This is a genomic window from uncultured Microscilla sp. (assembly GCF_947493425.1).
Classification (GTDB): domain Bacteria; phylum Bacteroidota; class Bacteroidia; order Cytophagales; family Microscillaceae; genus Microscilla.
The window spans coordinates 1-51,762 of the sequence record NZ_CANLRP010000042.1; the positions used below are offsets into that span (position 1 = coordinate 1).

A 51,762-nucleotide genomic window follows, 5' to 3' on the forward strand; every position below is an offset into this window, starting at 1 on the left:
CCAATTTTATATTGGAATGAGCGAGGACTTTCAGTCCGCTAGTAAAACCCCTGTACTTTCAGTGCAGGGTGGTTTAGTTTTTGAAAAACGCACATCGCGGTAAATACGGTAAATACTTTTTTTGCCCGACTCATTGACAATCCGATCCTTTTTGTTCATTAAAAAAATCAATTCATCGGCAAAGTCAATCATTTCAGCTTTAGAAGCCTCATAAGCCGCTTTGTTTTGAGCAAACCATTCGCGGTGGTTGTTATTCTTTAATTCAGTCAAAAACTGAAAAGTTTGTGAGGATACTTTCGCCATTTTGTAGTGTTTTTTTAGAAACCAGCAATACTTTGTACCAAACAGCGCTTAGATGAGTAAAAGTTCCAGTCTTATATTTTTATTACCATCAGGGGCAAACCACTTCTAAACTTCCCTGATTTGTTTTTGCTTACCTGTATCTGATGCCTTTTGTGAAGCCAGCTGTTCAAACAATTTTTTGCCCCCCTTGTGAAAGAGCAGTTCTTTGTCAGATACTTAGCTCGACTTTAGCCTTTTATGATATTGGTTAAATTACTTCAAATGCCTCTAAATAATGATGTGAACATTTTCTTACAGTCGTCTTTTTTACACAACTGTAAGAAATAAAATGCCTCAAATATTAACGATGGTTGCGTCAGCTGGACTCAGCCTTATTTTGTTGGCGTTAAGTTGAAAATCCTCCGAGTACAAGCTCGGAGTTGTAAACCGAACTTGCCTTCGGGGAAATTTGAGTAATGAAGCCGTTAAAACAGATCACCGACCGAGGTTACGAGGGAGTGTTTGAGCTGTTTCGGCGCAATGAAACAAATTTTAGCAACAACAAAATACAGCTGCGGTGCTTGAACTCCGAACTTGATTCGGAGGGTTTTTGGTTACTTTTTGACCTGGAGCAAATCCATGATCCCGAACTTGATTCGGGGAAGTAACGGCTCTCAGATAATTGGGTCATTGGTTTTATTTAGGCGATTGCGGAGTAATTTTAAATGGCTAAAGTCGAGCTTAGAGCCTTACGGCAAAAAGTGTCATGTCATCACGAGGGTCTTGTGTACCAAGGTGGTTTTCAAAAGCAGTCTCAAATATTTGCTTTTGTTCAGGTAAGGGTAAATGAGCGTGTTTTTGGATCAACCTATGTAATCGTTTAGTTCCAAAACTTCGTCGGTTTTGATTGGGCATGTCACGTATGCCATCTGTGGTCATGTACAGCACCGCTCCTGGTTGTAATATAAGTTTGGTGTGGGTAAACTGTTTGACTACGTTTTCGAAAAAACCACCAATGCCGAGTCTGTCACCCTTGACCACCTTTGTGTTTTTGTCTTCTACCACTATCAAGTTTCTTTTAGCACCACTATAGATCAACTCTATCGATCCATCTGGTAATGACTGCAGGCGGCACATGGCTAAGTCCATACCGTCCGAATTGTCAGAGACTTGTTGTTTAAGACTTGCCACCACCAAGTCATCAAGTACCTCAAGGATCACCTGGGGCTCTATAATACGCATTTGTTTTACAATCTCATCTAATAGTTGGTAGCCAATCATACTCATTAAAGCCCCCGGTACCCCGTGCCCAGAGCAGTCTATTACCGACAAAAAAGTATATACCTCGTTGGTTTGCGGGTGACTGGTTTGTACTACCCAGTAAAAATCGCCTGATACGATATCTTTAGGCTTGTAAATTACAAAGTGTTCTTTAAAACAATTATTCAGCATTTGCTGATTAGGCAAGATAGTTTTCTGTATGTTTTGAGCGTATCTGATACTATCAGTAATCTGTACATTTTGAAATTGAAGCTTAGAAAAGCTGTTGGCATTTTTGAGCGCAATGGCAATATAAATGGTTAAATTACGTAGCAGGTTTACCTAGTGGTCGCTGTAAGCGTTGATATAACTACTTTGCACGCTTACTACCCCTATTGCTTCATTATTTGCCATCAGTGGCAAGCAAACCAACGAACGCAACAAAATATCATCTTTGTAATGATCAAGGTTATCTATGTAATTGCGGTACTCTTTAGTTACATCTCCTATAACGATCTCTTTTTGGTGTTGGACACAATGTACCACAAAGCGATTTTTTTGATTCATTGGTATAAACATCGAAGGCAAAACATCCCCTTTGTACACACTACTATCAAAGGCAATCAGTCTTTCTTTTTCGAGATACAAGCCAATGCCAAACTCCTCTGTGTCCAGCAAATATTGAATATTTTTGTATACTATTTGGCTAATGTCCTGGATAGAAAAAGTGGCGGTGATTTCTTTGCCTATTTCACTCAGTAATTTTACATTTTTATAGGCTTGGTCTAATTGATCTCTCTGCATGATAATCTCTTCGTTGGCTTCCCGCAGAAAGTGAGCTTGTTCAGTCAGGTTTTTTGCTTGCTCGCTTATTTCGTTTTTTTGGGTTTGCAGGGTAGTATTTTTTTGGCGAATTTCCAGTGTTCGTTCATTGACTAACTGCTCCAGATGGGCTTTTTGGTGGCTCAAACGCCTAATATTTAAATGTACAATGCCCCAAATTACCAATGCCCCTACGACACCAAAAAGTAAGTAAGCCCACAAGGTTTGATACCAAGGAGGGGCAATCTTGAAACGATAGGTGGTTTCTGCACTTACTTGCCCGTAAACATTACGCGCTTTTACCCTTAGTACATATTCGCCCGCAGGCAAGTTGGTATACTCTTTTTTACTTTCGGTGCTCCAGCCAACATATTTTTTGTTGAAGCCTTCCAGAAAATACTGAAACTCAATTTTATCTGTTTCTTCGAAATAAACGGCGGCAAATGAAAAACAAAGGTTGTTTAGTCGGTAAGGCAAAGCATGTACCATGTGGGCAGGTTGGTCATCCACAAACTTGTAAGCGTGCCGATGGGTAAAATTACCTCCAAATATGATGGAATCCTTTTCTGTCCTGGTCTTCACGTTTCTTATTAATACCTGAAAAGTAGTTTTAGTCAATTCCTTGATCTGGCTGTTATAATGTACCACACCTTCTCTGGTTTCAAACAACACATTATTTGCATCAATGGGGATAACGTGAGGTGCCATATAGTTGGCAAATAGTTCTTTGTACTTATTAAATAATTTACGCTCAAGCACATACCCTTGTCTGGCATCTTTTCGGGCAAAAATAACCCCTGCCTTTGTCCATAGCCATATATTTTGTTGTGAATCTTCTTTGATCCATAAAATATACTCACAGAGTCCCAGTTGTTGGGTAAGCACCGGATGGGGCAGAAACTTGTCTTGCTCAGAGTTGTACAGGTATACCCCCTGGGTAGTGCCTGCCACCAATTGATGGTTGTTTAATCCAAACACCCGGTTATGAATTGCCTGAGGCAAACCTTGGGGTTTAGCATATAGTTTTTTGCTTATTACCTGATCAAATTCAGTCGATAAAGTCAGACGGTATATGCCGTTTACTGTAGTTACCCATACATTGCCTTCTTTATCTTGGTGCATATAGCGGTTGTAGCTGGCATACCCCTTGATGGCTTGTTTGTATACCCAGGTTCCTTGTTTTTTCTCAAGCAAAAGCAAGCCTTTACTGGTACTGGCAAGAATGTAACGGTTGCCTGAGGTATGCAAATAAATGAATGAATATACCGTAGTGCTGGTAGCTACCAATTGGGTAGCTGTAGTATCTTTAATCAAGAAAATACCGTGTTTGTGGGCACATAGCACCCCTTCGGGAGTAGCCAACAGGTAAAACACAGCGCCTTTGGTAGCAGTAATGAGCTTAAAGCGTGATTGGGGACTAATGGGGTTGATGTAATTGTCGTTGGCTCGATAAAAGACCCCCTGAGACGTGCCCACATAAAACTTATCTTTATAAAGTTGGGAGGCAATGTGATTGACCGAACCTTCGAGTCCCAGGTGTTTGTTCCACAACGAAAACGGAGAGTTGGTTTCTACCCTCGCAATGCCGTTGTCAAGTGCAAGCCATAATGCTTGATCTTTGTCTATAAACAAATCATGTACATAATTACTACTGATTCCATTGCGTTGATTGATAAGTTGTATGGCTTGACCAGATTGATCAATGATCAATACCCCATTATGTTCAGTGCCCAGCATTATTTTATTACCATTGGCAATGGCACAACTGAGCTGATTTTTCTGTAAAAAACTGTTGGCAGGTATATCCCAGGGGGTTACTTCGTTTTGATTGATGAGGTACAATCCGTGTTCATAAGTGGCAATCAGTTTTTGATGATGGCGATAAGGTAGCATAGCTGTAACACTTTTATCGGCAAAAGTTTCACCTTTAGTCACCAATTGCCATTGGTGTTGGTGCGATGGATGGGTGAGCTTCATCAGACCAGTACCTCGTTTTGTCATGAATAGCTCATCGTTGAACACCATCAAAGGGCGTAAAAACTCCTGTGATAGCGAAATAACATCCATTTGGTTATTTTTATAAATAAACAAATACCCTGTTTTATGAAAAGCCACCAATTGCGAGGTTACAATTATCTTTTGGGTAGGCAGGTCTGCCTGTTTTTGATAATCTTCGGGTACCAGGTTCTTCAGCGATTTGTATTGTAAATGCCCCTTACTATCAGCCTCAAGGTACCCAAAGGCGGTGTATATACGTACTGATTTACTTTTTGCTACCTGGTAGTTTTCTATTGGTAAGCGTCGCCACTTGTTACCATCATATTGCAATACTCCACTCATATTACCTACATACATTACCCCACGTTCGTCTTGAGCAAAACTCCAGTTTTGGGCGTGTCCCTTATAATCGTTGGGCAAGTAACTGGTTACCTGAAGTAAACCTTCGTTTTTTATTGGGAAGTCTTTCTTTTTTTGAGCATAAAGATACCCTTGGCATAACCACAGAAGTACGGTTATAAACACCACTTGGCGGCTTATGTGTATGTGTGAGGTTGACTTGGTGGCAAACGACTTTAGCATTGTTAAGTTGTAAAAAACAAGGTGCTTGGTGGTGACTGATTAAAAAATAAGAAGGTGTATGTAAACTTTAATGATTTTGAGTAGCAATATGTGTGTTGCCTGCTTCGTCAAAGTTTCGGTTACTTTCTCGTAAATGCTTTTATAAGTTATGTTTTTTGAATTAAAAACCCAAATAAAGGAAGGTGATGCTTTTTAAAAAGCATAAAAAAAAGTACACTGAATTGTCAGTGTACTTTTACTAAAAATATTGAGGGAATTATTATTACTTGTGTTAAAGCTATACTATTTATTTTTTGCCTGATGTGTGCCCCTTTCGGGAAAACTATTATTTTTTTTACCTGATGATTAATGTCTTCACTAATAGGTACATTCAATAGGGTAAATCTCTCCCCCCTTAGAAGATTTTTTTATAAATAAGACTGATTTTATAGCATGATAATTTTATTTAGTTGATTTACAGTGTGTTATAAATTGATGATCGAGAGATTTTTTTTATTAGATATAACAATATTTTGCCAGTGATTTTAGTCAAGATTGATAATACAAATCTAAAGGTTGAGCTCCCTACGGTTGGTTTACAAGGATTAATAGGGTAAGCATTTACTCGAATATTTTAACTACGGTTTTTATAAGTTGCTAAAAATCAGCGTGATACAAAAGTGTAGTTACTTGTGGAACAGGGTGTACAGAACCTTATACCTAGTCCCTAGAACCTTGTCAGCGTTATGGACTATGGACTAAATGCTGTGGACTATTGATATAAACACCCCAATCTTTCTATATTTGTTAGCTTACAAACTGAACCTAATAAAATATGCTTGGAATAAAATATATCAAGTTTGACTCGATGACCTACGTGATCCATTATACCAATGGTAAAATAAGAAAAGAGGGGAGAGGACTATCGTTTTTTTATATGGCAATGAGCTCTTCTATAGTGGCTATTCCTATGGGCAGTAGCGATATTCCGTTTATGTTTACAGAATCTACTGTCGACTTTCAAACGATTTCTATTCAAGGGCAAATCACTTATAAAGTAACCAACCCCAAGCAATTGGCAGAGTTACTGGATTTTAGTGTAGACCGCCGGGGTAACTATAAAAGCAACGATGCCGAAAAAATTACTCAAAGACTCACCAACGAAGCACAAACTGCCACTTCTTCTTTTATTCACGGGCTACAGCTCAAAGAAGCCATTCGGAGCGCACCTGATATTGAGAAAACTATAATCAAAGGCATTAGAGAATCGGAAACGGTAAAAATGCTGGGTATTGAGCCATTGAGTGTAAATGTAATGGCAGTAAAAGCCACCCCCGAAATGGAAAAGGCGCTGGAAGCCAAAACCCGGGAGGCTTTGCAGCAAGAGGCTGATCAGGCGACTTATGATCGACGTAACTTTGCTGTAGAACAAGAGCGAAAAATCAAAGAAAGTGAACTGAATACGGAGATTGCGGTAGAAGAAAAACGCAAACAGATTGTAGAGAAGCAAATGGAAACCAAGATTTTGACGGAGGAGAATAACCGCAAAATTCAGGACATGCAGCTGGAAACCGACATTGCCCTGGAAGAAAAACGCAAGCAATTGGTAGAAATGCAAACAACCAATGAACGCAAACAGGCAGACACCAAAGGTTATGTATTAGATACTACCCTAAAGCCTTATAAAGACCTCGACTGGCGTACTTTGCTGGCAATCAGTGGCAACAATAGCCCAAAGCTCAACATTGCCCTGGCGTTTAGAGAGCTTGCCGAAAACACAGATAAAATTCAAAACCTGAACATTTCGCCCGACTTATTAGAGTCTTTGCTCAACGATGAATCTGAAGAGCAAAACTATTGATTGCCTAAGTATCTCAAGTTAACAACCTATGAAAAAAGTAGATCAGGGTAAGATTGTGATTGTGCGCAACAAAACCCAGTTAGAAGAACTCCGGGAGCAGTTTAACACCATTGCTCAAGCAAGTTTTTTTATCCAGCAACAGCGTAACAACGTGCAGGCAAAATCAGGGTTTTTGTCGAAAAAACAAAAGAAAGTATGGTCAGAAAACCGCGCCCGTAAAAAAGAAGACATTGGATCATGGGAAATGGACGATTTTAAGCGAGAGCAAGACAATTACGATGCAACGCTCGAAACTGTAAAAAATCGTGCTGCCAGGTTTATGAAAATCAAAGTGCTTGAAACAGCATATTTGCCTTCTTACTTGTTTTCGCCCAGCGACATTGTCATTGTAGTAGGGCAAGATGGTCTGGTAGCCAACACTGCCAAGTATGCCCGCAATATTCCCATCATCGCCATCAATCCTGAACCCCACCGTTTTGACGGAATATTGTTGCCTTTTACCTTGCAAAATTTTGAGAGGGCATTGCAAAAAACAGTATCGGGCAAGCATCAATACAAAGAGGTGACAATGGCTGAAGCCCTGCTCGATGATGGGCAAAGTTTGTTGGCTTTCAATGACTTATACATTGGCGTAAACTCTCACATATCTGCCAAATATCAAATCACTTATGGAGGATCTACCGAAAACCAATCGTCAAGCGGAATGATTGTGTCTACTGGTGCCGGAGCTACCGGATGGATGAGCTCGGTGTTTAATATGGTCAAAGGTATTAACCAGCTTTTTGGCGAAAGCCCTCAGGTGACAGCACCTTCATTGCCTTGGGATACTAACCGACTTTTATTTACGGTGAGAGAACCCTTTGCCAGCAAAACTGCGCAGGCAGGCATTGTGTCAGGGTTTATAGAAGAAGGTGAAGAGTTAGTGATAGAGTCTATGATGCCCCAAAATGGGGTGATTTTTAGTGATGGTATTCAGTCTGATTATTTACGGTTTAATTCTGGCAGTATCGCTCGTATTGGACTTGCCAGCCAAAAGGCTCAATTAGTGGTTTTCAAAACCGTACACTAATTTTTCACTACTAATACTTGTGCAGAGTTTAATTTTATCAGTCTCAAAAGTGCTTGAAAAACAGCGCCTTTACTTTCCGCCTTAGTTTGTGGGCGTTAAGAAATTTGAGAAATGAAGCCGTAAAAACAGATCACTGTTTGAGCCGCAGGCGAGTTTGAGCTGTTTCGGCGTAATGAAACAAATTTTAGCCAGGCAAACTACAGCGGTGGCTTTTTTTGGTTCGTTTTTTTAGCTAAAGAAAAAAATGAACGGATGCCTGAGGAAAACGAAACCAGATTCTATTCTACAACTTAGCAGATTAGCAGCTATTGTTATGCTGTAAAACTATCAAAAAAATCAAGACTTATCTGATATAAAAAAGTGTACGGTTTCAAATTGGTGGTTTAGTTACAAAGTACAAGTGTTCAGAGAAATCATATCACCATTTTTTTGAATAAAGCCTCTCTCTTTGTTGGAATGTGTTGAAAGTGGGCAAAAATGGTTACTCTCGTGTAGTACCTATAGAGGAGTTTTTGTTGGTAAATAGAGGGTATAAAATATGGTCTTTAACTCAAAGAAAACAACAAAACCTTGACGTAAACCAAGGCTTCGCTGTTTTTTTTGATAATGTCAAAAGGCTCTTGTTTTCACAAAACCAAATTATTTTGATACGTTGAGCAAGCGGTAAGCCCCTGAACCTAAGTGCTTAACCAAGATTTTTTTATAAGCAGTAGTACGTACAAACCTACTTAAGAATTGATTCCAAACGCCCTGCCAGTCACTGGTAGGAGGCATAATCATTCCAAACTCTTCTCCTCCTTTTTGGTCACCTACCGAGTGTCTTTTGATGGGCAAACCTCGCTGCAAAGCCGATGCATAATAGTTAAAATCAAGTGAGGTAAACGAGCGAGGGTCACTGGCGACTTTTCTGAGTACCTCTACACTAGAAGATAAATAAATAATCCGCAAGTTGGGGTGATAAAGTTGCTTGAACCGTTCAATGGTTTTGGCGTTGGTAGAGGAGCGCAGTGTGTAGGCTTTCATATGGGCGAAGTCGCGTCGCATGTTTTTCAAGTTGCCCAAAGTAGGCACCTTGTGGTGGGTCATCAACACCGACACATTGTAAATAAATGCTGGAGTAAACTTAAACTGTTTTCGGCGCTTGGGGGTAATCGTAATGTTACCCAAACCAAACACTCCTCCTTTACCTTGTCTTACATTACGTAAAAAAATAGGAAAGTGGTCACTGCGTCCTTTCACTCTAATACTCAGCTGCTTGACCCCTCTGGTAGTTTTGAGGTATTTTACAAACTGTTGTACTATGTCTATACAAACTCCAGTAAGTTTTCCGTTCGCATCGCGGTATACCAACCCAGGAGTATCTATGTAGGTAAGCACTATAGTGCCCGACTTAGTTTGGTTTACCTTAGCCCAGGTGTCGCCCACCAGCTGAGTTTGGGCCTTTAGCCGGGGGGTGTACGCCAACGCAGTCAGTACAAGTACCCATATTTTTATCTGTAAATTATAAAACATAATTAATCCATTTTCAAAGTTTAAGGGAACAATAAGCACAGCTTATGACAGTTTGTATAGGCTATATTGTTTATCCCCTATGGCAGTTTTTCATATTAACACCATGAAAAATAACTTAAATAGCTGTTTTTTGCAAAAAAATACTGAAAAAATACCAACATTGGCTAAGAAGGTATGGACAACTCTGCGGCTCTTAAAAATATATTGGCTTGCCAGTAAAACTGCTTTCGTTGCTCAAAAGTATGGACAAGCTTTTGGTACATGGCGTCATAGTCTGCTTGTTGGTACAGTGGGCGATCCTGATTTTTGTTGGTCATTCGTTGGGCTATAGTGTACAAGGGAGTGTCGATAAATACACTGGTACCTGCTTGGTTTATTCTGTCCATATTGTCGAAAAAGCAAGGAGCACCTCCACCTGTAGCGATTACCTGGGTAGCGAGTGGCTGAGCAATTATTTCGTGCAAAACAGCTTTTTCAAGGTGACGAAAGTGTGCTTCACCGTCTTGTTCAAAAATAGTGGGAATGCTTTTTTGTGCTTTTTGTTCTATCAGCTCATCCATATCTATAAATGGAATTTGCCATTCGCTGGCGAGTTGTTTGCCCACCGAGGATTTGCCTGAACCAGGCATTCCTATCAAAAAAATTAGCATGGAGTTATCAAAAAAGGTTTGAAAGTAAATGAATGTTCTAACTAAGTGAACCTGCCTTGCATTTTGCCTGGTTTGGCTAGAGCCGATAAAAAAAGCGAAGCGGTTGGTTAGGGGTTAAAAAACTAAGATGAGTGTTACCCTTCAAGTGATTGGTTAGAGGCATTGTTGTCAGGTGGAGGCATTTCGCCTGGTTTTACCTCTGTTTTGCCATCTTTTTTGTTAGAGTTATCTTCGTTCAGCAGCAAAGTAAGCCTTTGGGTCATTGCTTCGGGGTCAAGATTTCGATAAATTTTACCATTGCGTACAATGGACATTTGCCCGGTTTCTTCTGACACCACCACCACCACTGCATCGGCTATTTCAGTGAGCCCAATGGCTGCCCGGTGGCGCAAACCCAGCGAAGCAGGCAGTGAATCGTTTTCTGATACTGGCAAGATACAACGGGCGGCTACCACCCTACCATCCATGCTTATGATAACAGCCCCGTCGTGCAAAGGGCTAAACTTTTGAAAAATAGAAATAAGTAAACGTTTAGATACAATGGCGTCAATTTCGTCGCCTGATTCGGCGTAAAACTTTAGTTCAGAACTGCGTGAAAAAACCACCAAGGCTCCAGTAAGCGATGCTGACATCTCTTGTGCGGCTTCTACTACCGCGTTTATCTTGAAGGTGTTTTCTGACGAAGAGGTTCTGCTCCAGAAGCTTTTGATAAAACTATACCTGCCAAAAGGAGTAGCCTTACCTATTACCAGCAAAAACTTACGTATTTCTTGTTGAAACAAGATGATAATGACCAACACCCCTACACCCATAAATTGTCCTAAAATAGTACTCAACAGTTCCATTCCGGCAGCAGATACCATCAGGTAAAGCGCATACACTGCCAGTCCCCCCAGCAAAATACGCGAAGCAACACTTCCCTTTACCAAATTATATAACTGATACATGATAAAACTCACCAGCAAAATGTCTAAAATGTCGGCAAAGTTCATGTCCAGAAAACCTATGGAAATAAGAAATATCATAATTGATGCAATCCTTTTAGAGTAGTTTTTACCGTGTAAATATAAAATAGAGTGATTAGTATAACCAATTAATTGGCACTAAAGCATCAGTTTATTTTTTGTTTAGCAGGGTAAATGCACAGATTGGTACACTAGAGGTTAAATAAACACAGAATAAATTCGGGTGTATTTTGCTTGTAAATGAGTTCGAAAAATGGAGCTAAAGACTATAAGTAACAAGTAAAAAAGTACACCAATATTCGCTGGACACAAAGACTTGGAAATCAGGTTTTGAGCAAAGGTCTTTACAAGCGCGTTTTTTACACCAATGCCCTTTGGTCAACTATTCATTTTCGGTCAAACAAAACCTGTACAACGCCTCTACCATAGCTATAGCATCTTTTGCTGCTTTTACATCGTGTACCCGTAAAATATTGGCCTCATTTTGCAATGCTACTGTATGGAGCGCAACGGTGCCATACAATGCCTCGTCTGCCGAAGTTTGCAACGTTTTATAGATCATAGACTTGCGGGAAATACCTGCCAGCACGGGTAAACCCAGCGCCTGAAACATACGCAGATGTTGCAGCAACTGAAAGTTTTGAGGGATGTTTTTAGCAAAGCCAAAGCCTGGATCAATGATTACATCGTGTACACCCAGTTGTTTGAGCTTGGTTACTTTTTGTTGCAAGTCGAGTAATACCTCCGATACCAAATGTTCGTATTCATTGAGGGTGGTCATTGTTTGGGGTGTACCCCGCATGTGCATCAACACATAAGGTACTTGTAAACGTGCTACCGTGTCGAACATCTGATGATCAAGATTGCCCCCCGAAATATCGTTGATGATACAAGCCCCGGCGTTGACTGCTTCTGAGGCAACACTGGCTCGAAACGTATCTATTGAGAGGTGGGTGTGCGGGTGATTTTTAAGAATAAGCTCAATTGCCGGCAGTACCCGGTCTATTTCTTCTTGTACCCCAATGTCATCAGCATTCGGACGCGACGAGTATCCCCCAATATCAATGATATCAGCTCCTTCGTCCAACAATTGGGAAGCTTTAGAAAGTATTTGATCACTGAGCTGATGCTTTCCTCCATCATAAAATGAGTCAGGAGTCACATTTAAGATTCCCATCACTACTGGACGGTTAAGCAACATGAGGGTCCCTTTGAGACAGAGTGTTTTTTTTGCGTAAAATATTGTACCTTTCGTTTGCATTCCACAAATTTGCTTAGAGCTTGTTTAAATTTTCGGTCATAGGAGATTTTATGATGAGTTTTCGGGTTAGATGCGTCAAATTTTGAAGAACCGATGGCTAGAGCTATGCTCTGCCGAGTTTCTAAATCCTCCGAGGGCAAGCTCGGAGTTGTAAACCGAACTTGATTCGGGGCTCAGCGAAGCTAAATAGCAGCGCTATTGCTGATAACCGATGGCTACAGCTTTGCTGTGCCGAGTTTATAAATCCCGAACTTGTTTCGGGGCTCTGCCAACGGCTAAATTTGACAATATATAATCAGGAAAATCTCGTAAAAGCTCACAGCCCTCCGAGAACAAGCTCGGAGCTGCGAGCCGAACTTGATTCGGGAACCTGATCAATGAATTTTAAACAAGCTCTTAGTACTTGTTTAAATTCCTTAATCGAATAGGAATAGTTTAAAATAACTGATTTTTTGCCTGTTCCTCAACCAATATAGGCAGATCATTGTTTTACACAAAAATGTAAGAGGTAAAAATACTTGAACAACCACGCTTGGTGTTTGTTTGATTATAAAAAATGACCAACTCATGAAAATCCTGAATAGAATTATAAGCTTTTTGGTAGGTGCCCTTTTTATTTTTTCCGGGCTGATTAAACTCAATGATCCTACCGGAACCGAGATTAAACTACACGAGTATTTTGAAGTGTTCAAAAGTGATCCTTACCTTGGAAACCTGGGTGCTTTCTGGGAGTTTTTGGCGCCTTACAGCCTTTGGTTTGCCATTATACTTACCGTGCTAGAGGTAGTGCTGGGTTTTAACTTATTGTTACACCACCGTGCCAAAACTACACTACGGTCGTTGTTGGCTTTGATTGTCTTTTTTACCTTCCTTACCTTTTATTCCTGGTTTTTCGACAAAGTAAAAGATTGTGGTTGCTTTGGCGATGCTATTCCATTGACTCCTTTCCAGTCGTTTATGAAAGATGTCATACTTACCGTCATGATTGTGTGGTTGTTGATCCAACGTCATCAAATTACCCCCATGTTATCAGTGAGGGTAGGGTCGGTGCTGTCTATACTTGCCACCATTGGAGCCACTGTATTTGGCTTTTATACGGTACGTCACCTGCCAGTGAAAGACTTCAGAGCGTATAAAGTAGGTGCTAACTTGCCTGCCAATATGAAACCCAAAGAAAAGCTTAAGTACGGCGAAGAATTGTACATTTACAAAAATCTCAAGGAAGGCAAAGAGTTGAAGATTAAGGGAGCAGACTATACCAAAGACTGGAAAAAATATTCGGATACTACCCAATACAAATTTGTAAAACTGGAAAAGCCCTTGCTCAATCCTGAGGCTTTGCCCAAAATTACCGATTTTAAAGTATTCAATGCCCAGGGAACAGACTTTACCACCCAAGTGTTGCAGGGCACCAAAATGTACATCGTGATTCCTGATGTATACAAGATCAAAAATGGACAAAAGGTAGTGGTAACCGAGGCAAGTGCGTATGCTAAAATAGGTGCATTGGTAAAAGAACTGCGTCAAAATAAAATTCAGCCTGTAGTGCTTACCGCTGCCGGAACTCAAGACATAGAAGAGTTTAGACATAAGGTACAACTGGCCGTTGATTATTACTTTGTAGATAAAAAGGTGCTCAAAACAATGATAAGGGCTAACCCTGGCTTAATGTTGTTGAAAGATGGTACTGTAAAAGGTAAATGGCATCACAACGACACGCCCAAAATAGAGGCAGTGACTCAGTTGCTGAAGTGAGTTTATATGGCGAAAGAGTAATAATTTAAAATAGGCTGTTATATTTGTAAACAAAAATGATAACTTAGCAATGAGCCTGCTTAAGCATTTTTTCTTTGCTATCAAAAGAATTGGTTGGAAGCAAGCTCGACAATAAATAGCCAAAATAATGTACATTGGTGAGCCAATGTAACAGCCCTAAAAAAGAATATATGATTGGTTTTATCTTACGACGACTTGGGTATGGGATAATGGTAGTGTTGGGGGTAGTCTTTGTCGTGTTCTTCTTGTTCCATGTGTTACCCGGCGACCCGGTAGGGGTGTTGGTAGGAGAGCATGGCTCTAAAGAAGTGCGTGAGAATATTACCAAAGATTTGGGGCTTGATAAAAGTTTGCCAGTACAATTTGCCTATTACCTCAATGACCTCTCGCCTATATCGGTACATACCGATAGTAAAGCACACCAGGAAAAGTATAAATATTTTACCTTATTGCCAATGGGTAAGCGTACATTGGTAGTCAAGTATCCTTACTTGAGGCGGTCGTATCGAACCAACAAAAAAGTGAGCGAAATACTGATGGAAAACATAGGTGCTACCTTGGTACTGGCGGTCGTTTCTATGTTTTTTGCTACCCTTATAGGCATTGTATTCGGTATTTTTGCTGCACTCAACCAAAATACTTTTGTAGATTACAGCTTGGTTACTATTTCAGTACTGGGAATTTCTACCCCATCTTTTGTCATGGCCATTACTATTTCGGTCATCTTTGGCTATTACCTCAAAGATTACACTGGGCTTTCGCATATTGGGTCGCTTTGGGAAACCTCTGTCGAGGGTACCACTCTAAAGCTCAAAAACCTTATTTTGCCCGCTACTACACTGGCACTTCGTCCGTTGGCTATTATAGTACAACTCACCCGAAGCTCTATGCTGGATGTTATGTCGCAAGACTACATAAGAACTGCCCGTGCCAAGGGTTTGCTTTTTTATAGGGTAGTGGCAAAACACGCCCTCAAAAATGCATTGAATCCAGTAATTACAGCAGTGTCAGGCTGGCTTGCTTCACTCATGGCAGGTACATTTTTTATTGAATATGTGTTTGATTGGAAAGGTTTAGGGTATACCATTATCAAGGCGGTAGAAGACCGCGACCTACCCATTATTATGGGAACCACCATTTTTATTGCTTGTATTTTTGTGGTCATCAATATTTTGGTAGACATTCTTTACTCTACGATTGACCCACGAATTAAGCTTAAGTAGTAGCCAGGGACTGGGTGTTACCCAAGACATTCATTTTATTTCTATCTTGGGTACAGTCTTCTTTTACTCTAAACCAAAAGATGCGCTTCTTATTTGAAATTACCCAGTTCCCAGCCCCTAATGCCTTACTCAAAACAAGTCCAACGCCTTCAGAAATTGCTCTAGTTGATCATCGTCAAAGTCGAGGTGAGTTACAAAACGCATGGTGAGTTTATCCATCATTCCGGCAAGGATTCCATGACTTTTGAGGTGAGCCAGCAAACGCTCCACCGTATCGTGATTGGGCAAATCAAACAATACAATGTTGGTTTGTACCGGTATGAGGTTTCGTACATAACTTTTAGTAGCCAGGTGTTGGGCAATGGTTTGTGCCCGTTGGTGGTCGTTGCTGAGACGTGCCACGTGGTGGTCAAGGGCATAAATACCTGCTGCTGCCATATACCCTACTTGGCGCATAGCTCCACCCAATACTTTGCGGCTGCGCTTGGCTTTTTTGATCAACTCATGACTACCCAGTACCAGCGAACCTACCGGACACCCCAGCCCCTTTGACAAACAAATAGAAATGGTGTCAAAATACTGCCCATAGTCTTGAGCTTTGTCGCCAGTAAACACCAAGGCATTGAACACCCTGGCCCCATCCAGGTGCGTTTTTAATTGGTGTTGGCGGGCAGTAGTGGTTACAGCCTTGATCTGGTCTAGGGTATAACAAGTGCCACCTGCCCGGTTTACCGAGTTTTCGAGCGCCACCACGCTTGTAGTTGGGTAGTGAATGTTGTCATCGTTTATATTGTTAGACACATCAGTAGGGTGCAATATGCCATTTTGCGAGTGTATGAGGCGAGTACTTACTTGTGAGTTATACGCCAGTCCGCCTCCTTCATATTTATAAATATGTGCCCCATTGTAACAAATAATTTCGTCTTGTGGTTGCGTCAAAACCCGCATGGCTATTTGGTTGGTCATTGTACCAGAAGGACAAAAAAGAGCGGCTTCCATGTCAAACATGTCAGCTGCTTTTTGTTGTAACTGGTTTACAGTCATATCTTCGTCGTACACATCATCACCCACTGTTGCCCCCCACATTGCCTCAAGCATAGGTGGAGTAGGTTTAGTTACGGTGTCGCTTCTTAAATCTATCATACAAAAAATATAATTTGAAGTGGTTGTTTTACCAATAATCTGAATCACTTCGCGTTTTCGAATTGGTGGGATTTTACCCATACAGTTAAAACAAAAGCAAGGATTAAAGCATCTCTTGGGCGCTTTTGTGCGACTTTAAGTGTTTTGTTATACTAAACTTTGGGTAAGCTTTGCTTGATGAATGCCCATAGAATGACTGTTTACCCAAAATATAGTGCATGGGCACAGTAAGTTCATCGAAAAACTTTTCGAACACAAAAACTTAAACAAGCGTTGTTTATGTTTCATTCGCAAATTAATTATTTATTTTGCGTAAAATAATATAAAAATCTATGATAAACGATCGTAAGTCATTCATTCTGATATTGAGCTTTTTGGGTTTCATTGTTTTTTCGGCCAATGCCCAAAAAGAAAAAACCAAGCCATTTGAATACGCAAAACTCTTTACCGAAAAAGAGTTGAAAACCAAGCGACTTTACTCTAACTTGGGTGCAAGTACTATTAAACAATATAAAGAGGTTTTTAAACTAAGACTGCGAAGCATGGGTGGTTTTCATGGCAAAATAGATGCTATTCCATCATTTGTTGATACGCTCAAAAATCTTCAGTACTTGTATGTGCGCGGAGAAGCTCTGACTACCTTACCATTGTCAATGGAAGCTTGCAAAAACATGCAGTTTTTACATTTGAGCAGTAATAAATTTACTGAAATACCCCAGGTTATTTTTACCTTCAAACATTTAAAGTTATTGGATTTACGCGCCAACGGTTTCAAGGAAATTCCTTTTGATATAGGCAGCTTTTCCGAGCTTGAGTACTTGTATTTGGGGCAAAACGCTGCGCTTACGTTGTTACAATTAGATGCAATGAAAAAATTGACCAAGCTCAAAAACCTTGACCTTACGGGTACCAACATCCCTCTGCGCCAAGCCAAAGAAATTCAAAAATTGCTACCCAACTGTAAAGTATTGCACGATTAGTAGTACAAGAGTTAAACTAAAAACCACGTTTTGTGGTTTTTTTATGGTTATACAGATTAACATAATGTTTAGTTATAAACAATTATCTTCAATCATTCCTCAATGTTGAAATTTGGGAATTAAATTTTAAACGTTTATATATACACTTTTAAGTAAAACTACAAAAATAACCTAATCCATAGAACGGCATCTCTGGCAGGGGTACTTCTCAAAAAAATAGTTCCATAGCTTTAGCTATGCAAAGATTTTTTCGCTTGTCCTCCCACCAAATATTTTGTCCTTTTGGAGTACTTTATTTTTTACGTTTTACTAAGAGAGCTAGTAGGCTTTTAGTTTTTTAAATGATTAATTTCTTGCCGAACATTGTGTTGTTGTCCTTGTCTCAAAAATATTTTGGATTTACCAAAGCGCTTTTTTAAACGATTTCTTATAAAAATTTATGAAAGTATTTGTATGCTATTTTTTGTATTGGAGCCTGTGGATGGCTTGTTTTACGGCAAAAGCGCAAACTACCCAACAACAATTTGTACAACACCTGAGAGACTATCAGGTAATGGTGGCAAAGCAGTATATCAAAGAAAGTGGTGGAATGTTGCCCGACACTACTTCACCTGCTTTGCTTATTGCGAACGAAAAAATAGGAATATTTGCCAAAATGAACAGCCAAACAGCAGAGTTTATATTGGGTGGCCGCCCTTATGCTTACAAAGTGCAGGTAGTACAATGGGCAACCTCAAAGGGCAAAAAGTTTTGGACAGTTATTCGCCACCTGGCAAATTACGGAGAACCATCTAAACCTATTCGTTTCAAGGATTTTAAAATTATTGATCTTCAGTTTAGAAACATCAAAGCTCAAGTGTTGCCCAAAACTACCTTGGCACGTTGGCAACAAGCTTATGAAGCGGGCATTAAGAAAAATTGCGACAATTATAAGGGACAAAAAATAGGTTCGCTGGATGATCCTGTTGCTGAAACTATGACCTTGTCGCTGGGGTATGGAGGAACTACAAACGATCGGGCAATGTCTTTTACGGTACAATTGCGTTATAAAACTCGCTACACAGTGTGTACATTGTTTATGGGCGAATTGATGTTTAACAAGACAAAAGGTATATTTGAATTTAAAGCATATTGATCTATTTAAAAACTGTAATATATCATGGAGGATAGGGATGAGTTGTTAGCGAGGTATTTTTCGGGGGAAGCCACCGCTGATGAGCAGGAGAAAGCAGCAGCCTGGCTAAAAAAACACCCACAAGAAGGGCAAATACTCAAAGAAGCCTGGGAGGTGAGTACAGTACCTACATTTGCTCCAGACGTAAACCTTGCCTGGAGCCAAGTACAAAACAAAATAACCCTTGCTCAGGATAAAAAAACCAAGCTTAGAAGCTTTCCTGTGCGTTGGGCAGTAGCAGCAATGTTGGTGTTGACATTAGGGGTTACCTGGTGGATATTGACTGACAAAAATACGGGTAGTTGGCTTACCAAAGAGGTGCAAAACAAACAAACTACTCCCTTGTTATTAAGCGATGGCACCAAGGTATGGCTCAACCAACAAACCAAACTGCGTTATCCTTCGTCTTTTGATGCCACTCAGCGCGAAGTATTTCTTGAGGGTGAAGCCTTTTTTGAGGTAAAGTCCAACGCACAAAAACCTTTTGTGGTGCATGCAGCAAAAACTACTACCCAGGTATTGGGAACATCATTTAATGTAAAATCGCTTGCCAACGAAGCCAGTATAGCGGTAACTGTAACTTCGGGTAAGGTGGCTTTTTTTGCCAATGCTTATCCCGATAAACGGCTAGTGTTGAATAAAAATCAACAAGGAATATTTGACAATACTACCCAGGCTTTGACAAAAAGTACTCGTTATGATGGCAACTTACTTGCTTGGAAAACAGGCATATTGCGTTTTGAGCGGGCTTCTTTGGCAGAAGTAGCCACAGTATTGAGTAAATACTATAATAAAACCATTAAAATAGAGAATAAAACACTCCGCAATTGCGTATTGACTACCACGCTTGAGAAATTGTCGTTAAAAGAGGCTATAGAAGTGATAGCTCTCACTCTTAATATTGAATATACCATCGCAACTCAGCAAGTTGTGTTGAAAGGAAAAGCTTGTAAATAGTTAGTCAAGAAGCAAGTAAATTCCATTATATCAGACTGAATTTTATTAGAAAAATGCCTAAGTTGTACCTGACTGTTTTTGTCTTATTGGTTTTTTTGGGGGAGGCATCAGGGCAACCTTCTACCCTTTTGCAAACCCCCGTTCAGCTAGAACCAAGGCAGTATACCATTGCTCAATTGCTCAAGCAAATCAATGATCAAACTGGAGTACATTTTTCTTACAGCCGCTCTTTAAACACTGCCGAAAAAGTGTTGTTTACTAATAAAACACTTTCTATCAAGCAAATAGTAGATCAGATGCTTGCCCCACAAAAGCTAAAATATTTGCTCAAGGGTAAAATGATTATCATAAGAAAAAGCTTTCCCAAAACAGCTCCTCCTACAGGTGCAACAGCTTCGCGCACCATTCAAAATAGTTTTTATACGATCAGTGGTACCATCACCGACCAATCAAATGGAGAGGCGTTGATTGGAGCTACTGTGTATATACCTTCTCTGGGCAAGGGAATAGCTACCAATAGTTATGGCTTTTTTGCGCTTAGGCTGGCTCCTGGCAAATACAAGGTACAAGTGTCTTACATTGGTTTTCAGAGCAAGCATTACCAGATAAACCTGGAAGCCTCTAAAACCTTGAATGTGGAATTACCTGTGGACAAAAACGAACTTGCCACGGTAGTCATTACTGATCGGGGCATCAACGAACACATCACAAGCCTGGAGGTGAGCACGAACCGCCTGAACATAGAAGAAATAAAAAGCATGCCGGCTTTTTTGGGCGAAGTAGATGTACTACAGAGCATCAGGGCATTGCCCGGAGTAAGTAGCATAGGAGAGGGAGCTTCAGGTTTTAATGTAAGAGGAGGAGCCGCTGACCAAAACCTAATATTGCTCGATGAAGCCATTGTATACAATTCGGCGCATTTGCTAGGTTTGTTCTCAGTATTTAACCCTCATTCGGTAAAAGATGTGAAAATCTATAAAGGTGCCATTCCGCCCAATTATGGTGGCCGCTTATCATCGGTGTTGGACATTCGCCAAAAAGAAGGCAATACCAAAAGGTTTAGCGGAGAAGGAGGGGTGGGTTTTGTTACTTCACGACTCCTGCTGGAAACGCCCATTGTCAAAGACAAAAGTGCGTTGTTGGTGGCAGCCCGCCGTTCTTATGCCGACTTGTTTCTTAAACTTTCCAGTGATCAGGACATACGAGATACCCAGTTGTATTTTTATGACTTCAACCTGAAGTTTAATTATGCAATTGACAAAAAAAACCGACTATATGTCTCAGGGTATTTGGGGAGAGATGTAGCCAAAATTGGGAAACTGTTTTCGTTTTCGTGGGGCAACCGTACTGCCACACTTCGGTGGAACCATTTATTTAACAGCCAATTGTTTTCCAATGTAAGTTTGGTTTTCAGCGATTATAACTATAAGCTGGGGGTGTCATCAGCAGCTACAAACGGTTTGGGGTTCGAATGGGTGGCAGGTATTTCCAGTTATCAACTTAAAAACGATCTTACCTGGTTTATCAACCCTCGGCACACCCTCGATTTTGGTATAAGTGGCATAGGATACTATTTTCAACCAGGGCAAGTAGATTCTGAAACCAGCTCAGTAAAAACTGCCAGCGAAAGGGCGCTGGAAACAGCCATTTATGCCAATTACAAGCAACAAATCAACAAAAAACTAACTTTAAGTTATGGCGTGCGTTTGTCTGCTTTTTTGAGTTTGGGCGAGCGTAATGTACGCACTTACCTGCCTGGGCAACCGCGCCGCGATGCAACAGTGATTGGACAAAGGCGGTATGGCAATAATGAGGTAGTCGCCAATTATTGGGGGCTAGAACCTCGCCTGAGCCTCCGTTGGCAGTTTAAACCCAAAACTGCCCTCAAAGCCAGCTATGCCCGCAATCGTCAATACATTCACTTGGTATCTAACACTACTGCTCCTCTGCCCACTGATATTTGGAAATCGTCTGATCCTTATGTTCGCCCACTCACCTCAGACCAGGTAGCATTGGGTATATTTCACGCTATAGCTTCGCCTGCGCTTGAGTTGTCGGCAGAGGTGTATTACAAAAAAATGTACGGCTTGATTGATTACCGAAACGGAGTAAACCTGTTGTTGAACGAATACCTTGAAACGGAGTTGTTAAGTGGCGATGGGCGCGCCTATGGACTAGAACTGATGGTAAGAAAAAATACAGGGAAATTTCGTGGTTGGTTAAGTTATACTTTGGCGAGATCTGAGCGTAAAATAGACAGTGATTTTCCGGAAGATAGAATCAACAACGGGGCGTATTATCCAGCAGACTATGACAGAACCCACTTATTGAACCTGACTACTACTTATGATTTTAACAAAAGAGTAAGCCTTTCGGCAAATTTTACCCTGAGCACGGGACGCCCGGTGACTTTTCCGAGTGCTAAGTATCAGTTTATGGGTTCTACCGTGCTAGACTATAGCACCCGCAACCAAAACCGAATCCCCAGTTATCACCGACTAGACCTTTCTTTGACCTGCAAGGGCAAACCCAAGCGTAAGCGACGTTGGAAGGGAGAGTGGGTTTTTTCGGTGTATAATGTGTATGCACGCAGAAATGCTTACTCGATCTATTTTATAGGAGATGGCACTGCCCAAAACGAAGCGACCCGTCTCTCTATTTTGGGAGGGTTGTTTCCCTCTATTACTTATAATTTCAAGTTTTAGAGAGAGGTGCCTCAACCCAGCCCTTGTTGGTCATAAGTATCGTGAGGCAGAACCAAATATCTCTTGTAATTGTCATATTGTAAGTGAGTGATCCTTACTTGTAGCCTGAGGGCTAATTTTGTTACTCTTTAGTTTGTTTCTTGTCGCAGCTTGTCTTTCGTTGTGAAATATAAGTGTCCCAGCCTTTACAGAAAAAAAAGTCTTGTGTAACATTGATGGGTAGGGGTAACTTTTGAGCTTCAGGGTGTCGGTGAAAGTAGACATGGCACCTTTCAAGCTCTTGGCAAAGACAAACAGTATTGCGACTACTGTCGAATTCTTTGATCAGTTTTTTTAGTTGTAACAACCTTTTTTCAATATCAGTAGAGGAGGTTTTGTATCCTCTTTTTTGTTTTTCTATTTCCTGGTGTAAATACACCCTTTGATAAGCTTTGATAACTTCTTGTTTTAATAGAACAATGTTCATACGATTATAAATTTTTGTCAAAAATGCCTGATGAAAGACCCATAGCATGTGCCTAATTTTAGCTGGTCTTTTACTAACAAAGAGACAAAACCGCTCATTTTAACCCTTAAAGCATACAAGTTTTTTTGTTAAAATGAAGAAAATACAATTAAATAAATATGTAAGCATTTGATTATTAATTATTTAAAGATTAGTAGAATAGTGAGGTTTTTATATGGAGTGGTACCGTCATCGCCTCAGCTCGTGTCTCCACGAGCTGATCGAAACCTTCAAAAATAATGTTCCCAGGTGCTGTGGTGAGGCGATTTAGCTTTGTTGAACACCAATATACATCGGTATCTAAGCACTAGTAAACTCGGTTGTGGAGACACAAACCGAGGCGAAAAAAATAGTAGGGTAGAGTACAAGCTACTGAGAGCAGTTGCACAAAAATAATAATTTTACGCAAAATCGGGTGAGAAAATAATTGTTTGATAGTATAGGCTAAAACTGTAGTCTGAAATGCTGTACCGGTTGATTTTTCCTGAAAAAAATCAATCCTACCCTAAATAAGTCGATGCTAAGGGTTACTTCAGGGTGTTGTCTGATAGTTTGCCAGGCTTGTTGCATTTCTGCCGACCAGTAGATGTCGTCAAACACAAAGATGCTGTTTTCGTGTGCCTGAGCCAGGCAAAGCTCAAAATATTGTAGGGTGGGTGTGTAGCGATGGTTGGCATCAAAAAATACAAAGTCGAGCAGGGGCAGGGTATCTAATATTACAGGCAGTGTATGGTCAATATTGCCTTCAGCCACGTGAATGCGGTGACCATTGCTTTGGCCAAAGTTTTGCCGAGCAATGGCAGCTATATTGGGGCAGCCTTCCAGCGTGGTAATATGAGCATTGGGGTTGGCTTGAGCAAGGTACAGGGTATTGATACCCAACGATGTGCCCAACTCTACGATGGTTTTAGGTTGAAACTTACGGACAAGTTTGAAAAGTAATTGACTGGTTTTACGATTAGAAACAGCGTACCGGGCAATTTGGCTCACTTTACGTGTGTTGTTAGCGCTTTTTCTAGAGCCTGCTCCCAAATCTTTGATGGTAATAGGCTGATGATTTTTGAGCAAACTCTTTCTTAGCTGTTCTATAGGTATAAAATCACGGTATTTTGTTGAGGATTTAATCGTTTGAGTATATAACTCAAACACAAAAGGTGAATGTACCGAACGTACTGTTTTTGCCGTAACTAAATGGCGTAAATATTCTTTTATCAATGTAAAACGATTTGAGATTAATTAAGCAAATAGGGCAAAATTAACACAAATTCGGGAATTACTACTTTAAATTGTTTACCATCTACTACGCGCTCCATCAAATAAGTGCCATTCATTTTGCCAATACCCGTTTTCAGGTTACAGCCAGATACATATTGGTGAGTTTCGCCAGGCTCAAGCACAGGCTGTTGACCTACCACTCCTTCGCCTTCGACTTCTTTTTGACTATTGTTAGAATCATATATAAACCAATGTCTGCGAAGCAATTGTACTGTATAGGCACTGCAGTTTTCAATGGTAATACGGTAAGTAAATACATAATGCGATTGTCGGGGGCTTGAATAATCTGCCTGATACTCTGTGACAACACTTACCTTTACGCCATCAGTAATTTGTGTAATCATCTTATTATATGGTTAATGTTTGTAAAAATGAGAGAGAGGAATAACATCCTGTATTTTTGAAAACAAAGCTTTTAAATATAGACTTTACTTTTCGATTAGCAAATTTTTTTCCAAAAAAATTGTTTTGTACTTTTAGCCATTAATTTACCTAATAAAAACACTGTATGGACGTAAAAATAGCAGATTCCTGGAAGGAAAAATTACAAGAAGAGTTTGAAAAGCCTTATTTCAAGGATTTGGTAGCGTTTGTAAAAGATGAATACCTTAGTCAAACAGTATACCCTCCTGGTAATCAGATTTTTAATGCCTTTGATAAATCTCCTTTTGACCAAACGCGTGTGGTAATCATAGGGCAAGATCCTTACCACGGAGCGGGGCAGGCAAACGGACTTTGTTTTTCGGTGAGCGATGGAGTAAGAATTCCTCCTTCTTTGCGCAATATTTTCAAGGAAATTAACCAGGATTTGGGAAAAGATATTCCCAAGTCGGGAAACCTGGAACGTTGGGCAGAGCAAGGAGTATTGCTGTTGAATGCTACTTTGACTGTAAGAGCCAAAACTGCCGGATCGCACCAAAACAAAGGCTGGGAGCAGTTTACCGATGCGGTGATCAAGGCCATTTCGGATGAAAAAGAAAATGTAGTGTTTTTGTTGTGGGGAAGATACGCACGTGACAAAGGTAAAGTGGTAGACCGCGATAAGCATTGTGTGCTTGAGGCTCCTCACCCTTCACCTATGGCAAAAGGCTTTGTGGGATGTCGTCACTTTAGCCGTGCCAACGAATTTTTGAAATCCAAGGGATTGGCAGAGATTGATTGGTAGTGCAAATAAACTGATAGAATAGCGAGGTACCAAAGGGGCAGTGTTTGCCCTTTTGGTGCTTTAGCGCCTGGTGTATTTGTGGAGAGGGAGTGTGATACTCAACCGATGGAGCAACCAATTGTATTGTGATGTTTATGACAATACTCCGCAGTGATTTTAGCCAAAGTTGACTACTGATTATCAGTAGGTTATGATTTTAAAAACTATTTAATTGTACGTTTAGACCTAAAACTGAAACCCTTTTAAAAATAAAGTAGGTAAACAATTTTAGTATAAACTACTGATTTACAGGGCTTAATAAGGTAAACATTTACTCGAATCAGCTATGGACTACGGACTAAATACTATGGGCTATTGTTATGACGACTCTCGACAATATAAAACAACCTTATGAAAACTTACCGTATTTTAGTAGCAGACGATCAGCCTGGCAATCTCGACACTATTATCAGGTATCTGGAAGAATCGTCGGGTATTTACAATATTCTAAATGCCACCAATGGAAAGATAGCTTGCAAAGTAGCCGAAAAAAAACAGCCTGACCTCATTATTATGGACTGGGAAATGCCTGTAATGTCGGGGATAGAAGCCATTCGTTACCTTAAGGCACAAGACGTAACCACAGACATTCCTATTATTATGGCTACTGGAGTGATGTTGTCGCCTGCCCATTTGAAGGTAGCCCTGGATGCTGGAGCCATTGACTACATCAGAAAACCTATCGAGCGTACCGAATTACTGGCAAGGGTAAACTCTATTCTTAAACTTGCTGATTCGTACAAGATGATCAAAGAACAAAATGAGAATATTCAATCAACCAACAAAAGACTTTTGGAGCTCAACTACGAAAAAGATCAATTGATTCACGTAGTAGCACACGACTTAAAAGTACCCTTGAGTCATATGTCGAGCCTGGTGCATATCATTGACCCTAATGCCGACAACCTGACCGAAAAACAAGCGGCATTTCTGCAAATGATCGGGCAGTCATCGGATCGGTTGATTAAACTTATCAATAAGATTTTAGACATAGAAGCCATAGAGTCTAAGAAAGCAAAGCTGCACATGGAGCCAGTAGATATCAGATTACTGCTAAGGCAGGTATCAGAAGAGTTTACCCACGTAGCCATACGCAAAAACATAGAAATTATTAGTCAGATTGGCGAAGGTATTGTGTGGGCAGATAAAACCCACCTGACCCAAATACTTGAAAACTTGCTGTCCAATGCAGTTAAATTTTCGCCCAAAAATAGCCAGGTACAAGTACATTGTGTAGCAGCTGAAGGTAATATAAGGGTAGAAGTGCAAGATCAGGGAAAAGGCGTACTGCCCGAAGAAATGTCTCAGTTATTTATCAAATACCAAAAACTATCGACGCGTCCCACTGCCGGAGAAAAATCTACTGGCTTGGGGTTGTCTATAGTAAAACAGTATGTAGAGGCAATGCAAGGACGGGTTTGGTGCGAAAGCACTCCAAAAAAAGGAGCTAAATTTATTGTAGAGTTTGCCCAGCATAACCCCGCGATGCAATCAAACACTTGATTGAGTGTTACAACCACCCGGTTGGCTGTATAAAGCTACCTTTTGAATGTACGACACAGCAGTAAAGCGAAATATTATCGCTGAAACATGTTTTTTTTCAAAATATCCTACACGAAGTGCAGTTAGTGTATTCGAACCGTTAAATTTGTTACCTGCTAATATTACATAATTATTAAGTGTTAACCATCGTTTTATGAGTCAACAACTAGTAATTATACCTAAGCATAACATATATTTAAAACCGTATGAAACAAGTTCACAAGTACTGGGAGGACGTTGATAAGCAACTTACCAAGATCACTAACCAAAGCTTGATTAACTTTCACGCCAAAGGAGCAACCAAAGAAGACATAGCCAAGTTATCGGCCAAGATAGGTTATGAGTTGCCCGAAGACTTTCAAGATTTTCTCACCCGTTTTAACGAATACCAAAGTGTAACGTTTTTTGAGTACAAGTCGTTAAGTATCAGTGATATATATGATAATTGGCGTTTGCTTACCAACCTTAAAAATCAAGGTGAGTTTGAGCATCTTACACCCTGGTATATCAAAGAAAAAGGAACTGTAAAGTTTAAATGGTGGCATAAGGGGTGGATTCCTTTTGCCGAAGACCACAACGGCAACTTACTGTGCATTGATTTGGCTCCTGCCAAAAAAGGTACAAAAGGACAAATCTTTTATTGGGAAACCGTAGGAGGGCCAGGAGTACCACAGGCAAAATCTTTTGGGGAGTACCTCAAAAACTACAAAAAATCGCTTGAAAAAGGCAAATTCTCTTATGATGAAGTAATGGGAGTGTTGGCACAACAACGCGAATCAGTAGAGGTTTAAGTGATTGCCAGATGAGTGAATGATGAAGGTTTCGACGACCAGACAAATATGACTGATCGCCGGAACCTTTATTGTTAATATTTGTAAATTCTATCCCTTTTTGGTAAGTCGCCTGCGCAGATAACGAACACCAAAAAAACCACCTACACCCAACACCAACAGTGTAGGCCAGGCATAAGTCAAGCCAATGATAAAGCCAAGGATGCCTTTCCAGCCAGCAACAAAACCCCGCCCCATTTTAGTGAAAAAACCATCTGAGGGAACCTCTGCGGCTTCTGTACGTTGGTATACCTCCATACTAATGGTGCTATAGTTGATTTGATCAACCAAAAACTTAAGCCTGCCTTCTTTAGCCTCTATTTCTTCTCTGATTACCCGCAACTGGTTCTCAACTTTGAGGATTTCTTCAATACTTTTGGCTTTTTCAAGTATTTCAAGGTAACGTTTTTCTACTGCGCGTTTGGTTTTAAGCCGGCTTTGTATGTCTACAAACTCTTCGGTAACATCTTCGGCTTTTACATTTTTGTAATCCAAAAATACTGCTTCACGTACCATTTCGTCTAACAAGTCTTCAAATTTATCGCTTTCTACCCTTACCACAATTTTGCTTTGCAAACGGTTGTATTGGCGGTCTTGTTTTGCTGATGATACATAACCTTCGTGTTTTCTAATCATTGCCTGCATTTTTGCAATGCTTTTTGCCAGATTTTTTACCTGAAATCTTACATCTGCAGTTTTAATGATTTTCTGATTTTTTTTGACCAAAGGTTTAGGGGTTTTTACGTTCTGTACCTGTAGTATTTTCATTTCGTGTTCCGCAGTACCATCGTCTTTAGAAGCTGTTTTTTTAGTACTAGAGACCGTCTTTTCTTCTGAGTGGATAGTTATTTCTTTCTTTGACTGACCTTCGCTATATTGTTTACCACCACAAGCAGTTAACCATAAGATACAACCCATCAGGAGCCAATAATTCAATGTTTTCATAGTGTTTCAATTGTAAGTTTATTTGAGTGTTTTTTAGTGTTGCCATTTTATACGGTCTTTGGCTTAAAGTAACCCAGCCTGCTATAGTTTATGTTTTTTTTGGTCAAAAACCTACAAGCTCCCAATCTTTCATAGGCATTTATATCCTTAAAAGGTAAATTCATCGTTATTTTTGAAGTAAATAAATATTATATTTGTTACTCGTATAAGCCTTACTCGTTGTATTTATACATACTATATCCACAGTGTAAATACTGAGAGGCTTTCTACATTGAGAAATGCTGTATTTTGAAAAATAACTTGCAAAGTACAGGGTTAACAAGCACCAAATAACAAAAAATGACAATCGCCATGGCAAAAATTTTATTATTTGCATGGGTTTTACATTTTCCCATGAACCACCCCATTTATAACAACTCTTTTGATGAAAAAATCAGTTGTTATGGAAGTTTTGTAGGGGATATTAAACAAGGCTACTGGAAGTGCAGGTATACCAATGGCAACACTTTAAGAGAAGGAGCTTATCTGCATGGCAAACGCCACGGATACTGGAAGTTTTACCATCGAAACGGCGTATTGGCTGCCGATGGATATTATAAAGTAGGAGAAGAAACCGGTATTTGGTATATATACGATGATCAGGGAAACCTGCTTCACGAGCGAGAAGATGGATTGTGGGGCACCGAAGGAACCGAAATTACTTGTAGTGGAAGCGTTTTGGGGGATCAGAAAGAAGGGTTATGGACATGTTTTTATGACAATGGAAATAAACTACAAGAAGGCGCCTATTTTAAAGGCAAGCGTGATGGATACTGGCGTATGTTTCATCAAAATGGCAAGATTGCGGCTGAGGGTCCTTATATAAAGGGCGAAGAGGTAGGCCGTTGGAAAATATACAATGAAGAAGGCTCGCTTATAATGGAGCGCAACGATTAGGTTTATCAACTGTATTACAAGATACTCTTAACAGACCCTGATATATGCATATCAGGGTTTTTTTGTGCCTTCAATTTACCAATACTCCGCAGTGATTTTAGCCAAAGTTGGCTACTGATTAACTTCGTTGAGCACCGATATACATCGGTATCTAAGGACTCGCCAGAGGCTCGGTTATCAGTAGGTTATGATTTTAAAAACTATTTAATTGCACGGCGTAAACCTAAAACTGAAACCCTTTTAAAAATAAAGTAGGTACGCAACTTTAAGTAGCAGCGAGCAATTAGCTATAAGCTACAAGTAAAGATAACTCTCTCATAATATGATAGTTATACTTGCATATTAGGTATATTTAATTTTGTCTTGGTACATAGTATAAAATACTGATTTACAGGGCTTAATAAGGTAAATATTTACTCGAATCAGCTACGGACTATGGACTAAATACTATGGACTATTGATTTACCTTCCATTGCAACTAATTTCAAGTTTTGTTTGTTTATCGGGTGGCAATTCAATTACTCAGTACTTGATATTCTTTACATGCGCGAACTATTATCTTTAAGAAAAACCCAGTTTCTGCTGTTGGGCAACATTTTGAGTCACATGGGCAGTGGCATTGCCCTGATCGCCGTTCCGTGGTTATTGGTAAAGCACCCCAACGGCGAACAAATTTTTGGCTATGCTACTATGGCAACTGCGCTTATTACCATGTTGATGTTGCTCTATACCGGATCGTTGATTGATAAGTTTTCCCGAAAAAAAATATTGGTATTGGCTGAAGTTTTTGGTCTTTTGTGTACCCTGGTCATTGTTTTTGCTGAATGGGAACAAGCACAACCAGCCGTAGTTTCATTAGTGGCTATGTTGCTTTTTAGCAGTATGGTCGACAGTGTACACTTTCCCACCCGTTTTGCTTTTACCCAAGAATTGTTTGAACCCCACCAATACCAACGATTGAATAGTTTGCTGGAGATTCAAGGGCAAATTGCTTTTATGGTAGCAGGTGCTTTGGGCGGAGTATTGGTAGAAGTGACTACATTTGCCAATGTAATGTTGATAGATGCCATTACTTTTGGACTAGGGGCGTTGTTTTTTGCTGCGATTCCTTACCAGCCAGTACTCAAAACCCTTGCTGAGGTAAAACCTGTTTGGCAAGATGTAAAAGAAGGGATAAGCTTTATTCAAACCTATCGCCATACCACCAGTTTTTTTGTATACACCATGTTGCCCTTTATTGCAGTATTAATTGGCATGTATTTGGTGCCTATATATGTTGCCAAAACCCTCAAAGCCGATGCCTTGGTATATGGTTGGCACGAGGTGATATGGTCTATAGGAGCCATCCTAGCCGGGCTTACCATTCCTATACTCACCACCAGGGTACAAGGTCGGGTATTGGTTATCTGGAGTGTACTGTTTTACAGTATGTGTGTATTGGCATTGGTATTTAATACCTCAGTAGTTGGTTTTTTGGTCATTAGCTTGCTCATGGGCTGGGGCAATGCTGGTAGACGGGTAGCACGTGCTACCGCCATGATGGAAAGCATTGACAATCGTATGATTGGACGAATGAACTCTACCCTAATGTCGTTTGGTAAACTGTTACAGGTATTTTTGGTATATGGTTTTACCCTGGTCATTCCGGTTTGGGGAACCAAAAGTGCTTTTGCAGTATTAGGTGTGTTGTTGTTATTTACCTGTTGGGGAGCATGGCAAAGTAATAAGCGTTTTGTGAGCAGTATTTCGACTAAAGTAGCAGCAGGTGATTAAGCAGTAACAAGTTGTTCGTTTTAGGCGACAAGTAGGTACACCCTACATTTTAATAGACCGCTTTTGCCAGTAGAACCGTGAGTAACTGACCTTTCGCAGGTCAAAAACTTGTTTAATAATATACCAGTCAGCAAACAAGCTAATAAAATACAATGATTCGGGTATCTATCAGCCGTTACTTCCCCGAATCAAGTTCGGGATCATGGATTTTCTCCAGGTAAAAAAGTAACCAAAAACCCTCCGAATCAAGTTCGGAGTTCAAGCACCGCAGCTGTAGTTTGTTTCGCCTAAATCTGTGCTACTACGCCGAAACTGCTCAAACTCGCTTCGCTCAGACAGTGATCAGTTTTTACGGCTTCGTTTCACAGATTCTTAACGGCAACAAACTAAGGCTGAATCCAGCTGACGCAACCTTAATTATTAACTGTATTTTTGGCCATGTAAACAAAAATATATGCTGCGAAAGGTCAGTGAGTAACTGCGGCTTTTTTTGAGAGAAAACTAAAAAGATGGAAACAATCGATACAATCAAACTATTAGGGCAAGTGCCCAACCATGCTCCGCAAGTATGGGCAGATATAGGCGCTGGTACAGGAGTATTTACGGTAGCCTTGCAAATGTTGCTGGCACCCCAAAGTACTGTATGGGCAGTAGACAAAAACCCTCATGTACTGTGGAGTTTGCCTAAGCAAAATGAAGTAAATATACGTGTAGAAGAAGGTGACTTTGAGCGGGCAATGGATTTACCTTTGTTTGATGGCATCGTCATGGCAAACGCCTTGCATTATGCTGTTGACCCTGTCGTTGTATTGCAAAATGTATTGCAACACCTTAAGCCCTCAGGCACTTTTATCCTGATAGAATACGATACTTCAACGCCTAATCCACCTTGGGTACCTTATCCGGTAAGCCTGGCGCATTTTCAACAACTTTCTTCTCAGGTAGGGCTCAACTCCCCCAAAGAATTGCATCGGGTAAGTTCGCAGTATGGGCAGAACAGCATTTATTCAGTGTCGTGTCAATTACTTCAAAACCCCTAAAAAATATTTTATCATAATTGCAAATATGCTACTAATAATGAGGCATCCTTGACAAAAGCAGAGAACCATCTAAAGCAAATACGCCCATACCACTTACCAAACAACGGAAAGCCATTAGCAACGAGTGGCGCAAAACGGGGCTTGTGGTGCATGACACAAACCATTCATAAACTCAAATGACGCTTTCATAAACTGAGTAGCCTTCTTTTGTGGCAAATGGCGTATTTTTAGCTTACAAATATAAAAAACTATACAATACCCCCCATGCGCAAACAATACGGCCTGTTAATACTTTGCTGGTGGCTTACATTCGTTGCCCAGGCACAAACCAAGGTGATCAATATACAGTCGCCCATTAATGGCAAAACTGTGAGTTTTACCGAGTTTTTAGATGCACTCGAGCAAGCCAATCGACTAGTGCCTCAAGATGGGAAAAAATATGATTACATTGTTCAAGATGTGAAAGTGCGTTTTGTGCAAGAGGTTGACAAAGCGGGAATGGATCAGCGTTTTTTTAACAATGGTCAGGAGATTGTCATTCGTCCCGATTTGCGTATTTCTAAAATAGACTGGGATTCCCAATTTTGGTTTGTACCTCGAAACATCACCTTTGCGGGCAATGTATACATTACCGAAACCCAGCGGATGAAAGCCATTTTTACGGAGTGCCGTTTCAAAAAAGCCTTGGCATTTTTAAGCAACGATGGCGACTTCCTGGACTTTAAGAAGTGTGATTTCAGCGGAGGCTTTCGTATGCAACGCAGTTCGCTGATAGACCACCTTAAAATAGACAGTTGCCGCTTTGACATTGCCGAAAACCTAGAGTATGGGGTAGTAGCAATGGGGCTAGAACCGCGCATTTTTTTGATAGACAACAAAGCCAATAACCTCGATTTGAGTATTTCAAACACTACTTTTAACGTACACCCTACAAAACGTTACAATCCTCAATACTTTGTTTCGCTGCGCAACTCGGTATTTAGCAACCTTAAGTTAGTAAACAGCCATATCAAAACCTCGCTCGACCTGCAAAACACCTCTATTAGCAATAACTTTCAGCTAAACAGTACCCAGGTACACGACTATATTTTACTATTTGGGCTCAATATCAACCCTTTGGGCACCCGGCTCGACTGGAAACTGGTAGAAAAACGTATTGCGTATTATGATGTTCAACAAAAAAAGCTCTTTAGCATTCACAATCTCAAGCAAATACCCCTGAACATTTTCAACGATTTATTTAGCAGTTATGCCATTGTATATGCGGCCTTTAAGTCGCAAGGCAATCGTTATAGTACCAATCAGTGCTATATAGAATGGAAAAACGTAGAAACCCAATACCTGAAAAAACTCTATGAAAAAGACCGCAACGCCGAAACCTACTTTACTTATTGGATGAATGTGTTTTTGAAAGTGTTTTGCGACTATGGCACCAACCCGCTAAAGTCGTTGTACATGTCGTTTTACGTGTTATTGGTGTTTGCCTTGGTGTATTTCTTTTTACCCCATCAGTTTGGCTATGCCCGCAACAACTTTTATGAAAACCTGCGGCGTTTTAGCAACTATTTGCGTCATCCTGAAGAGTTTTTTCAAGTGATGCAAGCTAAAAAAGCCGACATGAGCAAACGCCACAGCAAAGTCAAAGACTTTGTAGAAGGAAATAAACGCAACAAAGCCCCGTTTTACTTCAACCTGATTGCTTTGCCTGATAATATTTTATACCAGGCAGGCAAAGCCTCTAACAACTTTGTAGTAACATATATGCGATGGGTACACAAGCTTAAAAACTCGGGCAACCAACTGGCAGGTGGACTTGCCAATGTGTTATTCTTTCTGCTCATATTTATCATTGTGTTGGAAAACCTCATTTTTAGAGCTTTAGACTCTACTGCCCTGAGCATCAATATTTTTACTACTTTAGGTTTTGGTAATACCGACGCCAAAGGGTTGCCTATGTATCTTACAGTACTAGAAGGCTTTATTGGTTGGTTTTTGTTGAGTTTTTTCAGCTTATCGCTGATTAGTCAATTGATTAATTAACTCGATAAGGCAGGCTAAAAAAGCCGTGGTCAACGCCCTAAAAAACTACTCTTTGGCAGGGCGCCACAAAGGACCTATTGCCAATAGTAAAATCAGTACGTTAAACAAAGCATTGGAGGCATTGCCAGAGGCAATAGAGCCCGCACTGTCGAGCACAAACCACGACAAGGTGCCAATGAGCACGCTTTTGCGAATAGCTTCTGGTGCCTGATCGTATGCCCATACAGATAAACACCAAATCATTATGCCCCAGCCCAAAAGAAAGCCACCAGTGAGTGCCGATAAAAACCGGGTATCGGCTGAGGCATAAGTAGTTGCTCCATCGATTGGCCAACTTAGTAAGTCAAGTGTCCAGCGGGCAGGTTCGGCGGTGGCTACCATGGTGCCCAGAAAAAATACAGGACCAAAAGACCCTACTACTATCGCGGTAATTTTTAACCAAAACTTATGAAATTGGTGAGACATGATATTGCGTTGACTGTTTTTTGTATCTTCCTTCATCATCATTTTTTTTAGTAAAATGCAAAAAATAAAGTGTTCTCATAGAACAAAACATCTTGGGTTGGCAAGGCAAAAAATTACCTTATCTAAGGGCAAGATTAGAGAAAAAACAGGAAGTATTTTAGACGCTACCGTCTAATAAGGAATTGTTCAAAAATAAATTTACACTCTAAGGGGTGATTTTTCGCCTTGATACTTCGTTATTTTTATTGCCCGTAGCGCTGCTATGGGCGCAAAAAATAGCCTCGTCTCAAAACAAAACCTCTACCTCAAGAATGGTAATTTAATTTCTCACCATTCCTAAGTAACTAAAAAAGGCGAGGTATTCGATAAATTAATCAAGCTCTGAGGTGATCAACACAGAATTTTTCCAGGGAATAAAAATAATACAATGACGTATATGTTGTTTTTACCTTAACCTTGTGGCAAACCAGCGTTTTATTTTGCGATAAATATGATAAAACCAATAAACTTTTATTTTATTTTTAGATAAGAAGACGATGGTTTCTGTAAGTTTTGTGGTTGAATCCAATTTTTTAAGTAAGTCATTAAATGAAAATACCAAATCAAAGTGCTGAGTATAAAACGCCAACCGTAAGTGATAAGATACTTGGCGCGACAATGCCAGGTTTTCGGCTGGACTGGTATTGAGCTCAAAAGCCTTATAAAAAACTTGAAGGGTACTTTCTAAATGCGGGTTCATTTTGTTTCGGTAAAATGCACTTGACAGTGAATTCCTTACAACACGCTTCATGGTGGTTACCTCATCTTGGTATTTATACAAATAATGACGAGAAGTCTTTACCCAAAAATCAAAGTCTTCGTAGCTCAAACTCTCATCATAGCCCCCCATTTGCCGCAATGCGTCTGTCCGCATCATCATTGTTGCTGTATTGATAAAATACCTGCTTAATACTTCTGTGTATACATTGCCTTGAGGCACATCTACCTTGCTTTTGCCTGCTTTATCTACTGGATAGTGATAATTTAATATATCACCAGCTTCATTGATATTTACCGCGTTGCTAAACACTACTGCGTATTCTTTGGGTAAAGACTCAAACAACAGCACCTGTTTTTCTATCCTATCGTCCAGCAATACATCGTCAGCTGCCAGGTCTATAATATATTTGCCTTGAGCAATTTTCAACCCTGCATTAAAAGCCCTGCAATTGCCTTGATTTTGTTGGTTTTTGATAAAAGCAGGTGAATTTGGTAACTCAAATGCCCTATTTTGCGTTTCTTCAGCTGTAGAACTTACATCAATATCATCTAACACCTCTTCAATAATTTTTACACTGCCATCAACACTGGCATCGTCCACTATTATCAACTCAATATTCGAATAGGTTTGCAAAAAAACTGAACGAAGTGCCTCAACCACAAATTTCTCGTGGTTATAACACAAACAAATAACAGATACTAAAGGCGCTTGCATAAATTATTGTGTAAAAGCAACTTAGGTAATAAACAATACAAATAATCGTTTCAAATAAACGCTTGTGCTGCTATATTTGTATGGTCAAAATCCAAATCACCAAAAATATGAAAAATACAAAGCTTGAATACAAAATCATTACTACCAGTGGAACCCACCAAACTCCTGCTAATATTGACAAAGCAATTGCAAATGCTGGAGAAGAAGGTTGGGAGGTGACCAGTATCTCGCATGATAAACATCCCAGTGACCAAACCAAAACTGAGGAAATCATGTGCGTATTGAGACGAGAAGTAAAAGCCAAAGCTGCCCAAAGGGTAAAAACACAAGCTTAGGAATGGTGTAAAAATAAACTTCTATAGTAACGCTAAAATATTTTGTTGCTAGACGCGGCACGGCAATATCCAGTGGATGTTGAGCGAGCTTGCGGGATGGCCGGCTAATAGCATCGCTATTCGGCTATTTTTTAACAAAGTATAGCCTCAAAAGATGAGGTTAAGAATATAAATTTATTTTGGTACCATTCCTTAGGCTACAAATATAGATATAATTACATATCACTGTTTTAAATACACATTTTAATCTGCCTTGTCATACTTTTGACAAGGCATTTTTTTGTTAAGCCAAAAAAAGCTGCATAGATTATCCCTATGCAGCTTTTTTAATGATTTTAAGTAACTAATAGTTTTTAGTTGCTTCTCTTAGTAATGTTGCCGAAATAATGTCAGCAAATTTAAGTAAATATTTTTTCGCTAGACAAGGCGAAAAATCGGCTAATAGCATCGCTATTCGGCTATTTTTCAACGATGTATAGCGACTAAAATATACAGTTAAAATGGGGAAGTTATTTTGACTGCATTACTTAACCAATGGTTAAAACCTATAAGTAAAGTTAGCCAATAATGTACGAGGCTGTTGTGGGTTGATTGTAGTCCAGCCTTTGTAATAAAAATGGTTGCCCATGTTATTAAGCTTCAGCCCTATACGGAACTTGTCGCCTTGATAATATACCGATTGATTAAAAATAGTATAAGCGGGCAATATAAACTCACCTGCGGCTGGTTCGCCTGCCATTACATTTTGCTCACTGGCTCCGTTGAAACCAAACCCAATACCAAACCCTTTAAGTGCGCCCTTAGGGAACTCAAAGTTTGCCCACAAGTTATACAACATCTCAGGACCAGCCCCACCAAAGCGAGTGTTGGCAAGCTCAGGTTGAGAAGGCGAATTGGTTATTTGGGCATCATTGTTACTAAACCCACCTCGTAAGTTAAAACCATCAAACGGGTTTACATTTACTTCTACCTCAAAGCCTTTGCTTCTTACAGTACCATTTTGCACCTTGGCTGGACCAAAACCTATTATTTTATTATCTACTGTAATATCATAATAACTTACAGTCAATTCTACTCGATCGTCAAATAGATTGGTTTTAGCACCTACTTCTATCTGATTGGCTTGCTCCAGGTCAAAATTACGCAACACCAAGTCTGAGGTAGGATTGTTAGGGTCAGAAGGCACTAGTTCTGGGTTTACGTTAGTAAAACCGTTTTGATAGTTGGCAAATAACGATAATTGGTTAAGGATGGGTTGGTATACAATGCCAAACTTAGGTGAAAAAGTTGTTTGAGTGTAGGCTTGTTGGTCATCTGCGGTAGTATTCAAATCACCTTCATAGTCAAACATATCAAAACGAACACCTGCCATCAACGAAAGTGCAGGAGTAATATTGACTACATCAGATATATAAGCACTGAACACATTTTGGCGTACTCTAGTATTCACAGGTGCCGAATTGCTCAACAAACGTTCTACCGAAGCTTCGGTTAAGTAAGTAGGTGTTGTCTCAATGCCATTGTTGGGGGCAGTTGGAGTAAAAATAGGGTTTGTATTAGGGTTGTCATAGTTTACCACATTACCGCGAGGGTCTACATTGTGTACAAAAGCAAAAGCAGTATTATTGCTTATCACAGTGCGGCTAAAGTAGTCTACACCTACCACCATACGGTTGCGAATGTTGCCTAGTTTAAAGTCACCAATAAAGTTTTGCTGTATATCATAAGTAGAGGTGATGCCGTTTTCTCGACGCACATTTAAGCTAAAAGTACGACTGTTAGGGTTTATAAATGCACTGGCGCCTGGTTGAACATTATCTACCACTGCACTCATGGCATCATTCCATAAATAAGAGTAGTGTCCAGTAGATTGGGTGCGGCTACCTGATAATACCGTTTGTGAACGCCATTGGTCAGAAATTTTATAATCTGCCTCCATCCGATAGTTAGCCGTAGGTGTTTTTAAGGTTAAATCATTGCTGGTCATTGACTTCTCGTAGTCATAATTTAGTTCTTCCAGGTTCTTCCATTCTGTAGGCACGCTACGGTTCAAAAACAAAAAGGTAGGGTTGGTTTGCTCTGCTTGCGATATTTCAGAGTAGAGCGAGAATGAAAGTCTGTTGTTTACCTTATAGCTAATAGAAGGGGCAACAAACAACGATTTTCTGAATCCGGCATCCTGAAAAGTATTCTCAGTGTGGTAAGCCGTATTAATTCTAAAGTAAATCTTTTCTTCCTTGTCTAGTGGAGTATTTACATCCAGTACCAATCGGTTGAGCCCAAAAGACCCTGTAGTATAAGATACCTCCCCGCCAAAATCTTTATAAGGTTTTTTTGTTATTACATTGATCAAACCACCATAAGAGCTGATAGTACTACCAAACAGGGTAGCCGAAGGACCCTTGATTACTTCGATACGTTCAATGTTTGAAGGATTGATAATACCATTGGTAATACCTGGTAATCCATTGACCAGCTGGGGTTGTACCGAAAAGCCTCGCAAGGCATAATACCCGGCACCGTCTCCATCGCGTCCGGTAGATGCCCACAACTTGTCTACTCCTACGGCATTTTTCAAAGCATCTTCAAAGTTGGTCACCGTTTGCGATACGAGTAGTTCATTGGTCACCGTGCTATATACCTGGGCGTTTTCTATGTTGCGCAGGGGAAGTTTAGATACATAGGCACTCTTTTTTCGTGAGAATTGATTTCTTCTTTCACCTTGTATTACTACCTCCTGTAGTATTTCATTGCCTTCGTATAAAGTAACAGTAGGCACAGCAATGGCTTGGGTGCCGCTTACGTTTACTGTTACTTCTTTGGTTTTATAGCCCACAAAAGAAAATACCAGTGTTTGTGTACCAGCTTTTGATGTAAGACTAAATTGCCCACTGGCATTGGTTAGAGCCCCATTGGTGGTTCCTTTTATCACTACAGTGACCCCTGGGAGTGGTTTACTATTGTTGTCATTTACTTTACCTGTCAACACTTGACTATATGCTTGAGCAAACAGTAGAACCATTAGCACGCACGTTATATAAGTAGTTTTTGCCTTCATTTGTGTTTATTTAGACTAATTATAAATAATAATCGCCGCGAAAGTAGGCAACACCACCTAAAAAGTAAAGCGTTGGGGAATGAAATTTTTGAATAAAGGTGACAGGAATCCTTAAAATATAAAACAAAAAAGTGAAACTAGTATTTTAAGAAGTGACAAAGAAAGAGTGTAAAATAGGGGTTTTTAGATATAAGTGTTTGATTATTAGATGCTTAAAGTAGAATACCCATCGTCTTGTTGCCAAAACAGATGGGTAAACTTGGGTAAACGTAATATAGAAGTTTTTTGCAAGACTACTTGTCAAGGTAGCCGTATTGCTTAAGGCTCCCCTTCAACATCTGTCGTGCCATGTGGATACGATTTTTTACCGTGCCAATGGGTATATCCAATGCTTCTGCTATTTCCTGGTATTTAAACCCCTTAAAATAGAGCTTAAATGGCACCCGGTATATCTTCTTCACCTTATCTATAGCAGCGTTTATTTCTTCCATAGCAAAGTTAGAGTATGCCTTATTCTCTATGGTTTTGTCACTGGTGTTTAATATATGTTGGTTGTCCGTTTGGTCTAGCAGGGTTTTACGCCGGGCAACACGTTGATAATTAGTGATAAAAATATTTTTCATAATGGTATACAACCACGCCTGAAGGTTAGTTCCTTCTTTAAACTTTTCGCGATTTACAAAAGCCTTGATCAATGTTTCTTGCATCAAATCATTGGCTTGTTCTATGTCTTTGGTCAATTTGATCGCCACAGGCTTCAAATTAGCCGAAACTTTATCTATAGTGTTAAACTCAAGTGTACTATGCATAATTGTCTTTGTCTTTTATCGAGTAAATAATCTTAGGAGCTCGGCTAAAGTTCCATTTATAAACACTTACGTAGTTACAATATAATCGGATGTTCTGTACTTTCAAAAATAAATGAAAGATTTAACAAGCTTTTCACAAATCTATTTTGAAAATTAAAAAATAATAAACGTAAGCTTCAAGAAATAAGTGATTTGCTTGCCCAAAATGGTGAACAAAGCAAGCTAAAAATAATGGGTTGGTGGGTGTTTGTTTATGTCACAACCACTGCTATTTTGCATTAGAAAAATACTGCTATCGTGGGGTGTTTTATAAAGAAGAGGTGAGTGAAGACAAAGTAAAAGTAGGGGAGAGGCACCAAAAACTCCTTCGCTGTGGTAAATCTTCCTGCAGGGCGACTTAAAACCATTGATTTTTGAGTTTTCAAGCCGCAAGATTGTTTCAGTAGTACGAGGCAGAGTTGTAAGTCTTCCTCCTTTGAAACAACCCAAAAGAGATAGGGATATGTCAAAATGGCTTATTTGACTGGCGATGCCGGAGTAAAGCAGTCATTATGTCTGTATAAGAGCTTTTGATCAATGTTTGTTGAACCGAAAACAGGCACAACCGGGTCGTATATTCACTAAAACAAAACAAACATGTTTGAATCATTAAGTCAGCGGATAGAAGAAGCTGTACACAAACTCAAAGGCAAAGGACGCATTACCGAGGTAAATGTAGCTTCTACTATCAAAGACATTCGACGAGCGTTGATAGATGCCGATGTAAACTACAAAGTCGCCAAACAAGTAACTGACGACATTAAGGTAGAAGCCTTGGGACGCAAGGTGCTCAAGAGTTTAGCACCAGGGCAAGTACTCATAAAAATTGTCCACGAAAAGCTCACCGAACTAATGGGGGGCAAACCGCAAGAGATGAACCTTAAGGGCAGTCCTGCTGTAGTATTAATGGCAGGGCTGCAAGGTTCGGGCAAAACCACTTTTTCGGGTAAACTGGCGAACTTACTTCAGCAAAAGCAACACAAAAAAGTGCTGTTGGTGGCTTGCGATGTATACCGTCCTGCTGCCATTGAACAGCTAAAGGTGGTGGGCGAACAAATAGGAGTAGAGGTATATGCTGAGCCTGATAATAAGAACCCAGTGGCAATTGCCCAAAATGCTGTAGAACATGCCAAAACTAATCATTATAAAGTGGTGGTGGTAGACACGGCTGGGCGGTTGGCAATAGATGAGGCAATGATGCTAGAGATTGCCCAAATAAAAGCCGCCATTCAGCCTTCAGAAACTTTGTTTGTGGTAGATGCTATGACAGGACAAGATGCGGTAAATACAGCAAAGGCTTTTAACGAACGCATTGATTTTGATGGGGTAGTGCTTACCAAAATGGATGGAGATACGCGCGGAGGTGCTGCTTTGTCTATTCGTGCGGTAGTCGATAAGCCTATCAAGTTTATAGGCACCGGCGAGCAGATGAGGGCTTTAGATACTTTTCGCCCAGAGGGAGTGGCAGGGCGCATTTTAGACATGGGCGATGCTTTGATTCTAGTAAATGAGGCGTACTCTGACGAGGAAAGGAAAGCGCAGGAGCGACTGCAACGTAAAATGCGTAAAAATCAGTTTGATTATAACGATTTTTTAGCGCAGCTGCAAAACATAAAAAAAATGGGCAACCTCAAAGACTTGATAGGGGCGTTGCCTGGTACCAACAAGCTTTTACGCAATACCGACTTGAGCAATGAATCGCTTACACCCATTGAGGCAATGATTTATTCTATGACACCACAAGAACGGCAAAAACCAGTATTGCTTAGAGATGCTAATAGACAAAAAAGAGTTGCTAATGGTAGTGGTACTTCTATACAACAAGTGGGGCAGCTCATCAAGCAGTTTGAAGATATGCGTAAAATGATGAAAAAACTCAATAAGGGAGCAATTAAAAAAGGCTCTTATTAAGCATCCTGCGGATACATTTTAGCAGTGTGCGAAGTTTTTAAAGTCTCTGATATACAGGTGTTTATGTATAAATTAAAGTGATAAGTGTAGGGGCAATCCCTTGCTGTAATGCACTGGAAGTTCTCGATTTATCGGAATGGTTGCCCTAGTACCTTATCCTCTAAGTAAATGCACTATTTATTTTGGATGAGATTTGTTCTCTGACAAACTTCAAAAATTGAGCAGAGTTAGTTTACAATTCCGATGTATATCGCATTGGTCAGGGCTTAAAATTCCGCCTGTAAAAACCAGCTTCAAGTTGTGTTGAATCACAATTTTTATGGAATCGTTCAAAACTCTTTGCTCGTTTTTATGCCACTTTTTACGAATATTAGCCCCAGTGGGGCGAAACCTTGGTAGAAAAAATAAACGAAACGAGACACGGCTCCGTAGGAGTTGCGCCTAAAAGAGTCGTTTTTGATGATTTTGACGGTATTTTAAGTGTTCGTAAAATTAAGCTTTGACGCATGCGATGTATATCGGAACCGGAGCTACGCGATATTTTTGAAGTAAAGTCAGGGCGCGAATATCGCCGAAATAATGTGTCAGGTATTTAGAGGTTGAGGTACTAGGTAGTCTTTGTTATTCTGGCAACTAATCAAATTTATTAGTTAGAAAACAATAAGGCGACAGGTAGTAGGGCACTACTTGTCGTTTTTGAGCTAAAGATGGGTGCATAAAAAAACCCTTACTCTATTTAAGAACAAGGGCTTGGATTCTTTATGTAGACATTACATTGCTGTAACGTGAATTTCAATGCTTATCTGATACGCTTAACATTTACTGCATTCAATCCTTTTCTACCTTCTTGAAGTTCAAATTCTACTTCGTCGCCTTCACGAATATCGTCAACTAATCCTGACACGTGAGTGAAGTATTCTTTGTTTGAACCATCTTCAGTAATGAATCCAAATCCTTTAGATTCATTGAAAAATTTTACTGTTCCTGTATTCATTATTGTAATTTTGTAATAAAGCCCAAAGATAAGTTATTATGGCCTTATAAAATAGTTTATAGTAAATTAATTTTTGAGTTTTTAAAATTTTTTTGAGGTCACTTATAAGTGTTGAATTTATAAGCGAATGCTCAGCCAAATTTTTACTTGATAGTGAGCAAATAGGTTTTTTTTTGGCAAAAAAAAAAGATATTTCCACAAAGTTTATTTCCACCTTTTTTTAATCCATCATTTCGCGCAGTACTGTCAGCGATTTGAGTGTGCCAAAACCACCTATATGTAAATGATAGTACTCTAATAACAAGTCAATTACATCACTTCTGGTGGCAGACTCTATAGCAATGGTTTCTTCAAAATTGCTACTCAATAACTGGTTGATGACCTGTTTTATTTGTGGGCTTTTTGTCGAAGGAAAAGATACAGGATGCTGGTTGTTTACTTCGGCTATCATCACGTCAGCCGATTGAGGGTCGAAGCCCAAAAAACGAGGCATTTTTGCCAAAAACTGTAAGTGAAATGCCCGGAAATCTTTTTGAGTATCATCAAACCACACAAGTGCATTGAGCAAAAAGTCAAACAACAAGTGGTTTTCTTCTTCTTCGCGCAGTGCTTTGCTGAGTACTTCGGCAATAAAAAGCGCGATGGTAGACTTCTGAAAATCAAAAGGAATGTTGTGAAATGGCACATGGCAGCGTGCTTCTGAAATACGTTGAATATTGCTATTGTTTTGCTTATAATATACTACCAGGTCTAACAGGGTAAGTGGCTGATAGAGGGCTATTTTGCTGCCGTTCTTGTTCGACCTTACTCCATTTATAATATAAGTTTTCATGCCCATTTCTTCAGTAAATATTTTGGCAATAATGGATGTTTCGCTGTATTTAGTATAGTTAATGACTATGCCTCTTGTTTTCTTTAACATGGGAGTAAATTAATAAAATTACCCTTGATTTGGCTAACTTTTTAATGATGTGTTGAGTAAATTTTTCGTACTGTTTGTGAAACCTGCTAAATTGGTATAATTTGCCTTGTTTTCTTTGCGAAGGTGGTAGGTCACTTGAGTCATTAGCTTTAAGTGACGAGTCGCAAGTTGCGTCCTGTTTAGCTGTGTCACAGCAGGCTGCTGTAGATTCGGTTCACAGGTAGCTAATAACTCATAGTATATTATTTATTTTCAATTAGTTATGAATTCGTTGGTTAGATGAAAACAGGACACTGACAATAACCACAAACACGAAACCGGGCATAGCCAATGGTAGCTAATAATTACGATTACTTTATTGCTTTACAAATATGAGCACATAACAATCACACAGGGTAAAGTTGCCACGCAAACTGTGCACTCAATTGAAGAATGACTATTAACAAAATTAAAAAATGAATCAAATCAAATCAGTAATTTGTCTGATAGGTTGTTGCCTGAGTATACACCTTGGGGCGCAAAACATACCACTAGGCACCTGGCGTACCCACGCGGCTTATCAAACGGTACAAAGCCTGGCTTTGGGCAATAATAAGGTATATGCAGCCAGTAGCAACGGCTTTTTTTATGTCGATCAAACCGACAACACCCTTAATACAATGTCGAAAATAAGTGGATTGAGTGATACTGAAATAAGCCAGATAGCTTATCAGGAGGCACTAAAAACCTTGGTGATTACTTACCAAAACGGGAACATAGATTTACTGAAAAGCGACGAAATTGTCAATATCCCTACCATCAAAACCAACAAAAACATTACAGAGTCAAAGCAAGTCAATCATATACTGATACAAGGCAACAATGCCTATCTATCTACTGATTTTGGTATAGTGGTGTTAGACCTGAGCAAAAACGAAATAAAAGAAACCTACCAAAACCTGGGGGTAAACGGGCGTAGCATTGCTATAAAAGCTGCTACATTATCGCAAGACAGTGTATATATAGCCACTGGGAACGGAGTGTATTATGCGCCTTTCAACGGAAGCGTAAATTTGCAGGATTTTAATGTCTGGCAACGGTTTGAACCCAGCACTGGCATAGATACTTTAGAGTTTAACTATATTGCGAGTTTTGCCAATAAAGTATATGTAGGACGTACCAATTATGAGTTGTATGAATATGCCCACAACAACCAATGGACAAAAGTAAATCTGCCTGCCCCTGTTGCCCCCAATACTGGGCAAATACGCGATGTGCGAGTGTCTAATGGTCAGTTGTTGCTCAGCGTAGATAATCAATTGTTGCTGTTGAATGCTCAAAATCAAATAACTAATTTCACCAATAGTAAACTTAATTCGCCTCAGGTGGCTTTGGCAGATGCTAATGGAGTAATATGGATAGGGGATGGGGTGAATGGATTGGTGCAAAAAAATGGAACAACTTACAATGCTTTTTTTCCCAATGGCCCGGCAAGCGCCGAGAGCAGATACCTGTATGCTTACCAAAGTCAAATACTGGCTTTGTCGGGTGGTTATCAATTTGACGAAACCCCACTAAATAGCAGTGCTGGTTTTTATTTGTTTGACAATGCCCAATGGAAAAACTACAATGCTTTTGATCCCTTGTTCTCTCAGGCAATTGCCAACGTCAAAGATTGGGTGACAGCGGGGTTTAATAGTCAAGACCAACAGTTATATATAGGCTCGTTTCAATCGGGATTGTATGTTTTCAAAGACAATGCGTTGACATCGGTTACTGGCAGTACTTTACGCGCTAGTACTGACAACACTGTGAGGGTAGGGGGCATTACAACCGATATTGAGGGCAACCTGTGGATTACGAACCCTTCTGATGACATTGCCCGACGATTTTTACATAAACGCGATGTACAAGGGGGGTGGAGCGTAGTATCGGCTCCTGCAAGCGCTACTGGAGCTCCTTTAGGTATTTTATCCTCTTTTGGAGGGTATTTGTGGATGCGCCTGAGCCCGGCAGCAAGTGCGGGTATTTGGGTGTATGATCCACAGTTGAACCGTAGTAAAGTACTGAACACTACGGTAAACAATGGCAACTTGCCCAGCCCCAGGGTATATAGCATGGTGCAAGACAAAGAAGGGCAAGTATGGGTGGGTACCGACAAAGGGGTCACGGTGTTTTTTAATCCGGCTGATGCTTTTCAGGCAGCCATCGATGCTTCTAAACCCATTTTTGATGGACAAAACCTGTTGCGTGCCGAAAAAGTAAGTACCATAGCAGTAGACGGGGGCAATCGTAAATGGATGGGGACTAACAATGGTTTGTGGTTATTTAATCCTGATGGTACCCAACTGGTGCACCATTTCACGACTAAAAACAGTCCTTTGCCTTCAGACATTATATATGATGTAACTATTCAGCCTCAAACCGGGGAGGTGTTTGTGGCTACTGACAAGGGGTTGGTGTCTTATAGAGGAACCGCCACTACAGGTGGACAAACACACCAAGAGGTCAAAGTATTTCCTAATCCGGTGCGTCCCAACTTTAATGGCTTATTGGGCATTTCTGGTTTGGTAGATGATGCTAAAGTCAAAATTACAGATGTGTCAGGCAAGCTGATTTACCAAACTCAAGCACAAGGAGGTACAGTCAGTTGGGACTTAAGAGACTATACCGGACACCGGGCAAAAACAGGTATTTATTTGTTGTTTAGTACCAATGCTGACGGTACCGAAACGTTGGTGACTAAAATAGCGGTGATAGAGTAGTGCTATAGAATATTGCTGTAAGGTAAAATGTGATTTTTGGATAAAATATTTGTGTTGTACAAAAAGCCTTTAACTATTGAAAAATATGTAACTTTTATTAATTTCGGCTTTAAAAACAATGCTTCATTTTTGAGAATAAAGCATGCTTTTTTTAAATTAGTAATGCTTCAAAGTTGAAAAGCTTTATAAAACAATCAAAAAGACTAATTTCAAGGCACACACGCCAAATTAAAAAAGAAAAGAAGAGTGGTTATTTGCAAAGTAAGATAATTGCGTATGATTTTGTGAATGAGAAAAAGAAAAAAACATGAGCAAAATATCTCATTTCATAATTCTTGATTGAGAGATTTTATTATATTCACCTAAAATTTTCTTCTATATTTTAAGAAAGTTATAAAAAAAAGAGCAAATTATGGATACACTATATCTGGAAGCCACCAAGTATACTCCAGAGGTGAAGTTAGATGCGGATAAGGGCATTTTTGAGTTAATGGGGAGTATGTACCCCGAATATTGTGAAGAGTTTTTGCAGCCTGTACTGGCTTGGTTTGGTGTATACAGAAACCGACCCAATCGTGAAACTAAAGTATCTATACGTTTAGAATACATCAATACAGACTGTACACGTACTTTGTACAACCTGTTTCTTACCCTTAAAAAAATACCCAATACCCGTGTGGTGTGGTTGTACCCTACCGAAGGAGGAAAAGATATGAAAGAAATGGGAGAGGACTATGCCGAAGACCTTGATTTGCCTTTTGAAATAAAAAATGTAGGAAAATAATTGCGTACTATTTAACCACCAAAAGTAGGGTGGTACCTAGGCTCAAAACCACAATTCTATCCCTTTATTGTAAAAACTTGGTAAAGATTATTTAAAAAATTAACGAAGTTCCCCTTAACTTTTTATATTTCACATAATAAAATGGGAATTTTGTATGCAAGTGAACGATGCCAATCATATTCAAAAACTTATTCAACTCATAGAGAGTGAAAGTTTAACTAATATAGATTTGGCATTGCAAATAATCAAAGGGATGGGATTGCCAGATCATCGCAAACTTCATCGGTTATTGCTTTCTTACCGCCCAGTAAAAGTTCGCCGTCTTTGTTTACAAAAAGGATTTTTTCATCTTTTTCAGAATACCCCCGGAATGTTGGGGGTAAGCGATTATAAGTTGTCATTTAGTGATATCTTGCCCTATTTCTCAAAACTTAATTGGTTGCAGGGGTTTGATTTCTCAAATGATGCAGCACTACAAACGTTGCCCCATGGTTTAGAATACTTTACTCATATCAAGCATTTACAACTGGCGTATACTTCGCTTACCACGTTACCTGGTTTTTTGCAACACCTGTCACGCCTCGAACAACTCAACTTGTCTTATACCCCATTTAAAAAGTTGCCTATTGTTTTGTCGTTTTTGCTCCACCTCAAAACTTTGCATATAACCGGAACTTTGATTGATAACTTACCCGATGTATTACCTTATTTGCCTAAACTAGAGCAATTGTACATATCAGCCAACCATTTACAAAACCTTGATGCTCAGACAGAGCGGCATTTAAAAAAAGTTAAAGAATTATGGGTGCCCCAAAACGAGGTCAATCAATTGCCTGGTCAGGTATTGGGTTGGACAAACCTCCGCACGCATTTGCCCCGTTACTGGCATTCACCAGGTAGCGACTCCCCTTTTATTTTGCTTGATGCAATAAATGGGGCATTTCAGATGAAGGGCAACAGCATTATGGAAGAGGCATTGGTATTTTATGAACCTACCCTCGATTGGTGGACACAGTACCAGCAAGCGTCTAACCAAGTAACTCGTTTTCATGTAGATTTGCACTATTGGAATACCTCGTCGAGTAAGTTATTGTTAGATGTGTTTAGTCGGCTAGAGACTATTCCGGGGTCAGTCATTGTATGGCATCTCGACCTAGACGATGAGGAATTGGAAGAAACCGGTTATGAGTTTGCCGAATTGGTAAAGGTACCTTTTGAGTTTTACTTTCGTTGGTAATCAATAAGAAGGTAGAGGGGGTGTTCTTGAAAATATCATGGATATGTCAAAGAATGAGGAATTGTTTATATATACTTTTGTAGATTTGTAAAGGGAAATTATTAATGTAGCTCACTGCTCACAAAACTTAAAGCATGAAAGAACTGAAACTAGAAGCCACAGAACACACACCTGAGGTGATTTTTAATGCAAATGAGGGTACTTTTACTATGTCGGGTAGGCTAATTATATTAGATAGCCATGCCTACTTTAGTCCTATTATGCGTTGGTGGCAATCGTACCTTACCCAACCCAATGAAAGTACTACTTTAGTGATAAAACTGGAGTATTTTAGTACTGCCAACAGCAAGTCGCTTACTTCTATGTTTAGAATGTTACAAAGCTTGCCCAACGTGAAAGTAGTTTGGTATTATGACGATGAAGACTTGCGGGATTCTGGAGAAGATTTTAAGAATTTTTCAAAGCTTCCATTTGAGCTGATTGAATACTAATCAACAGCTTATAACACCTCCCTGTGTTGATGCCCAACAAGCAAAGTTTTTATTGCCATGTGTTGGGTGGTCAATGGGTTAAAAATAAACTTTACGTTTTTGGACAAAGATGCTTTTTGGAGTGAAAGGGCAACAGGATAACTATGCTGTTGTTTGAGCTTAGGAATGGTGTAAAAATAAATTTCTATAGTAACGCTAAAATATTTTGTTGCTAGACACGGCACGGCAATATCCAGTGGATATTGAGCGAGCTTGAGGGATGGTCGGCTAATAGCATCGCTATTCGGCTATTTTTTAACAAAGTATAGCCTCAAAAGATGAGGTTAAGAATGTAAATTTATTTTGGTACCATTCCTTAGGTAAAATATTAGATTGAAAACAACCAAAAACAGCTACCATTGAAACTGACAACAGAACAGGCTGCCATTGTGGGGAGTCAGGGGAATATAAAAATTAATGCAGTGGCAGGTTCAGGCAAAACCTCTACCTTGATTGCCTACGCTCAAGCCCACCCCAAAGAAAAAATTTTGTATTTGGCTTTTAACCGATCGGTAAAATTAGAGGCTATTCGTAAATTTTCTGACGCTGAATGCGATCACGTGAAGATAGAAACAGCTCACTCGCTGGCTTACCGGGCAGTAGTACGCAGTGGGCGTTATCGCATTCAACAATATGACCTGACTACCTATCAGATCAAGGATATTTTGAACCTGAAACCTTATGGAGAACCCTTGTCAGAGTTTGTAATGGCAGGACACATTGGTCGTTTTATGAGTTTTTTTTGTAATAGCAACAAAGCCAAGGTGCAGGAACTTGACTACCTTTCTATTGTATCGGGCGAAGAGGCAAGGGAGTTTGTAAATAAATATTATGACGAGGTTTTGCACCAAACCAGGGTTTTATTGGCAAAAATGAACCGGGCTGAAATAGAAATTACCCACGATTTTTACCTCAAAAAATTTCAACTCCATCACCCTATTTTGCCCTACGATTGTATCTTATTTGATGAAGGGCAAGATGCTTCTCCTGCAATGCTTGATATATTTTTGCAGCAAGATCACGCAACCAGAGTTATTGTGGGTGATACCCACCAACAAATTTACCGCTGGCGGTTTGCAATAAATTCTCTGGAGCAAGTGCCCGATTTTGACGATTTTTACCTGACCAAAAGCTTTAGGCTCAACACCCACATGAGCAAGCTCGCCGAAGCGGTGATTGGCTACAAATATTTGTTTGAAAACCAGCTCAAAATTGCTATAGAAGGCATAGGCACCCACAGCGCCAGCAAAGTAAAGGCCACCATAGGAAGAACCAACCTTGCCTTGTTGGTAAAGTCGATAGATATGTTGGTAGACAATGGTGAGATAGAAAATGTATACTTTGAGGGTAATTTTTCGTCGTATACTTATGCCAAAGATGGAGGCTCTATTTATGATGTGCTTAACTTGTATACCGACTATAAACAGGGTATTCGTGACAAACTCATCAAGTCTATGTCGGGACTGGATGATTTGGAAGACTACGCTGATAAGACCGACGACGTAGAGTTGAAGACGATCATAGAAATTGTGAAAAAATATGGCCGAAAATTACCTTACCTGATCAAAGAACTCAAAGAGCGTCACCTACCCGATAGTGAAAAACATAAAGCGGATATGATTTTTTCTACAGTGCACCGTTGCAAGGGAATGGAATACGATGAGGTAACTTTATTGGATGATTTTATTACTCAAGATGCCATAGAAAAGCTTTGGAACGAGGAAGGTACAACAATCGCTGATTATATTTCAGAAGAGATCAACCTGTTGTATGTGGCGGTTACCCGGACTAAAAATAAGCTCAATATTCCTGAAAAGCTATTGCCCCGTGGTTTTGACTTGCCACCTACTCACCACATAAAAGTGATGAGAACCCCAAAGCCTGCCAAAAAGAACCCGGAAAAAGCGCCTCAACAAGTCCCTGCTTACCGCAAAAGTCAGCCTTCGTATGCTAATAAAAAATGGACAGACCAAGAAGAAAACGAGTTGTTGGAAATGTATTACAAAAGTGTGTCGATAGAAGATATGGCGTCTTATTTTGAGCGAACTAAAGGAGCCGTTTATTTTCGTTTGAAAAAAATGGGCGTGTTGTATGATTAGGAATTGTTCAAAAATAAATTTACACTCTGAGGGGTGATTTTTCGCCTTGATACTTCGTTATTTTTATTGCCC

At 39.8% G+C, this 51,762-nt stretch carries 40 protein-coding genes; 22 read left to right on the top strand and 18 right to left on the bottom strand.

Annotation, left to right across the window (positions count from 1 at the left end; genetic code table 11):
- Window positions 1-30: 30 nt before the first annotated feature.
- The 3 genes from Q0954_RS13050 to Q0954_RS13060 form a co-directional block, all read right to left on the bottom strand.
- Entirely contained in the window at window positions 31-303 is a 273-nt protein-coding gene (locus tag Q0954_RS13050) for a DUF2461 family protein (protein ID WP_299457496.1), read from the bottom strand.
- 720 nt (window positions 304-1,023) lie between these two features.
- Window positions 1,024-1,749: a SpoIIE family protein phosphatase gene (locus Q0954_RS13055; RefSeq protein ID WP_299457499.1), complete on the bottom strand. Its 726-nt coding sequence runs from the start codon at window positions 1,747-1,749 to the stop codon at window positions 1,024-1,026.
- Between the two features lie 135 nt (window positions 1,750-1,884).
- On the bottom strand, window positions 1,885-4,944 hold the full coding sequence (locus tag Q0954_RS13060) for a triple tyrosine motif-containing protein (protein ID WP_299457500.1): 3,060 nt from the start codon (window positions 4,942-4,944) through the stop codon (window positions 1,885-1,887).
- 814 nt (window positions 4,945-5,758) lie between these two features.
- Here Q0954_RS13060 and Q0954_RS13065 point away from each other — a divergent pair.
- Both Q0954_RS13065 and Q0954_RS13070 read left to right on the top strand, forming a co-directional pair.
- A complete protein-coding gene (locus tag Q0954_RS13065) occupies window positions 5,759-6,784 on the top strand; it encodes an SPFH domain-containing protein (RefSeq protein ID WP_002700946.1) in 1,026 nt (341 codons plus the stop codon).
- 28 nt (window positions 6,785-6,812) lie between these two features.
- Entirely contained in the window at window positions 6,813-7,853 is a 1,041-nt protein-coding gene (locus Q0954_RS13070; protein ID WP_299457505.1) for a sugar kinase, read from the top strand.
- A gap of 639 nt (window positions 7,854-8,492) precedes the next feature.
- Here the strand turns inward: Q0954_RS13070 and Q0954_RS13075 are convergent.
- From Q0954_RS13075 to folP, 4 genes are all read right to left on the bottom strand, one after another.
- A complete protein-coding gene (locus Q0954_RS13075) occupies window positions 8,493-9,365 on the bottom strand; it encodes an ABC transporter substrate-binding protein (RefSeq protein ID WP_299457507.1) in 873 nt (290 codons plus the stop codon).
- 164 nt (window positions 9,366-9,529) lie between these two features.
- Window positions 9,530-10,015: a shikimate kinase gene (locus tag Q0954_RS13080; protein ID WP_299457509.1), complete on the bottom strand. Its 486-nt coding sequence runs from the start codon at window positions 10,013-10,015 to the stop codon at window positions 9,530-9,532.
- A 134-nt stretch (window positions 10,016-10,149) separates the two neighbouring features.
- A complete protein-coding gene (gene cdaA, locus Q0954_RS13085; protein ID WP_299457512.1) occupies window positions 10,150-11,040 on the bottom strand; it encodes a diadenylate cyclase CdaA in 891 nt (296 codons plus the stop codon).
- A gap of 322 nt (window positions 11,041-11,362) precedes the next feature.
- The gene (gene folP, locus Q0954_RS13090; RefSeq protein ID WP_299457514.1) at window positions 11,363-12,241 is read right to left on the bottom strand and encodes a dihydropteroate synthase; all 879 of its coding nucleotides are present in this window, start codon (window positions 12,239-12,241) and stop codon (window positions 11,363-11,365) included.
- Between the two features lie 567 nt (window positions 12,242-12,808).
- On the opposite strand from folP, the gene Q0954_RS13095 reads away from it, so the two are divergent.
- Window positions 12,809-13,996: a BT_3928 family protein gene (locus Q0954_RS13095; RefSeq protein ID WP_299457517.1), complete on the top strand. Its 1,188-nt coding sequence runs from the start codon at window positions 12,809-12,811 to the stop codon at window positions 13,994-13,996.
- Window positions 13,997-14,187: 191 nt separating this feature from the next.
- Window positions 14,188-15,240 (top strand): ABC transporter permease, encoded by a 1,053-nt coding sequence (locus tag Q0954_RS13100; protein ID WP_299457519.1) that lies wholly within the window; start codon window positions 14,188-14,190, stop codon window positions 15,238-15,240.
- A gap of 129 nt (window positions 15,241-15,369) precedes the next feature.
- On the opposite strand, the gene Q0954_RS13105 is transcribed toward Q0954_RS13100, so the two are convergent.
- Entirely contained in the window at window positions 15,370-16,383 is a 1,014-nt protein-coding gene (locus Q0954_RS13105) for a low specificity L-threonine aldolase (RefSeq protein WP_299457520.1), read from the bottom strand.
- A gap of 332 nt (window positions 16,384-16,715) precedes the next feature.
- On the opposite strand from Q0954_RS13105, the gene Q0954_RS13110 reads away from it, so the two are divergent.
- The 4 genes from Q0954_RS13110 to Q0954_RS13125 all read left to right on the top strand — a co-directional run bounded on the left by Q0954_RS13110 (window position 16,716) and on the right by Q0954_RS13125 (window position 22,199).
- On the top strand, window positions 16,716-17,363 hold the full coding sequence (locus Q0954_RS13110; protein ID WP_299457521.1) for a hypothetical protein: 648 nt from the start codon (window positions 16,716-16,718) through the stop codon (window positions 17,361-17,363).
- A 439-nt stretch (window positions 17,364-17,802) separates the two neighbouring features.
- On the top strand, window positions 17,803-18,498 hold the full coding sequence (locus Q0954_RS13115) for a hypothetical protein (protein ID WP_299457524.1): 696 nt from the start codon (window positions 17,803-17,805) through the stop codon (window positions 18,496-18,498).
- A 24-nt stretch (window positions 18,499-18,522) separates the two neighbouring features.
- Window positions 18,523-19,494 carry a FecR family protein gene (locus Q0954_RS13120; RefSeq protein ID WP_299457526.1) on the top strand — a complete coding sequence of 324 codons (972 nt, stop codon included), beginning with the start codon at window positions 18,523-18,525 and terminating at the stop codon, window positions 19,492-19,494.
- 53 nt (window positions 19,495-19,547) lie between these two features.
- Window positions 19,548-22,199 carry a TonB-dependent receptor gene (locus tag Q0954_RS13125; protein WP_299457529.1) on the top strand — a complete coding sequence of 884 codons (2,652 nt, stop codon included), beginning with the start codon at window positions 19,548-19,550 and terminating at the stop codon, window positions 22,197-22,199.
- A gap of 121 nt (window positions 22,200-22,320) precedes the next feature.
- Here Q0954_RS13125 and Q0954_RS13130 read toward each other — a convergent pair whose 3' ends face one another.
- The 3 genes from Q0954_RS13130 to apaG all read right to left on the bottom strand — a co-directional run bounded on the left by Q0954_RS13130 (window position 22,321) and on the right by apaG (window position 24,323).
- Window positions 22,321-22,665: a hypothetical protein gene (locus Q0954_RS13130; RefSeq protein ID WP_299457531.1), complete on the bottom strand. Its 345-nt coding sequence runs from the start codon at window positions 22,663-22,665 to the stop codon at window positions 22,321-22,323.
- A 483-nt stretch (window positions 22,666-23,148) separates the two neighbouring features.
- Window positions 23,149-23,919 carry an O-methyltransferase gene (locus tag Q0954_RS13135; RefSeq protein WP_299457533.1) on the bottom strand — a complete coding sequence of 257 codons (771 nt, stop codon included), beginning with the start codon at window positions 23,917-23,919 and terminating at the stop codon, window positions 23,149-23,151.
- A 17-nt stretch (window positions 23,920-23,936) separates the two neighbouring features.
- Window positions 23,937-24,323, bottom strand: coding sequence for a Co2+/Mg2+ efflux protein ApaG (gene apaG / locus Q0954_RS13140; RefSeq protein WP_299457536.1), 387 nt, complete (start codon window positions 24,321-24,323; stop codon window positions 23,937-23,939).
- A gap of 164 nt (window positions 24,324-24,487) precedes the next feature.
- Here apaG and ung point away from each other — a divergent pair, with 164 nt between their 5' ends.
- From ung to Q0954_RS13155, 3 genes are all read left to right on the top strand, one after another.
- Window positions 24,488-25,144 (top strand): uracil-DNA glycosylase, encoded by a 657-nt coding sequence (gene ung, locus Q0954_RS13145; RefSeq protein ID WP_299457538.1) that lies wholly within the window; start codon window positions 24,488-24,490, stop codon window positions 25,142-25,144.
- Window positions 25,145-25,534: 390 nt separating this feature from the next.
- Window positions 25,535-26,686, top strand: a complete 1,152-nt coding sequence (locus tag Q0954_RS13150) for a hybrid sensor histidine kinase/response regulator (protein ID WP_299457539.1) — start codon at window positions 25,535-25,537, stop codon at window positions 26,684-26,686.
- Between the two features lie 245 nt (window positions 26,687-26,931).
- Window positions 26,932-27,516: an SMI1/KNR4 family protein gene (locus Q0954_RS13155; RefSeq protein WP_299457541.1), complete on the top strand. Its 585-nt coding sequence runs from the start codon at window positions 26,932-26,934 to the stop codon at window positions 27,514-27,516.
- A gap of 90 nt (window positions 27,517-27,606) precedes the next feature.
- On the opposite strand, the gene Q0954_RS13160 is transcribed toward Q0954_RS13155, so the two are convergent.
- Window positions 27,607-28,500 (bottom strand): DUF4349 domain-containing protein, encoded by an 894-nt coding sequence (locus Q0954_RS13160; RefSeq protein ID WP_299457543.1) that lies wholly within the window; start codon window positions 28,498-28,500, stop codon window positions 27,607-27,609.
- A 351-nt stretch (window positions 28,501-28,851) separates the two neighbouring features.
- On the opposite strand from Q0954_RS13160, the gene Q0954_RS13165 reads away from it, so the two are divergent.
- From Q0954_RS13165 to Q0954_RS13180, 4 genes are all read left to right on the top strand, one after another.
- Window positions 28,852-29,436 carry a hypothetical protein gene (locus tag Q0954_RS13165; protein ID WP_299457545.1) on the top strand — a complete coding sequence of 195 codons (585 nt, stop codon included), beginning with the start codon at window positions 28,852-28,854 and terminating at the stop codon, window positions 29,434-29,436.
- A gap of 543 nt (window positions 29,437-29,979) precedes the next feature.
- Window positions 29,980-31,209 (top strand): MFS transporter, encoded by a 1,230-nt coding sequence (locus tag Q0954_RS13170; protein ID WP_299457547.1) that lies wholly within the window; start codon window positions 29,980-29,982, stop codon window positions 31,207-31,209.
- Between the two features lie 509 nt (window positions 31,210-31,718).
- Window positions 31,719-32,249 carry a class I SAM-dependent methyltransferase gene (locus tag Q0954_RS13175; RefSeq protein WP_299457549.1) on the top strand — a complete coding sequence of 177 codons (531 nt, stop codon included), beginning with the start codon at window positions 31,719-31,721 and terminating at the stop codon, window positions 32,247-32,249.
- 264 nt (window positions 32,250-32,513) lie between these two features.
- Window positions 32,514-34,289, top strand: coding sequence for a hypothetical protein (locus Q0954_RS13180; protein ID WP_299457551.1), 1,776 nt, complete (start codon window positions 32,514-32,516; stop codon window positions 34,287-34,289).
- A gap of 45 nt (window positions 34,290-34,334) precedes the next feature.
- Here the strand turns inward: Q0954_RS13180 and Q0954_RS13185 are convergent, their stop codons facing one another.
- Window positions 34,335-34,796 (bottom strand): hypothetical protein, encoded by a 462-nt coding sequence (locus tag Q0954_RS13185; RefSeq protein ID WP_299457552.1) that lies wholly within the window; start codon window positions 34,794-34,796, stop codon window positions 34,335-34,337.
- 403 nt (window positions 34,797-35,199) lie between these two features.
- Entirely contained in the window at window positions 35,200-36,228 is a 1,029-nt protein-coding gene (locus Q0954_RS13190; protein WP_299457553.1) for a glycosyltransferase, read from the bottom strand.
- Between the two features lie 107 nt (window positions 36,229-36,335).
- On the opposite strand from Q0954_RS13190, the gene Q0954_RS13195 reads away from it, so the two are divergent.
- A complete protein-coding gene (locus tag Q0954_RS13195) occupies window positions 36,336-36,563 on the top strand; it encodes a DUF4177 domain-containing protein (protein ID WP_299457554.1) in 228 nt (75 codons plus the stop codon).
- 538 nt (window positions 36,564-37,101) lie between these two features.
- Here Q0954_RS13195 and Q0954_RS13200 read toward each other — a convergent pair.
- Together Q0954_RS13200 and Q0954_RS13205 are read right to left on the bottom strand one after the other, a co-directional pair.
- Window positions 37,102-39,585, bottom strand: a complete 2,484-nt coding sequence (locus Q0954_RS13200; protein ID WP_299457555.1) for a TonB-dependent receptor — start codon at window positions 39,583-39,585, stop codon at window positions 37,102-37,104.
- Window positions 39,586-39,914: 329 nt separating this feature from the next.
- Window positions 39,915-40,430 (bottom strand): RNA polymerase sigma factor, encoded by a 516-nt coding sequence (locus Q0954_RS13205; RefSeq protein ID WP_299457557.1) that lies wholly within the window; start codon window positions 40,428-40,430, stop codon window positions 39,915-39,917.
- A 636-nt stretch (window positions 40,431-41,066) separates the two neighbouring features.
- Between Q0954_RS13205 and ffh the strand changes: the two genes are divergently transcribed.
- A complete protein-coding gene (gene ffh / locus Q0954_RS13210) occupies window positions 41,067-42,380 on the top strand; it encodes a signal recognition particle protein (RefSeq protein ID WP_299457559.1) in 1,314 nt (437 codons plus the stop codon).
- 799 nt (window positions 42,381-43,179) lie between these two features.
- Here ffh and Q0954_RS13215 read toward each other — a convergent pair.
- Window positions 43,180-43,374: a cold shock domain-containing protein gene (locus tag Q0954_RS13215; protein WP_002701575.1), complete on the bottom strand. Its 195-nt coding sequence runs from the start codon at window positions 43,372-43,374 to the stop codon at window positions 43,180-43,182.
- A 220-nt stretch (window positions 43,375-43,594) separates the two neighbouring features.
- A complete protein-coding gene (recO, locus tag Q0954_RS13220) occupies window positions 43,595-44,296 on the bottom strand; it encodes a DNA repair protein RecO (protein WP_299457560.1) in 702 nt (233 codons plus the stop codon).
- A 455-nt stretch (window positions 44,297-44,751) separates the two neighbouring features.
- Between recO and Q0954_RS13225 the strand changes: the two genes are divergently transcribed.
- The 5 genes from Q0954_RS13225 (at window position 44,752) to Q0954_RS13245 (ending at window position 51,690) form a co-directional block, all read left to right on the top strand.
- A complete protein-coding gene (locus Q0954_RS13225; RefSeq protein WP_299457563.1) occupies window positions 44,752-47,040 on the top strand; it encodes a two-component regulator propeller domain-containing protein in 2,289 nt (762 codons plus the stop codon).
- A gap of 412 nt (window positions 47,041-47,452) precedes the next feature.
- Complete coding sequence (locus tag Q0954_RS13230; protein ID WP_002701582.1) at window positions 47,453-47,824, top strand: DUF1987 domain-containing protein; 372 nt, start codon at window positions 47,453-47,455, stop codon at window positions 47,822-47,824.
- A 154-nt stretch (window positions 47,825-47,978) separates the two neighbouring features.
- Window positions 47,979-49,061 carry a SiaC family regulatory phosphoprotein gene (locus Q0954_RS13235; RefSeq protein WP_299457565.1) on the top strand — a complete coding sequence of 361 codons (1,083 nt, stop codon included), beginning with the start codon at window positions 47,979-47,981 and terminating at the stop codon, window positions 49,059-49,061.
- A gap of 134 nt (window positions 49,062-49,195) precedes the next feature.
- Window positions 49,196-49,552 carry a DUF1987 domain-containing protein gene (locus Q0954_RS13240; protein ID WP_299457567.1) on the top strand — a complete coding sequence of 119 codons (357 nt, stop codon included), beginning with the start codon at window positions 49,196-49,198 and terminating at the stop codon, window positions 49,550-49,552.
- A 398-nt stretch (window positions 49,553-49,950) separates the two neighbouring features.
- Window positions 49,951-51,690 carry a UvrD-helicase domain-containing protein gene (locus Q0954_RS13245; protein WP_299457569.1) on the top strand — a complete coding sequence of 580 codons (1,740 nt, stop codon included), beginning with the start codon at window positions 49,951-49,953 and terminating at the stop codon, window positions 51,688-51,690.
- Window positions 51,691-51,762 lie beyond the last annotated feature (72 nt).

Coding starts and splice junctions, on each gene's coding strand:
- Q0954_RS13160 (WP_299457543.1), bottom strand. CDS start 28,500: ATGAAAACATTGAATTATTGGCTCCTGATGGGTTGTATCTTATGGTTA.
- Q0954_RS13105 (WP_299457520.1), bottom strand. CDS start 16,383: ATGATAGATTTAAGAAGCGACACCGTAACTAAACCTACTCCACCTATG.
- folP (WP_299457514.1), bottom strand. CDS start 12,241: ATGCAAACGAAAGGTACAATATTTTACGCAAAAAAAACACTCTGTCTC.
- Q0954_RS13155 (WP_299457541.1), top strand. CDS start 26,932: ATGAAACAAGTTCACAAGTACTGGGAGGACGTTGATAAGCAACTTACC.
- Q0954_RS13060 (WP_299457500.1), bottom strand. CDS start 4,944: ATGCTAAAGTCGTTTGCCACCAAGTCAACCTCACACATACACATAAGC.
- Q0954_RS13080 (WP_299457509.1), bottom strand. CDS start 10,015: ATGCTAATTTTTTTGATAGGAATGCCTGGTTCAGGCAAATCCTCGGTG.
- Q0954_RS13165 (WP_299457545.1), top strand. CDS start 28,852: ATGGCAAAAATTTTATTATTTGCATGGGTTTTACATTTTCCCATGAAC.
- Q0954_RS13065 (WP_002700946.1), top strand. CDS start 5,759: ATGCTTGGAATAAAATATATCAAGTTTGACTCGATGACCTACGTGATC.
- Q0954_RS13050 (WP_299457496.1), bottom strand. CDS start 303: ATGGCGAAAGTATCCTCACAAACTTTTCAGTTTTTGACTGAATTAAAG.
- Q0954_RS13175 (WP_299457549.1), top strand. CDS start 31,719: ATGGAAACAATCGATACAATCAAACTATTAGGGCAAGTGCCCAACCAT.
- Q0954_RS13125 (WP_299457529.1), top strand. CDS start 19,548: ATGCCTAAGTTGTACCTGACTGTTTTTGTCTTATTGGTTTTTTTGGGG.
- Q0954_RS13240 (WP_299457567.1), top strand. CDS start 49,196: ATGAAAGAACTGAAACTAGAAGCCACAGAACACACACCTGAGGTGATT.
- Q0954_RS13200 (WP_299457555.1), bottom strand. CDS start 39,585: ATGGTTCTACTGTTTGCTCAAGCATATAGTCAAGTGTTGACAGGTAAA.
- Q0954_RS13115 (WP_299457524.1), top strand. CDS start 17,803: ATGAAAGTATTTGTATGCTATTTTTTGTATTGGAGCCTGTGGATGGCT.
- Q0954_RS13150 (WP_299457539.1), top strand. CDS start 25,535: ATGAAAACTTACCGTATTTTAGTAGCAGACGATCAGCCTGGCAATCTC.
- Q0954_RS13095 (WP_299457517.1), top strand. CDS start 12,809: ATGAAAATCCTGAATAGAATTATAAGCTTTTTGGTAGGTGCCCTTTTT.
- Q0954_RS13185 (WP_299457552.1), bottom strand. CDS start 34,796: ATGATGATGAAGGAAGATACAAAAAACAGTCAACGCAATATCATGTCT.
- Q0954_RS13075 (WP_299457507.1), bottom strand. CDS start 9,365: ATGTTTTATAATTTACAGATAAAAATATGGGTACTTGTACTGACTGCG.
- recO (WP_299457560.1), bottom strand. CDS start 44,296: ATGTTAAAGAAAACAAGAGGCATAGTCATTAACTATACTAAATACAGC.
- Q0954_RS13235 (WP_299457565.1), top strand. CDS start 47,979: ATGCAAGTGAACGATGCCAATCATATTCAAAAACTTATTCAACTCATA.
- Q0954_RS13120 (WP_299457526.1), top strand. CDS start 18,523: ATGGAGGATAGGGATGAGTTGTTAGCGAGGTATTTTTCGGGGGAAGCC.
- Q0954_RS13170 (WP_299457547.1), top strand. CDS start 29,980: ATGCGCGAACTATTATCTTTAAGAAAAACCCAGTTTCTGCTGTTGGGC.
- Q0954_RS13070 (WP_299457505.1), top strand. CDS start 6,813: ATGAAAAAAGTAGATCAGGGTAAGATTGTGATTGTGCGCAACAAAACC.
- Q0954_RS13215 (WP_002701575.1), bottom strand. CDS start 43,374: ATGAATACAGGAACAGTAAAATTTTTCAATGAATCTAAAGGATTTGGA.
- Q0954_RS13130 (WP_299457531.1), bottom strand. CDS start 22,665: ATGAACATTGTTCTATTAAAACAAGAAGTTATCAAAGCTTATCAAAGG.
- Q0954_RS13190 (WP_299457553.1), bottom strand. CDS start 36,228: ATGCAAGCGCCTTTAGTATCTGTTATTTGTTTGTGTTATAACCACGAG.
- cdaA (WP_299457512.1), bottom strand. CDS start 11,040: ATGATATTTCTTATTTCCATAGGTTTTCTGGACATGAACTTTGCCGAC.
- Q0954_RS13110 (WP_299457521.1), top strand. CDS start 16,716: ATGATAAACGATCGTAAGTCATTCATTCTGATATTGAGCTTTTTGGGT.
- Q0954_RS13205 (WP_299457557.1), bottom strand. CDS start 40,430: ATGCATAGTACACTTGAGTTTAACACTATAGATAAAGTTTCGGCTAAT.
- ffh (WP_299457559.1), top strand. CDS start 41,067: ATGTTTGAATCATTAAGTCAGCGGATAGAAGAAGCTGTACACAAACTC.
- Q0954_RS13230 (WP_002701582.1), top strand. CDS start 47,453: ATGGATACACTATATCTGGAAGCCACCAAGTATACTCCAGAGGTGAAG.
- ung (WP_299457538.1), top strand. CDS start 24,488: ATGGACGTAAAAATAGCAGATTCCTGGAAGGAAAAATTACAAGAAGAG.
- Q0954_RS13100 (WP_299457519.1), top strand. CDS start 14,188: ATGATTGGTTTTATCTTACGACGACTTGGGTATGGGATAATGGTAGTG.
- Q0954_RS13225 (WP_299457563.1), top strand. CDS start 44,752: ATGAATCAAATCAAATCAGTAATTTGTCTGATAGGTTGTTGCCTGAGT.
- Q0954_RS13195 (WP_299457554.1), top strand. CDS start 36,336: ATGAAAAATACAAAGCTTGAATACAAAATCATTACTACCAGTGGAACC.
- apaG (WP_299457536.1), bottom strand. CDS start 24,323: ATGATTACACAAATTACTGATGGCGTAAAGGTAAGTGTTGTCACAGAG.
- Q0954_RS13180 (WP_299457551.1), top strand. CDS start 32,514: ATGCGCAAACAATACGGCCTGTTAATACTTTGCTGGTGGCTTACATTC.